Annotated in this window: 69 protein-coding genes, 5 pseudogenes and 1 riboswitch (2 of these 75 cut by a window edge); of the genes and pseudogenes, 16 read left to right on the forward strand and 58 right to left on the reverse strand. The window is 38.8% G+C overall.

The window, feature by feature from the left end; genetic code table 11:
* The 17 genes from ACWYN3_RS08175 to ACWYN3_RS08255 all read right to left on the reverse strand — a co-directional run.
* A protein-coding gene (locus ACWYN3_RS08175) for a serine hydrolase domain-containing protein (RefSeq protein ID WP_456222931.1) crosses the window boundary here: on the reverse strand, positions 1–338 show its 5' portion. It extends 70 nt beyond the left edge of the window; only the first 338 of its 408 coding nucleotides appear in the window; the start codon lies at positions 336–338; its stop codon lies beyond the left edge, outside the window.
* Positions 339–390: 52 nt separating this feature from the next.
* The gene (locus ACWYN3_RS08180; protein WP_456220701.1) at positions 391–1,212 is read right to left on the reverse strand and encodes a serine hydrolase domain-containing protein; all 822 of its coding nucleotides are present in this window, start codon (positions 1,210–1,212) and stop codon (positions 391–393) included.
* 11 nt (positions 1,213–1,223) lie between these two features.
* Positions 1,224–2,234 carry an alpha/beta hydrolase gene (locus ACWYN3_RS08185; RefSeq protein WP_456220702.1) on the reverse strand — a complete coding sequence of 337 codons (1,011 nt, stop codon included), beginning with the start codon at positions 2,232–2,234 and terminating at the stop codon, positions 1,224–1,226.
* 24 nt (positions 2,235–2,258) lie between these two features.
* Positions 2,259–3,122: an alpha/beta hydrolase fold domain-containing protein gene (locus ACWYN3_RS08190; protein ID WP_456220703.1), complete on the reverse strand. Its 864-nt coding sequence runs from the start codon at positions 3,120–3,122 to the stop codon at positions 2,259–2,261.
* A gap of 149 nt (positions 3,123–3,271) precedes the next feature.
* Entirely contained in the window at positions 3,272–4,174 is a 903-nt protein-coding gene (locus tag ACWYN3_RS08195; RefSeq protein ID WP_456220704.1) for a helix-turn-helix transcriptional regulator, read from the reverse strand.
* Positions 4,175–4,347: 173 nt separating this feature from the next.
* Positions 4,348–4,809, reverse strand: a complete 462-nt coding sequence (locus ACWYN3_RS08200; RefSeq protein WP_456220705.1) for a hypothetical protein — start codon at positions 4,807–4,809, stop codon at positions 4,348–4,350.
* 56 nt (positions 4,810–4,865) lie between these two features.
* Positions 4,866–5,042 (reverse strand): hypothetical protein, encoded by a 177-nt coding sequence (locus ACWYN3_RS08205; protein WP_456220706.1) that lies wholly within the window; start codon positions 5,040–5,042, stop codon positions 4,866–4,868.
* A complete protein-coding gene (locus ACWYN3_RS08210; RefSeq protein WP_456220707.1) occupies positions 5,027–5,989 on the reverse strand; it encodes a DUF1735 domain-containing protein in 963 nt (320 codons plus the stop codon). Before ACWYN3_RS08210 ends, ACWYN3_RS08205 begins: the two co-directional genes overlap by 16 nt.
* Before the next feature lie 21 nt (positions 5,990–6,010).
* Positions 6,011–6,532, reverse strand: a complete 522-nt coding sequence (locus tag ACWYN3_RS08215) for a SusD/RagB family nutrient-binding outer membrane lipoprotein (RefSeq protein WP_456220708.1) — start codon at positions 6,530–6,532, stop codon at positions 6,011–6,013.
* A 377-nt stretch (positions 6,533–6,909) separates the two neighbouring features.
* The gene (locus tag ACWYN3_RS08220; RefSeq protein WP_456220709.1) at positions 6,910–7,611 is read right to left on the reverse strand and encodes a SusD/RagB family nutrient-binding outer membrane lipoprotein; all 702 of its coding nucleotides are present in this window, start codon (positions 7,609–7,611) and stop codon (positions 6,910–6,912) included.
* Positions 7,612–7,620: 9 nt separating this feature from the next.
* The gene (locus ACWYN3_RS08225; RefSeq protein ID WP_456220710.1) at positions 7,621–7,881 is read right to left on the reverse strand and encodes a hypothetical protein; all 261 of its coding nucleotides are present in this window, start codon (positions 7,879–7,881) and stop codon (positions 7,621–7,623) included.
* Positions 7,839–8,918 (reverse strand): TonB-dependent receptor domain-containing protein, encoded by a 1,080-nt coding sequence (locus ACWYN3_RS08230; RefSeq protein ID WP_456220711.1) that lies wholly within the window; start codon positions 8,916–8,918, stop codon positions 7,839–7,841. Before ACWYN3_RS08230 ends, ACWYN3_RS08225 begins: the two co-directional genes overlap by 43 nt.
* 26 nt (positions 8,919–8,944) lie before the next feature.
* On the reverse strand, positions 8,945–10,687 hold the full coding sequence (locus ACWYN3_RS08235) for a carboxypeptidase-like regulatory domain-containing protein (protein WP_456220712.1): 1,743 nt from the start codon (positions 10,685–10,687) through the stop codon (positions 8,945–8,947).
* A gap of 489 nt (positions 10,688–11,176) precedes the next feature.
* A riboswitch (SAM riboswitch) is annotated at positions 11,177–11,276 on the reverse strand.
* Positions 11,277–11,425: 149 nt separating this feature from the next.
* On the reverse strand, positions 11,426–11,938 hold the full coding sequence (locus tag ACWYN3_RS08240; protein ID WP_456220713.1) for a peroxiredoxin family protein: 513 nt from the start codon (positions 11,936–11,938) through the stop codon (positions 11,426–11,428).
* Complete coding sequence (locus ACWYN3_RS08245) at positions 11,913–12,557, reverse strand: DUF4369 domain-containing protein (protein WP_456220714.1); 645 nt, start codon at positions 12,555–12,557, stop codon at positions 11,913–11,915. Before ACWYN3_RS08245 ends, ACWYN3_RS08240 begins: the two co-directional genes overlap by 26 nt.
* Positions 12,558–12,622: 65 nt before the next feature.
* Positions 12,623–13,138, reverse strand: coding sequence for a DUF4303 domain-containing protein (locus ACWYN3_RS08250; protein WP_456220715.1), 516 nt, complete (start codon positions 13,136–13,138; stop codon positions 12,623–12,625).
* Between the two features lie 140 nt (positions 13,139–13,278).
* Positions 13,279–14,082 (reverse strand): DNA alkylation repair protein, encoded by an 804-nt coding sequence (locus tag ACWYN3_RS08255; protein WP_456220716.1) that lies wholly within the window; start codon positions 14,080–14,082, stop codon positions 13,279–13,281.
* 147 nt (positions 14,083–14,229) lie between these two features.
* On the opposite strand from ACWYN3_RS08255, the gene ACWYN3_RS08260 reads away from it, so the two are divergent.
* Positions 14,230–14,442, forward strand: a complete 213-nt coding sequence (locus ACWYN3_RS08260; RefSeq protein ID WP_456220717.1) for a winged helix-turn-helix transcriptional regulator — start codon at positions 14,230–14,232, stop codon at positions 14,440–14,442.
* Positions 14,426–14,563 carry a winged helix-turn-helix transcriptional regulator gene (locus tag ACWYN3_RS08265; RefSeq protein WP_456220718.1) on the forward strand — a complete coding sequence of 46 codons (138 nt, stop codon included), beginning with the start codon at positions 14,426–14,428 and terminating at the stop codon, positions 14,561–14,563. Before ACWYN3_RS08260 ends, ACWYN3_RS08265 begins: the two co-directional genes overlap by 17 nt.
* Positions 14,564–14,589: 26 nt before the next feature.
* Here ACWYN3_RS08265 and ACWYN3_RS08270 read toward each other — a convergent pair whose 3' ends face one another.
* Both ACWYN3_RS08270 and ACWYN3_RS08275 read right to left on the reverse strand, forming a co-directional pair.
* Positions 14,590–14,913, reverse strand: a complete 324-nt coding sequence (locus tag ACWYN3_RS08270; RefSeq protein ID WP_456220719.1) for a GNAT family N-acetyltransferase — start codon at positions 14,911–14,913, stop codon at positions 14,590–14,592.
* A gap of 143 nt (positions 14,914–15,056) precedes the next feature.
* On the reverse strand, positions 15,057–15,308 hold the full coding sequence (locus ACWYN3_RS08275; protein WP_456220720.1) for a DoxX family membrane protein: 252 nt from the start codon (positions 15,306–15,308) through the stop codon (positions 15,057–15,059).
* A gap of 381 nt (positions 15,309–15,689) precedes the next feature.
* Here ACWYN3_RS08275 and ACWYN3_RS08280 point away from each other — a divergent pair.
* Both ACWYN3_RS08280 and ACWYN3_RS08285 read left to right on the forward strand, forming a co-directional pair.
* Positions 15,690–16,933, forward strand: a pseudogene (locus ACWYN3_RS08280) (aminotransferase-like domain-containing protein).
* Between the two features lie 98 nt (positions 16,934–17,031).
* Positions 17,032–17,166: a hypothetical protein gene (locus tag ACWYN3_RS08285; RefSeq protein WP_456220721.1), complete on the forward strand. Its 135-nt coding sequence runs from the start codon at positions 17,032–17,034 to the stop codon at positions 17,164–17,166.
* A 94-nt stretch (positions 17,167–17,260) separates the two neighbouring features.
* Here the strand turns inward: ACWYN3_RS08285 and ACWYN3_RS08290 are convergent, their stop codons facing one another.
* The 14 genes and pseudogenes from ACWYN3_RS08290 to ACWYN3_RS08355 all read right to left on the reverse strand — a co-directional run bounded on the left by ACWYN3_RS08290 (position 17,261) and on the right by ACWYN3_RS08355 (position 26,425).
* On the reverse strand, positions 17,261–17,416 hold the full coding sequence (locus ACWYN3_RS08290; protein ID WP_456220722.1) for a hypothetical protein: 156 nt from the start codon (positions 17,414–17,416) through the stop codon (positions 17,261–17,263).
* Positions 17,413–17,931 (reverse strand): hypothetical protein, encoded by a 519-nt coding sequence (locus tag ACWYN3_RS08295; protein ID WP_456220723.1) that lies wholly within the window; start codon positions 17,929–17,931, stop codon positions 17,413–17,415. The genes ACWYN3_RS08290 and ACWYN3_RS08295 overlap by 4 nt, the downstream gene beginning before the upstream one ends.
* Complete coding sequence (locus ACWYN3_RS08300; protein ID WP_456220724.1) at positions 17,928–18,263, reverse strand: MlaD family protein; 336 nt, start codon at positions 18,261–18,263, stop codon at positions 17,928–17,930. The genes ACWYN3_RS08295 and ACWYN3_RS08300 overlap by 4 nt, the downstream gene beginning before the upstream one ends.
* Positions 18,264–19,040, reverse strand: a pseudogene (locus ACWYN3_RS08305) (ABC transporter ATP-binding protein). It abuts the gene before it with no gap.
* A gap of 2 nt (positions 19,041–19,042) precedes the next feature.
* Positions 19,043–19,849: an MlaE family ABC transporter permease gene (locus tag ACWYN3_RS08310; protein WP_354298880.1), complete on the reverse strand. Its 807-nt coding sequence runs from the start codon at positions 19,847–19,849 to the stop codon at positions 19,043–19,045.
* A 208-nt stretch (positions 19,850–20,057) separates the two neighbouring features.
* On the reverse strand, positions 20,058–20,453 hold the full coding sequence (locus tag ACWYN3_RS08315; RefSeq protein ID WP_456220725.1) for a hypothetical protein: 396 nt from the start codon (positions 20,451–20,453) through the stop codon (positions 20,058–20,060).
* Positions 20,401–20,940, reverse strand: a complete 540-nt coding sequence (locus tag ACWYN3_RS08320) for a hypothetical protein (RefSeq protein WP_456220726.1) — start codon at positions 20,938–20,940, stop codon at positions 20,401–20,403. Before ACWYN3_RS08320 ends, ACWYN3_RS08315 begins: the two co-directional genes overlap by 53 nt.
* Before the next feature lie 102 nt (positions 20,941–21,042).
* The gene (locus tag ACWYN3_RS08325) at positions 21,043–22,323 is read right to left on the reverse strand and encodes an FAD-binding and (Fe-S)-binding domain-containing protein (protein WP_456220727.1); all 1,281 of its coding nucleotides are present in this window, start codon (positions 22,321–22,323) and stop codon (positions 21,043–21,045) included.
* A 122-nt stretch (positions 22,324–22,445) separates the two neighbouring features.
* Positions 22,446–23,027: an FAD-binding oxidoreductase gene (locus ACWYN3_RS08330; RefSeq protein WP_456220728.1), complete on the reverse strand. Its 582-nt coding sequence runs from the start codon at positions 23,025–23,027 to the stop codon at positions 22,446–22,448.
* A 44-nt stretch (positions 23,028–23,071) separates the two neighbouring features.
* Complete coding sequence (amaB, locus tag ACWYN3_RS08335; RefSeq protein WP_456220729.1) at positions 23,072–24,604, reverse strand: L-piperidine-6-carboxylate dehydrogenase; 1,533 nt, start codon at positions 24,602–24,604, stop codon at positions 23,072–23,074.
* Between the two features lie 13 nt (positions 24,605–24,617).
* The gene (locus ACWYN3_RS08340) at positions 24,618–24,902 is read right to left on the reverse strand and encodes a 2-oxoadipate dioxygenase/decarboxylase family protein (protein ID WP_456220730.1); all 285 of its coding nucleotides are present in this window, start codon (positions 24,900–24,902) and stop codon (positions 24,618–24,620) included.
* A 5-nt stretch (positions 24,903–24,907) separates the two neighbouring features.
* Positions 24,908–25,522 (reverse strand): 2-oxoadipate dioxygenase/decarboxylase family protein, encoded by a 615-nt coding sequence (locus ACWYN3_RS08345; protein ID WP_456220731.1) that lies wholly within the window; start codon positions 25,520–25,522, stop codon positions 24,908–24,910.
* Positions 25,523–25,527: 5 nt separating this feature from the next.
* The gene (locus ACWYN3_RS08350; RefSeq protein WP_456220732.1) at positions 25,528–25,950 is read right to left on the reverse strand and encodes a saccharopine dehydrogenase family protein; all 423 of its coding nucleotides are present in this window, start codon (positions 25,948–25,950) and stop codon (positions 25,528–25,530) included.
* Positions 25,943–26,425 carry a saccharopine dehydrogenase family protein gene (locus ACWYN3_RS08355; RefSeq protein WP_456220733.1) on the reverse strand — a complete coding sequence of 161 codons (483 nt, stop codon included), beginning with the start codon at positions 26,423–26,425 and terminating at the stop codon, positions 25,943–25,945. The genes ACWYN3_RS08350 and ACWYN3_RS08355 overlap by 8 nt, the downstream gene beginning before the upstream one ends.
* Before the next feature lie 239 nt (positions 26,426–26,664).
* On the opposite strand from ACWYN3_RS08355, the gene ACWYN3_RS08360 reads away from it, so the two are divergent.
* Both ACWYN3_RS08360 and ACWYN3_RS08365 read left to right on the forward strand, forming a co-directional pair.
* Positions 26,665–27,462, forward strand: coding sequence for a LysR family transcriptional regulator (locus tag ACWYN3_RS08360; RefSeq protein WP_456220734.1), 798 nt, complete (start codon positions 26,665–26,667; stop codon positions 27,460–27,462).
* Between the two features lie 126 nt (positions 27,463–27,588).
* On the forward strand, positions 27,589–28,260 hold the full coding sequence (locus ACWYN3_RS08365; protein ID WP_456220735.1) for a GDSL-type esterase/lipase family protein: 672 nt from the start codon (positions 27,589–27,591) through the stop codon (positions 28,258–28,260).
* 59 nt (positions 28,261–28,319) lie between these two features.
* Here the strand turns inward: ACWYN3_RS08365 and ACWYN3_RS08370 are convergent, their stop codons facing one another.
* The 4 genes from ACWYN3_RS08370 to ACWYN3_RS08385 form a co-directional block, all read right to left on the reverse strand.
* Positions 28,320–29,393 carry an SDR family oxidoreductase gene (locus ACWYN3_RS08370; RefSeq protein WP_456220736.1) on the reverse strand — a complete coding sequence of 358 codons (1,074 nt, stop codon included), beginning with the start codon at positions 29,391–29,393 and terminating at the stop codon, positions 28,320–28,322.
* Between the two features lie 38 nt (positions 29,394–29,431).
* Complete coding sequence (locus ACWYN3_RS08375; protein WP_456220737.1) at positions 29,432–30,373, reverse strand: polysaccharide deacetylase family protein; 942 nt, start codon at positions 30,371–30,373, stop codon at positions 29,432–29,434.
* Positions 30,374–30,388: 15 nt separating this feature from the next.
* Positions 30,389–30,775, reverse strand: coding sequence for a DoxX family protein (locus ACWYN3_RS08380; RefSeq protein WP_456220738.1), 387 nt, complete (start codon positions 30,773–30,775; stop codon positions 30,389–30,391).
* A 168-nt stretch (positions 30,776–30,943) separates the two neighbouring features.
* On the reverse strand, positions 30,944–31,105 hold the full coding sequence (locus ACWYN3_RS08385; protein WP_456220739.1) for a hypothetical protein: 162 nt from the start codon (positions 31,103–31,105) through the stop codon (positions 30,944–30,946).
* 27 nt (positions 31,106–31,132) lie between these two features.
* Between ACWYN3_RS08385 and ACWYN3_RS08390 the strand changes: the two genes are divergently transcribed.
* From ACWYN3_RS08390 to ACWYN3_RS08415, 6 genes and pseudogenes are all read left to right on the forward strand, one after another.
* A complete protein-coding gene (locus ACWYN3_RS08390; protein WP_456220740.1) occupies positions 31,133–31,462 on the forward strand; it encodes a hypothetical protein in 330 nt (109 codons plus the stop codon).
* 515 nt (positions 31,463–31,977) lie between these two features.
* Entirely contained in the window at positions 31,978–32,457 is a 480-nt protein-coding gene (locus tag ACWYN3_RS08395) for a TetR/AcrR family transcriptional regulator (RefSeq protein ID WP_456220741.1), read from the forward strand.
* 53 nt (positions 32,458–32,510) lie between these two features.
* A complete protein-coding gene (locus ACWYN3_RS08400) occupies positions 32,511–33,674 on the forward strand; it encodes an efflux RND transporter periplasmic adaptor subunit (RefSeq protein WP_456220742.1) in 1,164 nt (387 codons plus the stop codon).
* A gap of 6 nt (positions 33,675–33,680) precedes the next feature.
* Positions 33,681–34,975 (forward strand): annotated as a pseudogene (locus ACWYN3_RS08405) (efflux RND transporter permease subunit).
* Between the two features lie 4 nt (positions 34,976–34,979).
* Entirely contained in the window at positions 34,980–36,890 is a 1,911-nt protein-coding gene (locus ACWYN3_RS08410) for an efflux RND transporter permease subunit (protein WP_456220743.1), read from the forward strand.
* A 103-nt stretch (positions 36,891–36,993) separates the two neighbouring features.
* Positions 36,994–38,331: pseudogene (locus ACWYN3_RS08415) on the forward strand (efflux transporter outer membrane subunit); the annotation flags it as partial.
* A gap of 3 nt (positions 38,332–38,334) precedes the next feature.
* On the opposite strand, the gene ACWYN3_RS08420 reads toward ACWYN3_RS08415, so the two are convergent.
* Entirely contained in the window at positions 38,335–39,075 is a 741-nt protein-coding gene (locus ACWYN3_RS08420) for an NUDIX hydrolase (RefSeq protein ID WP_456220744.1), read from the reverse strand.
* Positions 39,076–39,386: 311 nt separating this feature from the next.
* Between ACWYN3_RS08420 and ACWYN3_RS08425 the strand changes: the two are divergent.
* The 3 genes and pseudogenes from ACWYN3_RS08425 to ACWYN3_RS08435 all read left to right on the forward strand — a co-directional run bounded on the left by ACWYN3_RS08425 (position 39,387) and on the right by ACWYN3_RS08435 (position 40,830).
* Positions 39,387–40,071: pseudogene (locus tag ACWYN3_RS08425) on the forward strand (pseudouridine synthase).
* Between the two features lie 13 nt (positions 40,072–40,084).
* Positions 40,085–40,498 carry a hypothetical protein gene (locus tag ACWYN3_RS08430; protein ID WP_456220745.1) on the forward strand — a complete coding sequence of 138 codons (414 nt, stop codon included), beginning with the start codon at positions 40,085–40,087 and terminating at the stop codon, positions 40,496–40,498.
* A gap of 44 nt (positions 40,499–40,542) precedes the next feature.
* Positions 40,543–40,830 (forward strand): hypothetical protein, encoded by a 288-nt coding sequence (locus tag ACWYN3_RS08435; RefSeq protein ID WP_456220746.1) that lies wholly within the window; start codon positions 40,543–40,545, stop codon positions 40,828–40,830.
* Between the two features lie 6 nt (positions 40,831–40,836).
* Here ACWYN3_RS08435 and ACWYN3_RS08440 read toward each other — a convergent pair whose 3' ends face one another.
* From ACWYN3_RS08440 to ACWYN3_RS08505, 14 genes are all read right to left on the reverse strand, one after another.
* Complete coding sequence (locus ACWYN3_RS08440; RefSeq protein WP_456220747.1) at positions 40,837–42,099, reverse strand: thiol-disulfide oxidoreductase DCC family protein; 1,263 nt, start codon at positions 42,097–42,099, stop codon at positions 40,837–40,839.
* 9 nt (positions 42,100–42,108) lie between these two features.
* Positions 42,109–42,408, reverse strand: coding sequence for a hypothetical protein (locus ACWYN3_RS08445; protein ID WP_456220748.1), 300 nt, complete (start codon positions 42,406–42,408; stop codon positions 42,109–42,111).
* Positions 42,399–42,662 carry a hypothetical protein gene (locus ACWYN3_RS08450; protein ID WP_456220749.1) on the reverse strand — a complete coding sequence of 88 codons (264 nt, stop codon included), beginning with the start codon at positions 42,660–42,662 and terminating at the stop codon, positions 42,399–42,401. The genes ACWYN3_RS08445 and ACWYN3_RS08450 overlap by 10 nt, the downstream gene beginning before the upstream one ends.
* A 57-nt stretch (positions 42,663–42,719) precedes the next feature.
* A complete protein-coding gene (locus ACWYN3_RS08455) occupies positions 42,720–43,043 on the reverse strand; it encodes a hypothetical protein (RefSeq protein ID WP_456220750.1) in 324 nt (107 codons plus the stop codon).
* Positions 43,044–43,186: 143 nt separating this feature from the next.
* Entirely contained in the window at positions 43,187–43,834 is a 648-nt protein-coding gene (locus ACWYN3_RS08460; protein WP_456220751.1) for a response regulator, read from the reverse strand.
* A gap of 8 nt (positions 43,835–43,842) precedes the next feature.
* Positions 43,843–44,472 carry a sensor histidine kinase gene (locus ACWYN3_RS08465; RefSeq protein WP_456220752.1) on the reverse strand — a complete coding sequence of 210 codons (630 nt, stop codon included), beginning with the start codon at positions 44,470–44,472 and terminating at the stop codon, positions 43,843–43,845.
* Positions 44,473–45,093: 621 nt separating this feature from the next.
* Positions 45,094–45,495 (reverse strand): NADPH-dependent FMN reductase, encoded by a 402-nt coding sequence (locus ACWYN3_RS08470; protein ID WP_456220753.1) that lies wholly within the window; start codon positions 45,493–45,495, stop codon positions 45,094–45,096.
* On the reverse strand, positions 45,492–45,635 hold the full coding sequence (locus ACWYN3_RS08475) for a hypothetical protein (protein ID WP_456220754.1): 144 nt from the start codon (positions 45,633–45,635) through the stop codon (positions 45,492–45,494). Before ACWYN3_RS08475 ends, ACWYN3_RS08470 begins: the two co-directional genes overlap by 4 nt.
* A 261-nt stretch (positions 45,636–45,896) precedes the next feature.
* On the reverse strand, positions 45,897–46,439 hold the full coding sequence (locus ACWYN3_RS08480) for a hypothetical protein (RefSeq protein ID WP_456220755.1): 543 nt from the start codon (positions 46,437–46,439) through the stop codon (positions 45,897–45,899).
* The gene (locus ACWYN3_RS08485; RefSeq protein WP_456220756.1) at positions 46,399–47,064 is read right to left on the reverse strand and encodes a hypothetical protein; all 666 of its coding nucleotides are present in this window, start codon (positions 47,062–47,064) and stop codon (positions 46,399–46,401) included. Before ACWYN3_RS08485 ends, ACWYN3_RS08480 begins: the two co-directional genes overlap by 41 nt.
* A complete protein-coding gene (locus ACWYN3_RS08490; protein WP_456220757.1) occupies positions 47,051–47,461 on the reverse strand; it encodes a hypothetical protein in 411 nt (136 codons plus the stop codon). Before ACWYN3_RS08490 ends, ACWYN3_RS08485 begins: the two co-directional genes overlap by 14 nt.
* 37 nt (positions 47,462–47,498) lie before the next feature.
* Positions 47,499–47,915, reverse strand: a complete 417-nt coding sequence (locus tag ACWYN3_RS08495) for a hypothetical protein (RefSeq protein ID WP_456220758.1) — start codon at positions 47,913–47,915, stop codon at positions 47,499–47,501.
* Between the two features lie 80 nt (positions 47,916–47,995).
* Entirely contained in the window at positions 47,996–49,120 is a 1,125-nt protein-coding gene (locus ACWYN3_RS08500; protein WP_456220759.1) for a hypothetical protein, read from the reverse strand.
* Positions 49,121–49,150: 30 nt separating this feature from the next.
* A complete protein-coding gene (locus ACWYN3_RS08505) occupies positions 49,151–49,705 on the reverse strand; it encodes a hypothetical protein (protein WP_456222932.1) in 555 nt (184 codons plus the stop codon).
* A 287-nt stretch (positions 49,706–49,992) separates the two neighbouring features.
* Here ACWYN3_RS08505 and ACWYN3_RS08510 point away from each other — a divergent pair, with 287 nt between their 5' ends.
* The gene (locus tag ACWYN3_RS08510) at positions 49,993–50,814 is read left to right on the forward strand and encodes a retropepsin-like aspartic protease (protein WP_456220760.1); all 822 of its coding nucleotides are present in this window, start codon (positions 49,993–49,995) and stop codon (positions 50,812–50,814) included.
* 14 nt (positions 50,815–50,828) lie between these two features.
* On the opposite strand, the gene ACWYN3_RS08515 is transcribed toward ACWYN3_RS08510, so the two are convergent.
* The 6 genes from ACWYN3_RS08515 to ACWYN3_RS08540 all read right to left on the reverse strand — a co-directional run.
* Positions 50,829–51,485, reverse strand: coding sequence for a helix-hairpin-helix domain-containing protein (locus ACWYN3_RS08515; RefSeq protein ID WP_456220761.1), 657 nt, complete (start codon positions 51,483–51,485; stop codon positions 50,829–50,831).
* A gap of 5 nt (positions 51,486–51,490) precedes the next feature.
* Positions 51,491–53,017, reverse strand: coding sequence for a hypothetical protein (locus tag ACWYN3_RS08520; protein ID WP_456220762.1), 1,527 nt, complete (start codon positions 53,015–53,017; stop codon positions 51,491–51,493).
* The gene (locus ACWYN3_RS08525) at positions 52,987–53,133 is read right to left on the reverse strand and encodes a hypothetical protein (RefSeq protein WP_456220763.1); all 147 of its coding nucleotides are present in this window, start codon (positions 53,131–53,133) and stop codon (positions 52,987–52,989) included. The genes ACWYN3_RS08520 and ACWYN3_RS08525 overlap by 31 nt, the downstream gene beginning before the upstream one ends.
* 55 nt (positions 53,134–53,188) lie before the next feature.
* Positions 53,189–53,782 carry a PHP domain-containing protein gene (locus ACWYN3_RS08530; protein WP_456220764.1) on the reverse strand — a complete coding sequence of 198 codons (594 nt, stop codon included), beginning with the start codon at positions 53,780–53,782 and terminating at the stop codon, positions 53,189–53,191.
* Positions 53,783–53,785: 3 nt separating this feature from the next.
* Positions 53,786–54,940: a DNA polymerase IV gene (dinB, locus tag ACWYN3_RS08535; protein WP_456220765.1), complete on the reverse strand. Its 1,155-nt coding sequence runs from the start codon at positions 54,938–54,940 to the stop codon at positions 53,786–53,788.
* Positions 54,941–55,095: 155 nt separating this feature from the next.
* Positions 55,096–55,601: the final stretch of a DNA/RNA non-specific endonuclease gene (locus tag ACWYN3_RS08540; RefSeq protein ID WP_456220766.1), read on the reverse strand. It continues 874 nt past the right edge of the window; the window shows 506 of its 1,380 coding nt (coding positions 875–1,380); its start codon lies beyond the right edge, outside the window — the gene reads right to left on this strand; the stop codon is at positions 55,096–55,098.

Below are 55,601 nucleotides of genomic sequence, written 5' to 3' on the forward strand. Positions count from 1 at the left end.
TGGATAAACAAAAGGGATACTATTTTCTCTTTTGGATCTGCCCAGTAAATGGTACCGAAAGCGCCACCCCAGGCAAAGCTACCTTCAGACTGTCCGAGTTTCGCATTGCCTTTATTGGTCGTGATTAAAAAGCCAAGACCAAACTTATCATCACCCAGGGAAATATCTCCTATCTGATTTTTAGTCATGATTTCGACTGTATGTCTGGATAAAATCCGGTGATCGTTATAGATTCCGTTATTAATCAGCATTTGTAAGAAAATCGCGTAATCCTGTATAGTAGAAACCAGTCCTGCGCCACCTGCAAAATAGCCGTTGTGGTTAATGGGATAATCTATAGTTAAACCGGGAAAAGTGTCTGCAGCCCATGGCTCTACCTGATGTGTTTGCTTATTCTCCTGTGTAAACCTTAACTAACCGGTTTTGTTTGTTTGCGGGTAAATCGAAATAAGTATCATTCATCCCCAATGGTTCAAAAATTCGTTTGTGAAAGAATTCGTCCAAACTGATTCCTGAGGCTATTTCAACCAATCTGCCTAATACATCAACGCTTAGACTGTAGGTGAATTTTTCTCCCGGATTCTGGACTAAGGGAAGTGTTCCCAGTTTATTGATCGCGTCGGCCAGTAATTGTTTTTTCGGTAAAAAACCTGCCTCAACACCTGCTTTGGCGTAGATCGCTTTCATATTTGGTGATCCTATCTGAGCGTAATCAATACCTGAGGTATGTGTCAGCAAATCGCGGATGGTAATTTCTCTTTTGGCTGGAACTGTGGTATAAGTCGAATCTTTTTCGTTGAATTTATCCAGTACTTTAGGTTTTGCAAATGAAGGAATGTATTTTGAAATCGGGTCGTCCAGCAAAAACTTTCCTTCTTCAAATAAGATCATCACAGCGACACTTGTTATAGCTTTGGTTTGGGAAGCGATACGGAATATCGCATCTGTTTTTAAAAGTGTGTTATTTTTAATATCATCTTTTCCAAAAGCTTTATTGTAGACAATTTTGCCATCATGGGCGATAAAACCGACTGCCCCGGTTACCCAGTTACTGTCTATATATTGTTTTAAAGTATGGTCTATGCGGTTTAATCTTTCTGCTGAGAATCCACTGGATGCAGGTGTACCAGCCTGGAGCATTCTGGCTTGTCCAAATGCAGCTGATTGCATAGCAAGAAACAAAAAGGTCAACTTAAAAAAGGAGTTTTTCATAGTAATTGCGCTTATTTAAGATATTGTTTCAGTACACTATAGAATTCATTGTAAAATCTGCCGGGTAACATGCCATGCGGATAGCCTGGATAGTTATGCAGTTCTACAGCTATTCCTGCTTCTATTAACCGCTGTCCATAAGCTAAACCGCCATCACGTAATGGATCTGCACCACAGGTAACCAGATAAGTAGGAGGAGGCAGGCCTTTTAAATCTTTAGCCAGACCGGGTAATGAATATTCTGGAATAAGCCCATTTTTAACATTGTCAGCACCGAGATACATCTTCATGAGGGGCGTAATATCAGCACCTTTGACACCCGGAATGTTATAATATTCTATGACAGAAACTCTAGTGGTATCTAAATCTCCCGGTGGGAATAATAAAACCTGCAGGTCGATTTTTGGCCCTTTTTTTTCTCTTGCGGTTAAAACAACGCTCCCTGCGATACCTGCACCAGCACTGCCTCCACCAACTGCTATATGTGCAGGATCGCCACCGATTTCACCGGCGTGTTTCACCCCCCAGAGCAGGGCCGCATAACCGTCATTTGCACCTGCAGGATAAATGTTTTCTGGTGCTAAACGATATTCAACTGAGATTACTACTACGCCACCTCTGATGGCTGTATTGGCGCACATCTGATGGTCTGAGTTTAAATCACCATATATAAATCCACCACCGTGAAACATGATAATTATTGGTGCTTTGGCTAATTGTTTGGATTTATAGATACGAACGGGAATTTCTGGATCTCCGGGATTTAAACCCGGAATGCTTTTATAGGTTACTTCTACGCTATCGGCATTGGTCAATTTGGGTATAGGTCTTGCTTTTTCCTTTTTTCTGACGTCTTGAATATTCTCCATATTTAAGACCGTGACAGGCCAGAAAGCGGCTAACTTGAATTGCGGGATTAAGCGTTCACTTACTTCTTTGGGTAATAAAGGCCTTACTTTTTCTTGCGCGCAAACTGCTAAAGTAAAGACGGTAAGGAAGGTTGCGGTTATAATTTTTTTCATATAATAGTGTGTTTGAATGATGTTTTATCTTCCGTACTTATAAATCCAGTTAATGGCTTCGTGGTAAACAAGGGCCCTGGTTGCAGCATCTTTTTTCAAATTCAGATCGTGGCCTGCACCAGGAACGGGTAATAGTTTATGGGTAATGTTTTTAGCTTCCAGTTTATCGCTGAGTTGCTGTGATTGTGAAAAATTGACTACCGGATCTGCCGTTCCGTGGACTATCAGGATAGGGATGTCTTTAACCTGATCAATTGGGCTTGAAAGGGTATAAGCGGGATCTATAGGATGTCCTTTTACATATTTCTTTCCTGTCATCATTTCTATGAAGCCGATTAAGCCAACTTTACTGGAATAATTGAGGACTGTTGTGTCTGCTAAATTGGTGGGGCCGCAAAAGTCCACTATGGCCTTGATTTTTTTATTGGTGGTATAACTGTATAACATAGCTACATGTGCCCCTGAACTGCCGCCAGTCATCGTAAAATTGGTTTTGCGGGTATTCCATTGTGCTGCATGGGCGATACAATAATTTAAAGCGTTATCTACATCTTCAAGCATTTGCGGATAATGCACGTCCTGGTTATTTGCATAGCGGTAATTGATACTGACAAATGCGATATGGTTACTGAATAAAGAGTCTGCATATTGCTGAGAATCTTCTTTCTTTACCTCTTTAACCCATGCTCCGCCATGAATTAATACCACGAAAGGTGTTTTTTCATTTCTGCCTGCCGGTAAATAGATGTCCATGATGTTCCTGGGATATTTGCCATAAACTACATCTTTGAGTTTTTCTGCTGTTACAGGGGTTACTGCTTTTCTTGCAGTGGAGCAGCCGGCAAGAGTTACGAGCAGAATAAATAGGGCATACGCTGATTTTCTCATATGGGATGGGATATCATTTAAATCAGGCTGAGCTGATTATATATATTTGGTTAGTTGTGCGCTTAATTTTTAAGCGCAGAATAAATTTACCTGCATTTAATGAACAGGTGGTATCGAATCGGGAATGATTTGACACCAAACGGGAATAATTATAATTTCTTGATCAGGATAGTCCTGGCAACTGATGGGGATGTGCCAAAAAAGCGCTCATAAAGTTGAGAAAAATGAAAGCGGTTAGTATAACCAAGCCGGTTACAAATTTCCTGAATAGGCAGGTCTGTATTCCGGATCAGCTCCTGAGCCTGTTCCATGCGGAACTTTATTTTATACTGATGCAGCGGCAATCCATATACCTTTCTAAAATCGCGTTTTAAATCAAATTCGTTTAAACCTACTTTACGACTGATATTTTTGATGAGTAAGGAGTTTGTATTATCTGCTTCTATTAAAGCTCTGGCTTCATCAAGCGCAATTAACCGGGAATCGGCAATGCCTTCAAAATGTCTGTCCAGATCATTGGTTTTTAAAGAATCTATCCAGAAATAGATGAATTCCAGCATCTTACTCTCCAGTAAAATTGTATTGGAAACATGCCCGGTCGGGATGCTGAATATTTGCTTTTGCAGATTGACAATATGCTGATTAGTACAATACCTTTCAAACTGATCTGTGAGTTTATGCTTATCTATGGTGAGGTAAGTTTCAGGGATAAAGAATCTGATGCCATCTGTTTCAGTGATTTCCCATTCGAATTTCTTGACCCCTTCTATGAAGGAGGAATGAATCTGGCCTTCTTTGTTTAACCTGAAATCAATCAAACCTTTTTGTCCAACCGGATCTCTGGATAAGAACGTAGTATCTTCTGAAAACTTCCACTTACCTCTAAAAAAATGAATGTCTTTGCGAATAAACAATTGTAAAATACCTTCACCAATGTTATCAGGTAATTTAAGCTGATGTGAATTCCAGGCTTCTTTAATAATGAAACCGTAATTTTTGACCAGAGTCCCTGCAAAGGGAACAGGGTTAATATATGGCAGGTTTAGTTCCATGTTTATTTCCTGTGGTTTTAGGTTGTATATGCAATCTACATTTTTTTGTGAATTACTTTCACAGGTGTCTTACTACTATAGGTTTATCTATTTTTAAGCAAGATTGTCTAAAATAAATAAATGATTAAATAAAATATTAAATGATAACTAATAATCAGAACTATTTAGAGAAATTAAGGGTACTGTTCTTTTTTATAACTTAAGAGTCGTGTTCCCCCTTTAATTTCTTTAAGGTAGCTCAATGCATTCACATAGATCCGGTCAAACTGAGGATTGCCTTTAAATTTGCGATGTGCCTTTTCAATAAATCTTTCCAAACCTTCATAGTCTTCACCAAAATCAACCTTGTCATTGACAATGACAAAAGCAACAGGACTAGTAACCGTATCCGCATAATTGATATAGTTTTGATTATAATCCTGATGCAGAGACTGCAGTACCGTACTATCCTTTTTAGCAGTGAATAAATTAATCTTTCTTAAAATAGCAGATTGGTTTTTCTGGAAATGGATCAGGCTATTGGTAGCAGGGGAGCCTTTTATTTGGTAGTTCCTGGAAAAACAATCAGCCTGAATTACCTTATTTCCATTATCGTTAATAAAGAGTATGCTGAAATTATTGAAGGATGAGCTCAATGCATAAATTTGCTGCTGCCCTGAAAAGATGTGGAAGGTAATTTCCTTTCCATTTTTCAGAACCCTGCAAGAATCTTTTTTTTCTTGTATTCACCATCTATAGTTACCGTGTTCAGATAGATCATTTCTCCGATTCCAATTTTTGGATAAACTGATATTTTCTGACCTCCGTTTGAACATGCGGAGGCCAGAAAATAAACAGTGAGAAACAGATAGGTTATTGTTTTACCCATTTTTCATAAACCTGACGGCTCCAGCTTGACTGACCTGTACCACCTGAACCTACATAGCCATAGGCAAGGAAAAAGGTATTGGTTGCCGAAACATAGGTGTTATTATAAGTTGACGCTTTCCATTGTTCTTGTCCGGGCTGATCTGCACTTGCAGGATTATTGCCCCAGCTTGAACTTGCTTCGGGATGATCTGCGGTAAAAAATCCTGAATTTAAACCTCCTGGAGTAGCTCCGGTTGCTTTATAGCCTGTAAGATTTTTACCATCTACAGTAAATTCAATGGAATAATTTGAGCTGCCAAGGTCTCCAAGAGGAGCAGAGACACTCTGTTTACCGGTGGTCGCTAACTTTTTAACCACGTTAATTGCTCTTCCTGCTGTAGGATGAAAGAACCATCCGGTAACTTTATAATCACCTTCATAGGCGTTTTTTGCGATTACCCGATATATTCCTGTACTGTAATTACCGCTAACTGTGCCGGATGATGAGGTTTTGATCGTAACTCCCAACGCATAGGATTTAGTAAAATCAAATAAGCTGGTTTTCAGCTTGAGGAGAAAAATACCGGTTTTTGTCCCTTTTGGTATACTTACATTATTGGAGGTAACAGTATATAGATTTGCAGGAAGTGGTGTATAGGCCGTACTTGATGCGTCATTATACTGAGTAACAGCGGTATTGTTAATCTCTACGTTTACAATTACATCACCAGGGGTTCCGTTTACTCCAGTATAGTTGATGGTTATTGGGAAATCTACTTCATCCTGCGCAGCAAAAGAGCGGCTTGTAATCGCATAAATGGTAGAAGTTGTTCTTGCTGGCAATTGTAGTTCAACTATTCCACTTGATCCGCCATCGGTAAATATGCCTTCTTCTTTGGTGCAGGAGGAGGTTATTATTGATGCGGCCAGGGCCATGATCCCGTATTTGCTTAAATATCTTTTCATATTATTATATATTTTGATCCACTAATTAAGATCCCAGAAGATCGGACTAGAGAATGCATTGTTAATTACTGGTGTATTTGGGTTTAGGTTATATTCTGTTTGCGGATAAATGTCGCGTACAGGCAGTTTATCTGGTCTTGGAGACGAAGACGAAATAGAAACAAAAGTGGTTGTAGCTGATCCGTTTGCCTGTATTTTCGGGTAAGCTGTCCTTCTGAAATCTGACCAGGCTTCAAAGCTGTTTATCGTATTGGATGCAATATATTTTTGCGTAATGATTGCTTCCAGACGCTGTGCTTTACTTGTAGCTAAATCATAATTAGCCAGATAGTTGCCTGCGTTTGCCGTCTGGTATGCTTTAGCATCCCCGGTTGGGTTTTGACCGCTTTCAATAGCGTTACTTGCATTGGTTTCCAGATACTGATAAGAAGCAAGAAGAATACCTTTGTCAAAGTTTGATTTGGCATCGCCAGATAGGGTATGGCCGTTCAGCGCTGCTTCTGCCAGAAGGAAGTAAATATCTGACGCAAGGAAGACTGGCACACCAAAAGCACGTCCTTTTAATACGCCGATTGTATTTGTTGCAGTTAGTCCTGTACCAGTGCCTGTATACCATGCTGAATACGTCGGTATAGCATTAGGATTGTTCTTTTCATCACCAAGCTGTCCTGTTGGTGTGGAAGGAAAGTTTCTGTAGATCAGAGAACCTCTTTTTGCATCGGTCAGTAACGGCCCATTATAAAAGGTATAGATATACTTTGATGGAACATAATATGTAGAAATACTACTTGCCGAACCAGTTACGCTGCTGTGGTAAAGGCCCCAGAAAGGATTTTGATTAGAAGCTGCATTGTAACCGGGATTGACAATCGCATTTTCCAGCAGAAAACCTTCTGTTGAAAAAGTAGTATAAGCAGTGGTTAAAAACTGCTGAGAGATGAACCTTCTGCACGAACCAGGATTCTCAGTTTGATGTTATTGGCAAACTGAATCCATTTGGTTAAATTTCCACCAAATAACACGTCCGAAGCACCATTGAGTGCAGTAACAGTTGTACCTGCATTGCCAGCATTAGCTTTTATTTTAGCAATAGCCTCATCCAGTTCTTTAACCAGGTTTTGGTAAACGGAGGCAGCAGCGTCAAATTTAGGAGCTACATTACCTGCGCCCTGCAGTGCTTCCGTATACGGAACATCACCATAAGCATCTACTAGTTTTTGATAGTTATATACTTTTCCGATATGCGCAACAGCATTTAATAAAGCTAGCTGAGGATCATCCTGTGAACTGGTGATGATATATTGATAATCCTTCAGGTTGCCAAATACATTGCTCCACAAGGTGTTGTTTGAAGTAGAAGTGAAATTATAAGAATAAGTATCACTAAATCCGCTTAAACCTCTGCCAGGCAGCAGATTATATCCGACAAGCAGAGAACCATAACTATTATAAGTGATCGTATTTGCAGCTGTTACGGTAAGCGCATTGGGTAAGATAAGTATGGGTTTCATGGTGCTGCCTGTCGCACTGTTTGGATTGTCGTTGATATTGAGATCTTTCTTGCAGGCAGTTACAAAGCTTAATAAGCCCAGTATGGTGAATATATTAAAATACTTTTTCATAGTGTGATGTTAAAGGGTTACGGATAATGTTGCGCCAAAATATCTTGTAGGCGGGGTTTGAGATAGTGTGGACACACCGACTGCATTGTTGTCATTTGCGCTATAGTCAGGATCGGTATATTCATTGGATTTCGGAACCCATAACAACAGATTTCTGCCTTGTACGCTTACAGTAACTGCTTTTACTGCTTTGATATTAGCGAGCAAACTCTTTGGTAAATTATAGGCTAATGAAAGTTCTCTCCATTTCCAGTAGTTTCCAGAGTACACGTAATTGCTTGAAATACTTCTGTTTGGTGCGCCCTGGTCCAAAAGCCTGTTCCTCCGTCAGAAATCGTTACACTGTTATTTGCAACGTACTTCCCGGTTGCACGATCAAGGTAGGAGGAGTTTGGAAATACGAAACGCTCTCTGTTATAATAAGCACTTCGTGCTGATGAACCAGCAAAGTCAAAGTTATTACCTTGTGATATGGAAGCCACTTTGTAACCACCTCTATATTCAAACAAAGTTGATAAGGTAAAGTCTTTCCAGGAAACCTGCATATCCAGACCAAGGCGATATTTTGGAGAAGTGTTGCCCAGGTTCTGTGATTGTGGTGCTTTAGATGGATATCCTGTATTGGCATCTACAATAACGCGCCCCTGATCATCACGCAAATAATCTGTAACTATAATTGAATTGACCTGCTGGCCTTCAACAGCATAGATTACGCTGCTTCCGTTGATACTGATTGTTTTTAAGGTAGGATGCAGGGACTTCAATAGGTTTTTATTGCTTGTGAAATTACCGCCAACTACCAATTTCCAGTCATTGGTTTTGACAGGGGTAATGTGCAGAGAGGTTTCAATACCTTTATTGGTTACTTCTCCGGTATTGATCAGATAGCTGGAAAACCCTGTAGAAACTGGGATTCCGGCATAAATAGCCTGACCTTTTGTGCTTGTGTAATAATAGCTCAGACTGGCTTCAATACGGTTATCCAGCAATCTGAAATCAGTTCCCAGCTCATACCCGTTAGTCGTTTCTGGTTTCAGATCTTTCGAAGCTAAAGTACCATCCTGAGTAAAGTATGTGCCGTTGCTGAAACCAGTTACTGAATTAAATACGGGTTCCAGACTATAAGGGTCAATATTGATCAGACCTGTTTTGGAAACGGCTCCTCTGATTTTAAGATAGTTGATGAGTTTGGTTTCTTTTAGAGAAGGAAAAGCATCAGACACTACAAATGATACATCTGCTGCCGGGTAAAAAAACGATCTGTTTTGTGCGCTTAACAGTGATGTCCAGTCATTTCTGCCACTCAAATGAAGATATAAATAGTCTTTATAACCTAATGTAGCATCAGCCCAAAGGCCGTATAGTTTACTTTTTTAGAATTACTTTCTGCTGCAGTAGCTACTCCTGTACGGTTACCAACGTTATATAAGTCAGGAATAATTAATCCGTTAGCACCAACACCTACGTTTTTAGCAGTCTTATTGACAGAGGAAGCCCCCAGAATTAAATTAAGAGAGAAGTCTTTGAGATCCTTTTTGATGTTGATCAGGAAGTCATTGCTAAATCTGGATGTTTGATTTGCATCGTCAGAAACACTGCCTGCGAAATTACTTTTGCCTAAAGATTGTGAATAATCAGAGTAGATACCTGCTGCTACACTTGTTTTTTGAGTATAGTAGCGGTTAGATAAACCGGATCTGTAAGTGAAGTTTAACCATGGGAGCGGAGTCCATTTTACTTCTAACTTTCCTGTCAGATAAGAGTTTTTGGATTTTCGGCGGTTGTTGGCAGCATCCCAGTAAGGACTTCCAAAAAATGGACTATAGAAACCATCAAGGCTTGAATATTTGCCGTTTTTCCAATCTTTATATTCTAAGATGGGAATGTTTGCAGGAACATTGATCAGATCTGCATAGACTGCATCGGTTGCGCTTGTAATATCATAGTTGTTTTCTATATAGTTAGCAGAGTAGTCTATATTCAGTGATGGAAGAATCTTTCGGGTTCCGTTAAACCGGACAGAAGTTCTGGTGTATTTATCACCAGGTGTGGTTCCTTTGCCATTCAGGTATTGCCCTGCAACATAGGTTGTTGATTTATCATCTCCTGAGGAAACAGAGAAGTCAGACTGGTTACTTATTCCTGTTTCCCAGAAATCATTCCGGTCTGATCTTGGCGAATAGACAGCTTGCTGTTGTTCTCCATTAGCTAATGGAAATCCAAGCGGCCTTAAACTGCCATCAAATGCAGGCCCGAATTGCTGATTCTCAGTAGGGCTGAAAACCTGTCCATCGGATGTAGATCCGGCACCGAACCTGGTTTGGAGTTTAGGAAAGAAACTTACTTTTTCTAAAGTCGTGGTATTTGAAAAACGAACAGTCGGTTTCCCGTTTTTACCTTTTTTTGTAGTGACCAGTAAAACTCCGTTAGATGCCTCTGAACCGTATAATGTAGCGCCGGCTGCCCCATTTAGTACAGAGATTTCTTCTATATCTTCGGGGTTCAGGTTGTCTAATATTGTGCTGGGAACAACTACGTTATCAACGACAACCAAAGCTGTGTTATCTCCTGTAAGTGAGCGGTTACCTCTTAATACAAGCCTGTAGTTAGGGTTAACTCCGCTGGAAATAGCATTTGCCTGTAATCCGGCAATTTTACCTACCAGGCCTCCTGAGATTGTTGGAGACTTACCTTTGGAAAGTTCTTCGGAGGTTAATCTAGTTGCGGTATAACCTTGTTCTTTTGGTTTACGAAGGATACCACCCGCTGAAACCACTACTTCATTTAAGTTGTTATCGTCAGGGGTAAGGGCTATTGCTACTGTCGTTTTTCCATTGAGTTTATGTTCATACTTTTTGAAGCCGATGAAACTGACAATCAGAATATCTTCTGATCCTGAGCTTTTAATGGTGAATGAGAATTTCCCATTTGCACCTGTTACGGCACCCAGATTGGTATTTTTCAATTTTACACTTACCCCAGGCAGGGGTAAACCATCTTCGGTAGAGGTTATTGTTCCGGAAATTGTTTTTTTTTTCTTGCTGTGCCTGAGCCATATTTGATATAGCAAGCACAAACAAGAATATAAAGAGTTTGAGTAAAGTCTTTCTCATTGTTGATTTTCGTGAAATTTTGGGTATAGGTTGTTTAGGTCAGTTTAGAAATCTAAATAACTCGTTAATAAAATCGTGAAGGATATTGATTATCTGCTATCTCCTAACAGCTAGGATTTGATATACGATTGAGGATATCTGTGGGCACGGGGTAGGTAATTGTTATTTTCATTATATTTGTTTGAGTGGTTTAAAACATTAATTAATTCGCATTTGTGTTGGATAACCGTTATATCTCAATAAGGAGCGGGCTCTAACCGCTCCTTATTATTTTAAGGTTTGTCATTTGAAATTTTAAGAATTGTAATTTATTGCATAGTATGCTCCTTTCCTAAAAAGAATAAATCTGTTAATTTTATATCTCGTTAATTATCGTTCTTTTCTCTAAGAAAGCCGTCTGGCTTTATAGCTGAATCGGGATGGAATGAATGCTTCGTCAATTGAATAATTCATACTTATCTTTATTACTTACGTAATAAGGAATTAGCACCTTGTAAGGAACAGGTTGCTAAGACATCGATGGGCCTTTCCCTCCGTCTTTCTTGATAAGAATTGTAATTGTAAGAACTGATTATAAGACAAAAGTAGTCATAAATAATAAAAACTACTAATTTAGTATACTTTTATTTTCTCTCTGTCGTTCGTCTATATTTCCGAGGTTGTTTCCTCGCATTAAACTGCGATCAGAGAGCGAGAGAGGCCTATTTGGATTTTACATCAAAGATTTCTGCCAGCTTATTCTGAAGATCTTCTTCTCTTAAACCTTTGGCAATAATTTTTCCGGAAGGGTCAATCAGGAAGTTAGCTGGTATAGATCTGATCCCGTATAATTTTGCTGCTGCATTATCCCAGAATTTTAAATCTGAAACATGTGTCCAGGTAAGTTTGTCGTCTGCGATTGCTTTTAACCATGCATCTTTTTTGCCGGGCTGATCCAAAGAAACTCCTAATACTGTAAATCCTTTGTCTTTGTACTTGTTGTAGGCAACAACTACATTAGGATTCTCTTTTCTGCAAGGGCCACACCATGATGCCCAGAAATCAACTAAAACATATTTTCCTTTAAAGTCTGATAGTTTTACCGGCTTATCATTTACATCGTTCTGTGTAAAATCTATAGCTTGTAAACCTACTTTTGTTTTTTTTGCGGCATCAAAGAAACCGGCAATATTTTTTCCTGTACTGGTTTCACGAACCTTGGGGAGATAGTCCATTGTATAGCTGTTCTGCTTCTGATTGCACTTTTTCATCTGTAGCCAGTTGAGACAGAACTACCAAACTGATGTAAGAATCTGTGTTTTTACGTGCAAAATCAAGGTAAATAGGAGTCAGGCCTTCTGAAATAGAATCATGACGTTTATAAAAACTATCCAGGAAAGCTTTATCATTTTTCTGCTCGGGGGTGAACTTATAATATTCTGCGCTTAGTAGTGCAAGCTGATCCTGAACAGGCTTTGAGATCGTTTTAAGCTTATCATTATCATTGTTTATCAAAGAACCGGTAACTGTAGCTTTTTTTAGTGAGTCGGTGGAGGTTATGGTAATATTAGCTGGCTCCAGATAAAAGGAGAGTGCATCATTTTTGGTTCCTTTAACACCTGATTTTTTAAATAAAGTACTTCTAACCGGGTCTTTGATTTTCCCGTTGAAAGCAAACACTCCTTTTTGTGCTGTAGCAGAATCCAGAATGCTTTTTCCGTCTGCATTATAGCTCAGGAAGACTTTAACTCCCGGGAGCAGACCTTTTACTTCTCCTTTTAAGCTAAATGGTTGCTGCGCCATGACAGCAAATGGGAGCAGGGTTCCGACTAGTAGTATAGATTTTCTCTTCATAATATAGGTTTAAGACTGATTGAGTTACAAAGATAAATAAACACTACTAAATTAGTATACTTTATTTAAAGTAAATTGCTCAATCTTAATTCTGCCTCTTCGAGATCTTCGTCATGGTCTACACAGAACACTTTAAAACCATCTGTTTTAGGTATTTTATTGAATTCTTCTGTTTTTATAAATTCTATTAATGTCTTAGAAAAAAGAAGCAAAAGGGTTTCTGCAATTTCATTATCTGGTTCATTTTCTTCATCTTCCTCACCAAATAACTCCTCTTCAGAGAGAACGTATTTTGTTGAAAAACATTGGTATTCCCAATCACCAATACTATATCTTAAATCATAAACCTCATCCTCAGATTGATATGAATCTTTATACTTCCCGTTTTGATAATCAGCTAAAGTTGCAGAAAATGCTTCTTCAGTGTTAAAGCATAAATTTACTTCTGCATATTCTGCATTGCAGTCAAAAGCGAAAGCGTAAAACACCTTGTCTGGATGTTCTGCTAAAAATTTAAGTACTTCATTCTTTGTAAATTCAAGCAGTTCGTTTTCTATAGCTTTATAATCTATTTTTTGCATGGTGATATTTTTTAATATAATATTCAGTAAACATCGTTTTTGTTTCCGTCAAGGAGTGACAAGTTGTTATTGCAAGATATTATATTTTTTATTTAGTAAGTCCACAGAAGATTAACTAAGTAATAACTTATCATGAAATTTCATTTATTAACTGTTCTTAATGCTCTTTTTATGATGTAAGCTGTTTCTTTTGTGCTGCTTTTTTTTTCCCAATTGGCGCAAATATTTATAACAAAAGCGGGCCGGGTTTTACTTGCGTCATTTAACCAGTTTCCAACGCTGTCCTGTACATACTTTGACGGATCTGATTTTAGCTTTTCTAAAATAATCAGGGCAGTTTCGGGATTATCTTTTAAATGTTCAATATGATTACACCAGACTCCTCTGGGACGTGTGGCTTCACTGGCAAACCGTCTTATGTTTTCATCAGGATTGTTCACCCATTCTGAAAGAATCTGAAGACTTTCGGCCAGATTTCCAGAAATAGCCTGTCTTAACGCTAACCAGCATATTTCCCTTACGCCAAAATGCTTGTCGGCAGCAAAATGCTGAATGGCATCAAGCATTTGTACAATAGATAAATCCGGATTCTTACCAATCATATAAGTTGCCCAGCAACGTACCAGATCGGCAGTGTGAATGGTCATCAGGGATAATATCTCTTTATCTTTATAAATGACTGCCTGTTTTAAAAGGCCTGTGCCAATGGCCTCATTAATGGTATTGACAGTCTGCTTTTTTAAGCGACTGATATCTTGAATAATAGGTTCGTGGTATGATTGTCTTTCCGTTTGATTAAGGAAGTTTTTTAGCAATAGTTTTTGATCAACTGCAAGCCATTCAACTAAATTTGCGCTCTCTATCAATCCTGAATTTAGCTGTTCTAAAATAACTGCTGGAATATCTTTTGTTGATCTCGCTCCTTTACGTTTAACTCTTTCCATAATATGTTGTCATTATTTTCATCAGCCACAATCATCTGTTTGATTTTTCAGCGCTGTTTATTTTATCTATTTTGCAAAGGTTTATAAAGATATCCGGAGTCACAATACCGCATATTTTTATCCCATAGTGGCAAAAATGTCATTTATATGAAAGTCAAAGAGATAGCAGTAGAAAATAAAATTTGCCCATTAGAAGTTGCGGTAAATTCAATTAGTGGAAAATGGAAGATTCCAATCGTCTGGCAGATAAATGAAGGAAAAAAGCGTCCAAGTGAATTCTTACGGGGGATTGCAAAAGTTGACAGAAGGGTATTAAACCAGCAGCTTAAGGAGATGGAAAAAGATGGGGATCCTAAGTAAAGAAGTCTTTAATGAGCTTCCCCCCAGAGTCGAGTATTCTTTGACTGAAATTGGGGAGAAACTTGTAGTTATTTTGTGGTCTTTAAATGACTGGGGTAAGGTATTAATTGAAAAAGGTTAGGTCAGGAAGAGCCAGCTGTGGCTAGATCAGGAAGAAACCAGACGGGAAAAGTGCATACTGGAAATGTTATATTTACTATTTAAATATAACCGGTGTGCATCATTTCTGGTCGGGCCGCTATCCAGTTCAACTTTATTCATTCCTGTAGCTTCTGCTTCTTTATGGATATAATTGAGTAAAGCACCTGCGTAACCTTTACCGCGATATTGGGGAAGTGTAAACAGGTCATCGATGTAGATAGTTTTCCCTGCTAAAAGCTTATGTATATAGCGATATCCGGCAAAGCCTGCAATCTCTCCATTATCTATGATATAGATTAAATGAAAGCCATCTTCTATCATTTCTGACAATCGTTGCTGATAAGTATATATCAATAACTAAATTAGTGCGAAAGGTGCTCAATATGTTCCAGAATCTGGACAGATCATCCGTTGGTTTTAATATTAATATTTCCATTGTATATTTTGATTTTTATAGAGATGCAATTGATTTGTTATAAGGTTTCTAAGGAAAGATGATTATCCAAACTCCATTTATAGACAGGAATACAGGCCAGTAAAAGACTTGCAGCGCTATCCGCAAAAACTGAGTAATTAAATGGTGCTTTTATTCCTATAAAAACAGCCATGCAGAATCCAAAAGTCAGGGTAAGCAGAAAGCTGCCTTGTGCTGCCAATCTTGTTTTATATCCCGTGATTAACAGAATAGCAAAAATTCCTTCTGCAAGGGTTGCAATCAGCCCCATAATTCCAGCGGCAGGCTTGCCTAAAAATGGGAGCAGGGTATTGGTATAACCGATGAAGTTTTCCCAGTTGCCCCAGGCTATATTATTTGTACCAGCCGGGCCTAAAATTCCCAGACGATCTAAAACGGGGAAAGATATAACCTATGCCCAGAGCCAACCGTAAAAACAGTTGAGGTATCGAAAATTCGTTTTTCATATTGATTGATTTGATAGTCCAAAATTATCATATGATTTTACTGGTTTCATGTACCAGATTAGTATAATGAAATAGTCCAGAATAGGAACCAGTTTATTAAGCTATTACAATTTAACAGCATAAGTAAATAGCGTATCTTTAGTTCTTAAGCCCCGTACCAGTGGTTTTTATAATGTGTAAAATAGATGCTCCCTTTTAAAACCCTCATTGTAATTGACGAAAGTAGTCCTGTAGCTGTATATAGACAAATATCTGATTGTCTTATTGTTTTGATTAATGATGGGGTATTACAACCTGGAACATTTTTACCCAGTACCAGGGAAATGGCTTCTTTACTTGACAAACACCGCAATACAATTGTGGCTGCTTATGAGGAACTAATCACACAGGATTGGATCGAAACCTTACCCAGAATTGGAATCAGGGTAGCACTTAATTTGCCATTGATCAAACCAAGATCCTTTCAGGAAGGTGGTAAAAACCATACTTACTCCAGTCCTGCGAAATTCAGTTTTAAACAAAATATACCCGGCCCGGCAGTCAATAGTTTCCTGTTAAAACCTTCATCAATAGTGGTGAATGATGGTTTCCCTGATGCTGATCTTGCTCCATTTGATAGTATGTTTAAAGAATACAGAAAGCTGCTTCAGGGGCCCAAAATAAAAAGGTTAATGTCACTTAAAGATTTTGGTGGTACGCCTGCATTAAAGAATTCAACTGTTAATTTTCTGAATGATTCAAGAGGCCTGAATATATCAACTGATAATCTGCTGATTACCAGAGGAGCGCAAATGGCTATCTATCTTGCAGCATCTATGATCCTTAAACCCGGTGACAATGTATTGGTCAGCGATCCAGGTTATTATATCGCTGATGAGGTCTTTAGGCAAATGGGTGCCAACCTTATCCGTATTCCGGTTGATCAGAAGGAATGGATATTGAAGCAGTGGAGAACGCTTTAAAAAGCTTCAAAATCAGTTTGCTTTATGTTATTCCTCATCATCACCATCCTACAACCGTAACAATGAGCCAGTCCCGAAGGACTAAATTGCTTGAATTGATTAAATCATATCAGTTGCCGGTTATAGAAGATGACTACGATTATGATTTTCATTATAGCAATAGCCCGGTTCTTCCTCTGGCAAGCTCAGATCATGATAGTAATGTGCTCTATATTGGTTCTTTCACCAAACTTTTGGCACCGTCCTGTAGAGTTGGTTATTTAATAGGCGCTGCTAACTTTATTATTCAGGCCACCAATTTAAAGAGGCTGATTGATTTAAGAGGGGATACCCTGATGGAAGAAGCACTATCAGCTATTATAAATAGTGGAGAACTAGGCAGACATATCAAAAAATCTAAAAAAATATACAGTGAGCGTTGTGATCAGACTGCAAAGATCATTGCTGATCAGCTTTCTCATGCGTAGATTTTACCAAACCGCAGGGTGGATTAGCACTCTGGCTGAAATTTAGGGCGGACTATCCTTTAGGAGATATCATCTCAAAAGCGCGTTCTTCTGGCTTATTGATTGCCGGAGCAGCTTATTATGAAGGAACTGATCAAAAACACAATGGAATACGCTTTGGTTTCGCTTCTTTAAAAGAAACTGAAATGAACCGTGCGGTAGAAATCCTTCGTAAAATTACCAATGGTGCTTAACAGGGAAACTGAGTTATAAATCCATCCGGAAAAGCAATAAAAAAACCGGCCGTATAATTTCTATACGGCCGGTCTGATTATATGATGTTTAATCTTATTTCTGCTCTTGTTCTGCCTTTTCTTTAGCAGCAGCTTCTGTTTTAGCTTTCTTTTTGAAGAAGCCCCTTAACAAGAAGTTATGTTGTAAAGCTTCCATGTTTTCATCTAATTTCTTAGTACTTGATTCCAGGTTGCTTACTGTATTTTTCAATTTTTCGCAGCAGTTTGCTCATCATTCAATAAAACACCTACTGCATTTTTATCTGAATTCAATTTATTGCTGGTCAATTTCAAGTTGTTTGTCATTTCAGAAGCTGATGCTGCTGTACTTTGCAGACTTTTTACTGCTGTTTTTAAGCTTGCAAACACGACAGTGTCTGTTAACAATTCATTGGTCAATGTTCCTTTCGTATTCAGCTTAGCGGTATATTGGGCAACCGCCGATGTTACTCTTGCTGTACTTGCAGAAGCATTTTCCAGGTTAATCGTCATTTGACGTAAACGGCCTGCCATTGCTGTATCAGCTAATAAAGTTCCTAATGTTCCTTTTCCAGCAAGCATATCGGTTGTTACTTTCTTGAAATCATCAGTAATAGCCAGGATGTTCTTGTTGTTTGCCTGCAAAGTTTTCATAATGTCCTCCGGGCCCAAAGCTGTAGCTACATTAATCCGGTCTCCGTCCTCTACCTGAGGGGCATCACCCTGACCAGGCAGGATTTCAATCATCTGTTTCCTATAAAACCCTCAGAACCTTGTTTAGCAACAGAATTCTTGTGGATATATTTTTGTGCAGCTTCTTCGATATGCATAGTAACCTCTACCTGTGCATTCCCGTAGAAGTTGATTTTACTTACTGTTCCGATTTTTACCCCGGAAAAGAAGATGTTATTACCAGCCTGTATACCATTTACGTTATTGAAAACTGCTTTTAAGGTGATACTGCTTACAAATCGTTTTTGCTTTCCACCTAAAGTTAGTACTCCGGCAATGAAAATAACAAGTCCGATAAAGATGAAAATCCCTACAACTATTGATCTTTTGTTTTCTGTAGCGCTCATTTATTGTGTAAAATTATAATTGTAAAAAGATTGAACACGTTCGTCTTTACTCGCAAAGACTTCGTCAAATGTTCCCTGTATTGCAAACTGACCATCCAAAAGCATAGCAATTCTGTCGCCAGTTTCTTTAGCACAGGTTAAATCGTGTGTAATAATAATAGATGTTGTTGTTTTTATATTTTTCCTGAACTTCGTTGATCAGGTTATTAATTTCAATACAGGTGATAGGGTCAAGGCCGGCTGTTGGCTCATCGTAGAGCATAATTTCTGGCCTTAAAATCAATGTACGTGCGATACCAATTCTTTTACGCTGTCCTCCGGAAAGTTCTGAAGGCATTTGCTCTATCGTTTGCGATAAACCAACAGCATCCAGTACATTCTCCACCTCATAATTGATCTGTTTGCGTCTCAAACTCCTGGAATTTCTTACCAATGGGAATTCAAGATTCTGACGCACAGTCATACTATCATATAAAGCACTATTCTGAAAAGAGAAACCCACTTTAAGTCGTAATGCCATCAATTCTTTAGTACTTAAGTGCTCTACACTTTGTCCAAGCACATTTACATCTCCTTGATCAGGAAGGAGCAAACCTGAAATAACTTTAATCAATACTGACTTCCCAGTACCTGAACGGCCTAATACAACCAGGTTTTCTCCCTGATAGACTTCAGATCTACGCCTCTCAATACTTCGAGCTCACCAAAAGCCTTTTTCAAGCCTTTAATGGAAATAACTGCATTATTTCTATCGATTGCCTTCTGTTGTTTTACCATAATTAACGGAAAGCATTTACAATTTGAACAATAATGATCTCTTCTACAAAGATCAGGAACATCGCTGCAACAACAGCCGAATTGGCTGCTCTTCCAACACCCTCAGTACCTTTTGAGGAATTATATCCGTGATAACATCCAACTACACCAATCGTAAAACCAAAAACGGTTGACTTAAAGGTAGTAGAAAATATATCCAAAAAGCTGATCGTATCAAATACTTGAGAGAAGAACATAGAGAAACTGGTTTGCTCATTACTGTGAACGCTTAGAAAAGCACCCATCAGCGCAACACAAGCAGTGTACATAACCAGTATAGGGATCATAAAGGTGGTGGCTAGTATTCTGCTAACTACCAGGTATTTAAATGGATTTGTTGCCGATACTTCCATGGCATCAATCTGTTCAGTAACTTTCATCGATCCAAGCTCGGCGCCCATGTTAGAACCAACTTTTCCGGCAGCAATTAATGCGGTAACCAATGGGGCTAATGCACGGATAATAGCGATAGAAATCAGGGAAGGTAACCATGAGGTTGCTCCAAAGTTTGCCAGTGAAGGTCTGGATTGATTGGTAAATACAACACCGGTGATAAAGCCGGTTAATGAGATCAGGGGCAGGGATTTATAGCCTACCTCATAACATTGATGTATAATTTCCTTAAACTCGTAGGGAGGTACAAATACTTCTCTAAAAAAGCGAAGTACGAACTGATAAGCGTGATATATACCGAAGAACATGCTGTCAAGTTTTTTAGAAATGACGTATTTGCGAGGCGTGATGTTCGGATTTTCTGTGTTAGGATCCATTCTTTAGGTTTGTGCAGCCAAATATAATTTAAATCAGGGTTTTATTTTTTCTATTTATATGTAAGCAATAAAACAGTCAAATTGTTGTTTTTTTATGCTGACTATAGCTGCATTTTGGTCAAATGTAATACATCAGCAATTATTCACGAGTTGGATTACATTAAAATGACAAAATAATGATGCGTGAATAGGGGTTTAAACCTAAATCTTAAACCAAAGCATCATAAAGTACTTCTATTGGATGTAAAGCTTTCTTACTTGTGCCATCCTTTATCTGGTGACGGCAGCTGGTCCCGGTTGCAGATATGATTACATTTTCTGCCTGTTTTCTAACTTCAGGGAACAGAACCAGTTCTCCGATTTGCATAGATAACTCGTAATGTTTCTTTTCATAGCCGAATGATCCAGCCATACCACAACAGCCCGAAGGGATTACTTCTACTTTGTAGTTTTCAGGAAAAGCGAGGATTTGTTTTGAAGAATCCGTAGCAGCCCATGCTTTTTGCTGGCAATGGCCATGAAGTTTAATCAATCTGCTTTCTTTACTGAAACTAGCTTTGGAAATGTTTCCACTGGCAATTTCCCGGCAATGCAATGAATTCATCTATTAATAAGCTGTTTTTAGCTAATTCCTGAGCCATGGCTAATTGCGGTAAATCTACCAGATCAATGTATTCATCTCTGAAAGTCAATATTGCAGAGGGTTCTATACCAATTAAAGGGGTATCTGCTGTAATAATTTTACTAAGCTGGAATACATTATGCTGTGCGATTTTTTTTGCCTTGCGGAGCAGACCTTTAGAAATCCAGGTTCTTCCGCTTTCCAGGTGTTTGGGGATAATTACCTGATAGCCTAATTTTTCCAGTAAAAGAACGGCTTTAATGCCAATTTCAGTATCTAAATAGTTGGTGAATTCATCACAGAAAAAATAAACAGTCTTTTGCTTTTCAATAGGGGGAGTTACTGGTTCAGCGTCATGTCTATTGAGTACGATGTCATGTTTATGCTCAATAAACCATTTTTTTAATGTTATTTTATACAATAATGGCAGGGAACGTTCCTGAGCAAAACCACAGATTTTTTTAACCAAAGCGTTCGTTCATGGTCTTATTGCCGATACTCCAGTTGTATAAACCCGGAGATAAGGAAGCAAGGCGGTTTATCTGGTTAAAGCCTGCTACAATCCTTACATTTAATGGAACCCCATTGGCATCATAGTACCCCTAAAAAAAAACTCAGCTTTCAGTTTAGCCATATCTACATTGGAAGGGCATTCAGACTTACAACCTTTACAACTCAGACAAAGATCCATCACGTCTTTAAGCTCCTGATGATCAAAACGGTTAATTTTAGTAGAATGAGTCAGCATTTCACGCAGCATATTGGCTCTGGCTCTTGTGGTATCTTTCTCATTCCGTGTAGCCATGAAAGACGGACACATGGTTCCGCCAGCTAAATGTGACTTGCGACAGTCTCCCGAACCATTGCATTGTTCAGCATGCTGCAAAATATTTTGATTCTGATAACGGAATACGGTCTTGATTTCTGGTGTTTGCTGATTAGGTTCATACCTGAGCATGGTATCCATAGCAGGGGTATCTGTGATCTTTCCCGGGTTAAAAATGTTCTGCGGGTCCCAGGCGGACTTAATATCCTTTAACATTTTATAGTTACGCGGGCCTATCATTTGCTCGATAAATTCGCCACGTAATCTGCCGTCTCCATGTTCACCGCTTAATGAACCGTTATATCGCTTAACAAGCGTAGCTATTTCTTCAGCGATTACTCTGAATAGGCGGTTACCTTCAGTTGTTTTTAGGTTTAAAATGGGTCTGAGATGTATTTCACCAGAACCGGCATGTGCGTAATGAACAGAAAATAGACCGTGCTTTTTAAGGATTTCATTAAAATCACGGATATAAGCAGGTAAATCTTTAACATCAACAGCTGTATCTTCAATTACTGCTACTGCTTTTTCGTCTCCGGGAAGGTTACTTAACAAACCTAAACCAGCTTTTCTTAATGACCAGATTCTGGACATATCGGGACCAAATACTAAAGGAAAGTGATAACCCAATCCCTTTGATCTCATTTCTTCTTCAACACTGGCTGCTTTTTCTGTAATTTCTTGTTTGTTTTTACCTGAATATTCTACGACAAGAATAGCATCAGGATCACCAGAAACAAAGAACCTGTTTTTTGATTGTTCAATATTTTCTTTGGTACATTCAAGTATCAAATGATCTATCAGTTCACTTACTCTTGGCTCATATTTTAAGGCAATTAAATTGGCCATCAATGCATCATCAATACTATTGAAATGGATACACAGTAATGCCGTCTCGTCTTTTAAAACGGGTTCCAGGTTAAGCTTTACTTCTGTAATAAATGCCAGTGTACCTTCAGAACCAGCAATCAGCTTGCAGAAATTGAAGTCTGCAGTGTCTGCGGTGAAAGGAGTGGTATCCAGCAAAATATCTACAGCGTATCCTGTATTTCTTCTGTCTATACTTTTAGCCGGAAACTGCTCACGGATACTGAGCTGATTTTCATAATTGCTGAGTAAAGATCTGATATTCCTGTACAGCTCATTTTCTAAAGCATCTCTCCTTCACATTTTTCGATAAATTCTTCAAATCCAAGCGCTTTAAAATCGGCTGTGGAGCCGTCAGACAATAATGCTTTGATTTCCAGTGTGTGTTCACGGGTACTTCCGTAGATCAGGCTGTTTGAACCACACGAGTTATTGCCAACCATTCCACCGATCATCGCTCTGTTAGCTGTCGAAGTTTCGGGGCCAAAGTATAATCCAAAGGGTTTAAGATACAAATTCAGCTCATCACGGACCACGCCGGGCTGTACTTTAATCCATCGTTCTTCAATATTAAGCTCCAGGATCTTGTTAAAATATTTGGAAACATCAACAACAATACCTTTACCTACTACTTGTCCTGCGAGAGAGGTACCAGCAGTTCTGGGAATCAGAGAAACCTTTTCCCGGGATGCAAATGCAATCAGTTTTTCAAGATCTGAGACAGATTTGGGTATAGCGACTGCCAGAGGCATTTCTCTGTAAGCAGATGCATCCGTAGCATATAAAATACGGGTCTGATTGTCAGTAAAGAAATCCCCGTCCAGTGAGCCGGACAGGGATTTCATTTTGTCATTGATATTCATATATAATTGCTGGTAGAATGAGGTGTATTATGTATAAGATCTGACTAAAGATCAAATTTAATACCCTGTGCCAGTGGTAATTTGTTAGCGTAGTTTATAGTATTGGTTTGTCTGCGCATATATCCTTTCCAGGCATCAGATCCACTTTCTCTTCCACCACCTGTTTCTTTCTCTCCGCCAAAAGCTCCGCCAATTTCAGCACCAGAAGTACCTATATTCACATTTGCGATGCCACAATCAGATCCATTGGTTGAAAGGAACATTTCAGCTTCTCTAAGGTTTAAAGTCATAATCGCAGATGAAAGACCTTGCGGAACACCATTTTGAAGAGCGATTGCTTCTGCTAAGGTCTTATAGCTCATGATATATAGAATCGGTGCGAAAGTTTCTTCCTGTACAATTTTATAACTGTTTTTTACTTCAGCTACACATGGGGTTACATAACAGCCAGAAGTATATGGCCCGCCTGCAAGGACACCACCTTCTACAATAAAGTTTGCACCTTCGGCTTTACCTTTTTCAATAGCTTCTAAATAAGCTTCAACAGCCCCTTTGTCAATTAGCGGCCCGACATGATTGTTCTGATCTAAAGGATCACCAATGCGAAGCTGTGCGTAAGCTTTTACCAGTTTATTTTTAAACTCTTCATAAATCTCTTCATGAATGATTAAACGTCTGGTCGAGGTACATCTTTGTCCTGCGGTTCCTACTGCACCAAATACAGCTCCGATAAGCGATATATCCAGATCTGCATCTTTGGAAATGATGATGGCATTGTTACCTCCAAGCTCCAGAATTGTTCTTCCGAAACGTCCGGCTACTGCTGAGGAAACCAGGCGGCCAACTCTTGTAGAGCCAGTAAAGGAAACTAAAGGAATTCTTGGATCGTTATTAATCAGGTCACCAACAGGGTTTCCTGTGATTAAAGAGCTGATTCCTTCTGGCATATCATTCGCTTTTAAAACCGAAGCAATGATCTGCTGACAGGCAACAGCACATAATGGCGTTTTAGAAGAAGGTTTCCAAACGCAAACATTTCCACAAACGAGTGCTAATGCAGTATTCCAGCTCCATACGGCTACAGGAAAGTTGAAAGCAGAGATTACACCAACAATACCCATTGGGTGCCATTGCTCATACATTCTGTGATCTGGTCTTTCAGAATGCATGGTCAGACCATACAACTGTCTGGATAGTCCAACAGCAAAATCACAGATATCTATCATTTCCTGAACTTCGCCAAGTCCTTCCTGTAAACTTTTCCCCATTTCATAAGAAACCAGGACACCCAGGTTTTCTTTGTGCTCGCGAAGTGCTTCACCTAATTGTCTGACTATTTCGCCTCTTTTCGGAGCAGGTACGTTACGCCAGAATAAAAATGCCTCAGCACTTGTGCTGATTACTTTTTCATAATCTTCTGGAGTAGTAGTTGTACTTACTTTACCTATTTCTTTACCATCTACGGGCGATGAAGAAACGATAACCTTTGCGCCCGATTCCATCCATTGTTGGCCGGTAGAGGTTCCACTGTTATTTTCAGTAATTCCTAACTGTTTTAATACGTTTTTGATATCCATATCTTTAATTATTTCAGGACTTTATTTGTCCGGTATAAGTACTTTCAAAAATTTTATCGGCATTGCTTGTCTCAAAACCTTCTCTTCTGTGTATGGTCTGAATTTCTTCAGGTTTAAGGTGACTAAAGGCTGGCAAAACCGAGCGTTCTGCAAACTCTACATAACTGCCCGCGATTTGTGTTTTTGCACCATCAGCAAACTCAACCTCATGCGTTCCTGCCACAGTACTGCTTTGGCTTAAAAGTCCGTCTTCACTTGTTTTAATTTTTCCGCCAGCATCATTTAATTTGATACCCAAACCTTCTACAAATTGATTAAAATCTGGCAGAGACTGATAATCTTTGCTAAAGCGTGAACGCTGATCGTATAATGGTTCAGGTAATAACGGTTGTAAATTACCCAGGCAGCATATTCACTTTCCTCTAATAATGCAGTATAATCTTTCAGATCTGGTAACCTCCATAATGGATGATGTAAAAATGCAGCAATAGCTTCTCCATTATTCAAGTCTATAGCATCTACAGGATCTGAGCTTATATCAGCTGTATATTTTTTGATAATCTCCTGTGTACCGGGGCTAAGCTGATCTACTTTCAGTTCACTTAAAAAGATCCGCGGATATTCTGGAGCAGGAGGGGCGTACCAATAAGCATCCAGTTTCTTTTCTTCAAAATAATAATGATCTCTCTTTTGATAACCATGAAACAGAAAAATCTTCTCAAAAGACTTGATTCCAAGATTTGGAACTCCAAGCGTTCTGAAAGCAATATGATCATTTACAATGTCATCCTGAGAACTGACCACACCATTTTCAAGTAATGCGGCTGTGATTTGATTGACTTCTCGCACGGCTTCACGGTACCGGTCAAAAAGTTCGGTCAGGAAAATATCTAATGGACTGTTATTATTAAAATTCATAGCTGTTATTTAAAGAGGCTTCCGCATCTGGTGTTTAAAAGGGCTTCAAACGAGATTTCTTCTTGTTTAATAAAACCTTTCGATGGCAATGATCCATTAGCAACCATCTCAACAACTGCAACAATGCTTGCTGCTGTAGTCCATGAGATTGCTCTCCATGAATTACCATTCAGCTCAATCGGCCCATAAGACCTGCAGAACTCGTTACGTTTCAATTCATTGTTTTTCCATCCTTCGGCATCTGCGTAAATAATAACAACATCTTCATCTACAGGAGGTTTTGCATTTTTAAGAATATCTTCCAGTTGTTGTTTATCTTCCTTCATGTGTAATTCATTAATCAGGAAGTTCATCAGGTCACAATGACCTGGATAACGAATGGTTTTATAGTCTAATCTGTCCAGTTTACCTGCATAGGTTTCACACAATCGTCCCTAAACCGCCTGATGTATAGAAAGCTTCGTATACACCTCCATTGATCTGGATAGTTTCTTTGCCCTGTAATGATGGTACCATTTTGCGCTGACCATGATGAATAGCTTCAGCATCGTTAATATATTCGTTGACTACGCCGGCTGCAGACCAGTTAAAGGCATAACCCATTGCCCCGTTCGGATACTTTGGTAAAGCACCAACACGCATATCAATTGACCTTAGTTTTTCAAATTCATTGCCCAGATGAGCACCAATAATACCAATTAACCCTGGTGCCAGACCACATTGAGGAGCCATTACAGCGGTTGCCGTTTTACTCAATTCTCTGATCTCATTTGTTGTAGGAACGTCTTCAGTTAAATCAAAATAATGTTTTCCTAGCTTATGTGCGATTCTTGCCAGCGGACTATTTAAGAAATATGGCAGGGCTGAAACAACCGCATCAAACTGACCGATCATTTTTTCCATTAAAACCAAATCAGATACGTCTCCGTGGTAATAGTAAATGGAAGTTCATAGTCATAGTGAGGAGCTTGTTTGTCCATTCCGGTAACTTCGAACTGGTCGCTTAGTAATGTTGCTACCAGCGTACCTACCTTGCCAAGGCCCAGGCTTAAAATTTTATTGATCATTATAAAGTTTATTTTGGTTTACAATCTCAAATATCATTAGATTTACCATTAGTAATAATACTGATTACTTAAACTATGATAAGTATTGCTAATCAAATAGAGCTACGGCATTTAAATTATTTTAAGATACTGGCCGAAGAACTGCATTACCGGAAAGCATCTGAAAAGCTTTTTATATCCCAGTCGGCACTGAGTCAGCAGATTAAACAGCTGGAACAGTATCTTGGACATTCTTTGTTTGACCGGAATAATAAACGTGTTGTTTTAAATGAAGCGGGAAAACTGTTTTATAAGGATGCCGTTCAGGTGATTCAAAAAATGCAAATAGCTGTTAATAATGTACAGCTTCTTCAAAAAGGGAATACCGGACAGCTTGGAATCAGCTTTGTGGCTTCTGCGATGCAGTCTATTTTACCTGTTTTGCTGAAACAGTTTAACAGTGATTGTCCGAATATAGAATTCCACCTCGAAGAGCTGCCCAATAAAGAACAAATGCTGGGCCTGGAAAAGGGTGATATTGATGTTGGGTTTATGCGTTCTAACCAGGTTGGGCAGGATATGATGATCAAAAGTGTTTATAAAGAGACTTTTACGCTGGTTTTGCCGGCAGCTCACCCTATGTCTGTCCAGGATTTCAATCACATAGGTGAGTTAAAGGATGAATATTTTATCCTTTTCCCGAATGATCAGAGCCAGCTTTATTACCAGCAGATCATTAATTTATGTGCTGATCAGGGTTTTACGCCTAAGCTTTCGCATCGTTCTATCCATGCGCCAACCATATTCAAACTGGTGGAGAATGGGATGGGGCTTTCTATTATTCCGACTTCACTGGCTACAGCAGGAAATCCGGGGGTTAAATTCATTCATTGAACTGAAGAACATACCACAGCAAACTGAATTGTATGCAGTATGGAAGAAAGTGAATGATAATCCTGCATTGCCTTATTTATTGGAAATGCTTGTCTGATATTATCATTATAATAGATATTTTTGGGGATGATGAAACTTTTTAAAGCAGTTGCGTTTACCGCCACATTTCTTTTTTTGTCGAATTTAAATTCATTCGCACAGGATAAACCTGCATTTTGGGATGATATACAAGCCATCAAACAATATGACCGGGTTTATGCTCCTCCAAAAGACCCGATATTGTTTATTGGAAGTTCTTCGATCAGATTATGGGTTGATTTTACTAAAACGTTTAAAGATTATACGGTACTGAACAGAGGGATTGGTGGTGCAGTAACAGCAGATGTGGATCGCTATCTGGAGGATATCGTTTTTCCTTATCATCCTAAACAACTGATCATCTATGTAGGTGAAAACGATTTGATCAAAGCAGTTTCGGGAGATGCTGTGTTTGAAGACTTCAAAAAACTTTATGCTGATATCAGGGCGAAACTACCAGTAGTCCCTATCGTTTATCTATCAATTAAAGCTAGTCCTTCACGTGCTCAGTATTTATCTAAAGGGATAAGAGCTAATCAATTGGTACAGCAATTTTTAAAAGCGGAGAAGAATGCGTGGTTCGTTGATATATATCAGCCGATGCTTAATCAAAAAGGGGAAATGCAACCTGAATTATTTAAAGAAGATATGCTGCATATGAATGCTACCGGATATGAAATCTGGAATAAATTACTGAAACCTTATCTGTTACTAAATTGATCAGATAAAAAATAAAGCAAACAAGGCTGTTTTCTATGGGGGAAAACAGCCTTGTTTGCTCAGGGAATAACTTTGTTCAGACGAAATTCTCTAAACAAACGGAAAAACATTTCTTCGGTTTCTACATATTCATGAAATCCGGCACGACGTGCTTTTGAGCCATCTGCAAAGAAGTCATAGTCCCATGAAAACACGAAATCACCAAAAGCCCAGGATGATAAATAGTTGTAATCATGTTTTTCCAATTGATATTTTTCTTGTATTGAAGCCCAGAGAGCCTGTTTATCGGCCATTACTGTTTGCAATGAAAGCTGAAGAGGCTGAGCTGTTTCCATTTCAAAGAAACCTGCAATTTTTGGCCACAATTCATTCCATCTGAATAAGTCGCCGTTATTAATGTTAAAAGCCTGGTTTGAACCTTGTGGCTGTGTCGCTGCCCATACCGTTGCTTTTGCTAATAAACCCGAATCAGTCACTTCCATTAATTTATCATAGGCACCCGGTTTGCCCGGGAATCTTAATGGAATACCCAGTTCTTTGGAAATTGAGGCATATATGGCGATAACCAGTGCCAGGTTCATCGGGTTACCTAAAGCCGTACCACCAACTACAGATGGTCTGATTGCTGACCATGTCCATTGCTTACCTTGTTGACGTTCTTCTAAGAAAACCTGCTGATCTACATTGAATTCAGGTGGCATATGTCCGCCATCTGTTTCTTTAGCAGGGGTTTTAAACGGCCCAAGATGTGCTCCGTATACTTTATATCCCTGCATCAGGCTGATATGTTCCAGGTTAACCGCTATAGGTTCAACTGCATTGACCACATTAACCAGCATAGCGAGATTAGGCGCTACCATTTCTGCCCAGCCGGGACGATCCTGAAAAGCTGCATAAAAGATATGGGTCACCTGTTTAAGGGAACCCAGTTTTTCAAAAGTATCGACGGCATCTAAAAGGTCAACGGCTATATAACTCAACCGGGTTTTGCTGACTCCGCCACGACGCGATAAACCGATAATATCCCAGTCACCTGCCCCAGACAGGTACGCAATCAGGTTAGTTCCGATGACTCCGTTAGCCCCAACAATGAGTGCTGTTTTCTTTTTCTCTATTGATAATAAGTCTTTCATATCTTTTTTATCTGTAATCGCTATCAGTCATTGTAGTTTTATCCTGATAAGCTAGTTGTGCATATATCAACTTTCCTCATAAACCTGACACCAGGTTGTTTAGCCGCATAAGCTAAAAACTGATCCAGTACTTTAACCTGTGCAGGAGTGCCACTAATCCGGTCATGGGTGCTGATTGACATTTGTCTGCGGTATTTTGCACCTTCTTCATAGAGCTGATCAAATTCCAGTTTTAACTGTTCACCAAATTGCTGTGAAGAAAAATAACGTCCTTCCAGTAACTGGATGTCATTACAGCGCAGGGTATAAGGTACAACTGCAAAATTCTTCCCTTTAACCGGGATCAAAAATGGTTCATCCCTGCTCAGGTCATCAATATGGTAAGTGAAGCCGAGTTCCTGTAAAATGGCCAGGGTATTTTTGCTTCTTCTAAGCCAGTTGCAATTATAACCCAGAGCTGTTTCTCCGGTTACTTGTTTAATAATTGCAACTCCTTCCTGTATGAAATTTTTTTTCTCTTCTTCATAAGAAAGATTGTACTGTGGCGTCCAGTTCAAACCATGTGCAGCCGCTTCATGTCCGCGTTTTACAATTTCCCTGGCTAAATGAGGGCTATGTCTTACCGCTTCACCAATCATGTGACTGGTTACTTTTATATGGTGTTTATCCCATAAATCCAATAACCGGGGGATGCCCTGTTTATATCCGTATTGAAACCATGTTTTAGCTGGCAGATCTGTATATCCTTTTTCCATGTTTGGAGGGAAAGGACTGTCAATACCTATTTCCGGTTCTCCGCCAGCTTCAAATTGCATGGAAATAGAAATGACAAGCCTTGTGCCATCTGCCCATTGTGATTCTTTGCCTTGGTTTTCCGTAGCTGAGTTATATTGCGCTGCGGCAAATGTTGTGGATGGTAACAGAAATGAGCCTGCACCTAAAATTGCAGACTGGTGGATAAAGTCTTTTCTTGTACTCATACTATTTTTTGATAATTAGTTGATCAACTGATATTTTGTTGAAATCCAGATAGCGATATAATACCGCGAAATAAGCCCCGTACATACTTGTATAAATACATTTTCCCATTGTTCAATCATACAGGAGCCAAAAATCAGCATCAGCATAATTGCAGAACCGAGCAGAACGGCAAAACGGGTAAACAGCCCTGATACTAATAATAACCCCGTAATCAATTCCAGTACGGGAAGTAAATAGCTAAATGGTAAAACCATAAATTCTGGTAATACTGATTTGCTGAATGAACCTGTCATCCATTCGCTAAAAGCAGCTAATTTGGGTAAACGTACCAGTCCATGCCCCAGCATACTCATACCAATTGGTAAGCGTGCCAGCAGAAAAGTTATATTGATTTCTTTCATAACTCAAATCTGAGGCTAAAATAGTCCTGATTATAGGTATAACACTGATAAGTTTTTGTATATTTCCGCTATGAAACGTTATCGCCAATTTCTGCCTGTAATGATCTCGGATTTTGAAATCCGGGAGTGGCAGCATCCGGTGCATAACCATAACCATTATGAGCTGATCTATATCAAAAATGGGTCTCTGGAAGTCATCATCTCAATAAAGAAATTATCAATTATAAGCGGGGTGATATATTTCTCCTCGGGCCGGAAGATGAGCACTATTTTGAAATCAGGGAAAGTACCCGTTTTGTTTTCCTGAAGTTTACGGATTTCTACCTTCATGGGGATGAAAACTTAAAGGACCAATGGGTGCAGGAAATGGAATACCTGATTAAAAACCGGGAAACCCGTTTATCCGGATTTGAATTAAACAAAGCAGATCAGTATGTAGCAGACTGCATTTATGAAGTGATCATCGGGCTGAAGCCTGATCTCCAAACTAACGAAAGGCTGATCTGGCTCCAGATTATGGCTATTGCGACAATTCTAAGAAGAAATCTTCCTGAAATTACCTCTTCTCAACAAAGGAGTAAAGAGATGCAAAACGTATTTGCCTATATTCATGAACATATTTATAGTCCTGACAACCTCAAAGCAGGGGTCATGGCAAAGCATTTTCATACTACTCCTGATTATTAGGCCCATATTTTAAAAGGAATGCCGGACTAACACTTCGCGACTATATCGGTAATTATCGCCAGGCACTAATCCAGAAAAGAATGGCAAGCGGACATTACAGTTTGAAACAAATCGCCCTCGAATTCGGACTAACTGATGAAAGCCATGTCAGTAAATTACTAAAAACTAAACAAAACCCATAATTAGTTAAATCCTGTTAAACCTGCTGTTCGTCGGTTTGTTTCACCTGCTCGTCAATTTCTTTTTTTTAACAGTTCTTGTTTGGCTAATTTGGCCCTATAATCGAATAACGTAAAATATAAATCCTGGTTATGATTGCATTAGTGTGATGGGAACGGGGTTTTTTACTGATACATTTGTTTAACAAATTTGTCAAACAATAATATTAAAACAATAAGAATGCCAATAAAAGATAAAGGAACTGAACAACTGATTAAAGATACTGCCAAGAAAATCTTTTTTGCGGAAGGGAAGTTACATGCAACCACACAGGACATTGCCGACGCGCAGCCGGAGTGAACAGAACTCTGGTGCACTATTATTTCAGATCCAGGAAACTATTGTTTGAGCAGGTAACTGAGGAAGCGATGGATGAATTGCGTCATATGATGACTGATGCATTTACAGGAACGCAATCATTCAAAGAAAAATTAAAGAAACTGATCAATGTTTTCATGGATCAGACTATAGCCTATCCATACCGGGAAATGTTTCTGATTACTGAAACTAACCGTTATGATACAGAACATGCAGAGCAGGTACATGATACGCATACTAAACCATTTCTTGCTGAAATAAAGGCGGAAATGGACAAAGGAAATATCAAAGCAATAGATCCACGCCATTTTATGATGAACCTGTTTGCTTTAATGGCTTATCCGCTATTATCCTCCAGATTAAGCAAAGGTTTTATGAGAATAAGTGACAACGAATATCTTAAGTTAATGAAACAAAGGAAGCAGCTCATTTTCGAAATGATCTATCCTCAGGAATAAATCGTATTAATATCAATTCACAAATAGAAAACCAATCAGCAAGAATAAGTAATATGAAAACATCAATACAGATTGGGCTCCTGTTCCTAACAGGATTAACCCTCGCCTCATGTGGCAACGATAAAAACAAGGCCGCGCAGGCGGCAGCCGCAGCTGGGCAGGTAAAGGAATATAAAGTCCTGAAACTGGAACCCAGATCTGCAACTTTAAACACAGATTACCCTGCAAGTATACAAGGACAGCAGAATATCGAAATCAGGCCGAGAGTAGACGGTTATATCGACAAAATATTTGTAGATGAAGGTGCTGTTGTAAAAATCGGTCAGCCGTTGTTCAAAATCAACGCTCCTCAGTATGAGCAGGAAGTAAGAACAGCAAATGCCAGTATCGCTAACGCTATGGCGCAATTAAATGCAGCTAAACTGGCTATCAATAAAGTAAAACCTCTTGTAGAGAAAGATATTGTGAGTAAATATGAGCTGGAATCAGCACAATATACTTATGAATCTGCTCAGGCAGCAGTGGCAACAGCGAAAGCAAGTTTAGTCAATGCTAAAACGAATTTGGGATTTACTACAGTAACCAGTCCTGTAAATGGTGTGGTGGGATCTATCCCTTTCCGTTTAGGAAGTTTAGTGAGCAGCACTACTGCTGATCCATTAACAACCGTTTCGAGTATTGGAAATGTATACGCTTATTTTGCTTTGAATGAGAAACTGTTACTGAATTTCACCAAAGATGGTGATGGTTCTTTTGCACAGAAACTTGCGAAATTACCTAAAGTGTCTCTTTTGCTTTCTGATGGTTCTCCATATACCGAAGAAGGACGTATAGAAACTGTGAATGGATTAATCAATACTGCAACTGGTTCAGCTAATATCAGAGCACGTTTCCCTAATCCAAAAGGTATTATCCGCAGTGGTAGCAGTGCAACAGTAAGAATTCCTAATGCCTTGAAAGATGTGATTCTGATTCCTCAGAGTGCCACTTTTGAATTACAGGACAAACGTTTTGTAGTTGTAGTTGGTCAGGACGGAAAAACTAAAAACGCAGCAGTTACGGTCATGGAGAATACAGCAGGGAATTTCTTTGTGGTTGAAAGCGGACTAAAAGCAGGAGACCAGATTGTATTAGAAGGAGTAGCCACCTTAAAAGACGGCACACAGATTAAAGCGAATGCCGAGAGCCCGGAAGTGGTTTATGCAGACTTAAAATAAGAGCAGATGTTTAAAATATTCATACAAAGACCAGTTCTCTCTACAGTAATCTCTGTGATTATTGTTATTCTAGGGATACTTGGACTCACGTCGCTGCCAATAGCGCAGTATCCAGATATAGCACCACCCACGGTCAACGTTTCTGCCAGTTATACTGGTGCGAATGCTGATGTGGTTTTAAAAAGTATCGTGATCCCGCTCGAAGAGCAGATTAATGGGGTAGAGAACATGACTTACATGACCTCTACAGCAACCAATGATGGTGCAGCAAGTATTAAAATTTATTTTAAAGTAGGAACAGATCCTGATTTAGCCGCTGTAAATGTACAGAACAGGGTATCCAGGGCAACAAGTTTATTACCTGCTGAGGTAACTCAGGCAGGGGTAACGGTGACGAAAAGTCAAAGTAGTAACCTGTTGATTTTCGCTTTATATAGTGATGATAAAACTTATGATCAGACCTTTTTACAGAATTATGCAAAAATCAACTTAGTACCACAAATTCAGCGTGTTACCGGAGTAGGAGATGCAACGGTTTTCGGGTCTAAAGATTATTCGATGCGTATCTGGTTAAAACCTGATATGATGCAACAATATAGTTTGATCCCAAGTGATATTTCTGCTGCATTGGCAGAACAGAATATTGAAGCTGCGCCGGGTAAATTTGGTGAAAATGGTGATCAGGCTTTTCAATACGTAATTAAATATAAAGGTCGTTTAACGACTGCTACGGAATTTGAAAATATCATCATTAAATCGGCTGGTAACGGACAGTTATTACGTTTAAAGATGTTGTTGCTAAAGTTGAATTGGGTGCATTAAGTTACACTGCTACAATTGAAACCAACGGTAAAGAATCAGTAGGTGTGGCCATTAGTCAGACACCTGGTTCAAATGCAAGAGACGTAATCAACAATTCGAAAAAGATTATTGAAGAAGCTTCGAAGACCTTCCCTAAAGGAGTAAAATACACGACCCTGGTCGATGTTAATGAGAATCTTGATGCTTCAATTGATAAAGTAATCCATACGCTAATTGAAGCATTTATCCTGGTGTTTATCGTTGTATTCATTTTCCTGCAGGATTTAAGATCTACTTTGGTACCGGCAATTGCGGTTCCGGTAGCGATTATTGGTACTTTCTTTTTCCTGAACTTATTTGGTTTTACGATTAACTTACTGACGCTTTTCGCTATGGTACTGGCGATCGGGATTGTGGTCGATGATGCGATTGTGGTCGTCGAGGCGGTCCATGCTAAGTTGGATCATGGTTATAAATCGGCAAAAAAAAGCAACGATTGATGCGATGAGTGAAATATCAGGTGCGATTATCTCGATTACACTGGTCATGGCAGCGGTATTTATTCCGGTAACCTTTATTACAGGTTCTACAGGGGTATTCTATAAGCAATTTGGTATTACGTTGGCAGTAGCGATTATCTTATCAGCTATTAACGCTTTGACTTTGAGTCCTGCACTTTGTGCTTTGTTATTGAAGCCACATGCAGACGATCATAAACACCAGAGTTTCATACAACGGTTTTATACATCGTTCAACGTAGCATTTGATAATTTAACGAATAAATATAAAAAGTCTGTACAGTTCTTGTCTGTTAAAAAATGGATCGTTTTAGGAAGTATTGCAATCGCGGGTGCCGCTTTGTTTTACATGATGAAAACCACACCTTCGGCCTTTGTTCCGGCAGAAGATCAGGGAACTATATTTGCGAATATCAGTTTACCTCCTTCATCATCTATGGAGCGCTCAACTGAGGTTGCTAAACAAGTTGATAGTATTGCGCATACGATTCCAGGGGTTCAAAATACCCTGCGTATTGTAGGTCAGAATTTTACTGCAGGTGCTGGTAGTGCTTACAGTATGGTTATTCTGAAGTTAAAAACCTGGGATGAACGTAAACTAAGTGTCGATCAGGTAATCGGACAGCTTTTTGCCAAAACATCTGGAATCAGAGAAGCGAGTATCTTCTTTATCTCTCCTCCAACTATCCAGGGATTTGGACAGAGTGGTGGATTTGAGTTCCAGCTGCAAGATAAAGGCGGACATACGACTGATGAGTTCTTCAAGGTAAACAATACATTCCTTGCTGCACTTTCAAAACGTCCTGAAATTCAATATGCGACAACACCATTTAACCCTGGGTTCCCTCAATATCTGATGGATGTAAATCTGGAAAAATGTAAAGATGCAGGTGTTAGTGTGAATACTGTGCTGCAAACGATGCAAGGTTATTATGGTGGTTTATATGCGTCTAACTTTAACAAGTTTGGTAAGCAGCAGTATAGGGTAATGGTGCAGGCAGCTGCCGAATTCCGTAAAAATCCTGAAGGATTGAGCAAAATATTTGTGAGAAACAATGCTGGAAATATGGCACCAATCACAGAATTTGTAAAAATGACAAGGGTATATGGTCCTGAATCTATTTCAAGGTTCAATTTATTCAGCTCAATATCGATCACAGGAGCACCTAATCCAGGTTTTAGTTCTGGTGATGCGATTAAAGCAATCCAGGAAGTAGCGGCATCAACTCTGCCTGCAGGTTATGGATTTGATTTCTCGGGTCTGACCAGAGAAGAGCTGGCATCGGGTAGTGAAACTGTGTTTATCTTTGTTTTATGTCTTGTTTTTGTGTACTTCCTGTTAAGTGCACAGTATGAGAGTTATATCCTGCCATTCGCAGTATTGTTATCTATCCCATTCGGATTAGCGGGTGCTTATCTGTTCTCTATTATCTTTAAACTGAACAGTAATATTTACCTCCAGATTTCATTGATTATGCTTATTGGTCTGCTCGCCAAGAACGGGATTCTGATTGTAGAGTTTGCGCTCGACAGAAGAAGAAACGGGATGCCGATTGTACAGTCAGCAATTGAAGGTGCGGTTGCACGTTTAAGACCAATTCTGATGACCTCCTTTGCTTTCATCTTCGGTTTAGTACCATTGATGTTTTCTACAGGTGCGGGTGCGGTTGGTAATAAGTCAATTGGTACAGGTGCAGTAGGTGGTATGCTTATTGGAACACTGCTGGGTGTATTTGTCATCCCGGTATTGTTTATCATCTTCCAGACTTTACAAGAGAAAATCAGCGGACCAGCTAGAAAAAGCTACGATGATGACGATGAGGAGGAAGAAGAACATGAAACTAAAAGGATAGAGGGTGCAGAGGAGCACAAACTTCTTGAACCGCCAATCGCTTAGTTGATTTTAAATTTTAGAACAGAATATGATGACTCATAAATATAACAAACAGGTTTTTGCCTTGCTTGTCTCCGCTGCCTTCTTTTAGCGCGCGTGCTCGGTAACGAAAACCTACGAAACACCCAGGGTGAAAACTGATGGATTGTATCGCGGACAAAATGTAACAGATTCTGCAACCATAGCTTCTCAGCCATGGCAGACACTGTTTACAGATGAGAAGCTAAAAGTTCTGATCCAGAAAGGTCTTGATCAGAATGTAAACCTGAAAAATGCGATACAAAACATTTTGCAGGCTCAGGCTACTTTACAGCAAGCTAAACTGGCTTTTTTACCTACTTTGAGTGCAGATGCCAATGCAACAAGAAGTAAACAGTCTTCTGCAGGTTTGAATTTTCCTCCGGGGATTAATATCAATACGCTGACTAATACTTTTAAGTTATCTATGTCCACCTCGTGGGAAGCAGATATCTGGGGTAAACTAAGCAGCAGTAAACGTGCAGCTTTAGCTAAGTATCTGGAAACTGATGCGGCTAAAAAAGCGATTCAAACACAGTTGGTTGCCGATATCGCAAATAACTATTATGGTTTGCTTGCTTTAGATCAGCAATTGGCCATTACACAGGAAACGCTTAAAAGCAGGGTTGCGAGTGTTGAAACGATGAAAGCTTTGAAAGAAGGTGCAGTAGTTAATGGGGCGGCCGTGGTACAAAGTGAAGCGAGCCGTTATGCCACTGAAGTTTCTATCCCGGACTTGAAAAAGAGTATCCGGGAAACAGAAAATGCAATGCATATTTTATTGGCTGAAAATCCTGGTTCTATAGATAGAAGCACAATGGAATCACAATCGGTTCCTTCTGATTTAGCGACAGGTGTTCCTGCCCAGTTATTGCAGAACCGTCCTGATATTCAGCAGGCAGAGCTTGCTTTCAGAGGTGCTTTTGAGAATACAAATTTAGCCAGAACTTATTTCTATCCAAGTTTGACTTTAACGGCCTCTGCTGGATTTTCAAATCTGACTTTAAAAGATTTCTTTGATCATTCTGTCTTTTATAATTTGGTAGGAGGTTTAACGCAGCCTATTTCAATCAATCAGGGCTTAAATAAAGCACGTTTAAAAACTGCTCAGTCGTTACAAATCCAGGCAATGAACAATTTCCAGCAAAGTTTGCTGGTTGCAGGACAGGAAGTTTCTAATGCACTTTATGCTTATCAGACTGCTGTGGAAAAACAGGATTCAAGAGCTAAACAGGTTGCTGCATTGGTTAAAGCGGTAGATTATACACAAGATTTATTACGCTACAGTTCTGCTACAAACTATACTGATGTATTAACATCGGAACAAAGTTTACTTGCAGCACAATTAAGCGGTGTAAGTGACCATTTGCAGAAACTGCAGGCTGTGGTTAATCTTTACCGTGCATTGGGTGGTGGCTGGAAATAGCCATTACCAATCGGGGCCCTGTAGTGACTCGTGATATTTAAGAGGATCGAAGCTGTAAAGGTAGGGTGCTTTATGCGCCCCGCCTTTACGCAGGTCTTCATGTTTGATCAGGATGTCAAACCGCATAATACGGCGGTAAAAATTGCCTCTGTTCAGCGGCTTTCCTAATATGGTTTCATATAGCTTTTGTAATTCTGAAAGGGTAAATCTTTCCGGAAGTAAATTCAGACCAATTGGTTTATAACTTAGCTGTTGTCTTAATATAGTTAAAGCGTTAGTATAGATTAACTGATGGTCCATCGCCAGCTCTGGCAATTCATCAATATTTCTCCATTCACAGGTTTCACTGTATTCATCTGCGATTACTTTTACTTCGGTGTAATCTACAAGGGCATAGAATCCGGCAGAGATAAAACGTTGTTTGTACCACAGATCATCTTCGTAACCTTCAAAGAATCCCTCTGAACGGTTGAGCGCACCAAATACGCCAAATTCTTGTAAATAGATACGTTCTGCACCGGTTCGTTCTGCGAGCACACGTTGTGCTGCATCTTGCAGGTTTTCATTTTTAAAAATATAACCACCTGGTAATAACCATTTTTGAGCAGCGGTCATTTTAAGCAGTAAGACTTTCAGCTGGTTTTCATGATGAAAACCAAATACTACGCTGTCTACTGAGATATGGGGCAAACAATTTTCCCACATCCATTTACTTTTCCCGATGATCTGCTGGTCTAATTCCATTAAGGGACAATATAAGCATCTGTTTAAAATTATCGGACAAAAACAGGCTTAACTATGTTTATTAGTGTAGTTCTGGCTATGTTGTGGTATATATTAAACTAGCATTGAACTGGGGTTGAAGTAGGGTTGAACTAGCCTGGGCTACTTCAAGGCTAGTTCAACCCCAGTTCAATACTACTTCAAACGGTACCACAACATAGCCACAACCCCTACATGTCTGTCAAGTCCTATAAATTAATCTCACAACCACTATATTCTTCAAAAATCTCTCAGAGAATTTATAAAAACCTATCTTCGCGAAAAAAAAATTAATGCTTGAAATTGTATATCAGGATGATCATCTAATTGCGATCAATAAACCACACGGACTACTTGTACATCGTTCATCAATTGCAAATGATGCAAAAGAGTTTGCTTTACAACTCTTGAGAGACCAGGTAAACAGACGTGTAAGCCCGGTACATCGTTTAGACCGTAAAACGGGTGGCTTATTGTTATTTGCTTTTGAAAAAGATGTTGAAATTGCCATGCATCAGCAGTTCCAAAGCAGTGAAGTACAGAAGAAATATCTGGCTATTGTAAGAGGTTATGCTCCTGACAGTGAAGAGATAGACTATCCTTTAGCTAAAGAAAACGGAACGATGCAGGAAGCTTTTACAGCATTTGTTACATTGAAACGGGCAGAACTGGATATCGCTTTCGGTAAACATCCTACATCAAGATATTCATTGGTAGAAGCTACACCTACAACGGGCCGGATGCATCAGCTCCGCAAACATTTTGCGCATATCTTTTATCCGATTATTGGTGACCGTAAACATGGCTGTAACAAACAGAATAAGTTCTTTAAAGAAGAATGGGAGATGACCACGATGTTATTACATGCTTCAGAATTGATATATCAAACACCCTGTTACACAAGAGAATATTCATTTAAAAGCCCCGATACAGGAAGAGTTTAAAAGGGTAATGGATTTAATGAGCTGGGAATACTAATTATATACAGACCATGAAAAGATTAATCTTATTGCTATTACTGTTAGCAGGGACTGGTAGTTTATACGCCCAGCAAAAGCCATTTAAAGCCAAACTGGATACGTTAAACTGGGTTGATCAATCCAGAAACCGTCTTGTCCCGATAGCTGTTTATGACGCTGCAAAATCAACATATAATGGTAAAGTGGTTATTTTGAACCATGGCTATTGGGCTAACCGATGGGGATCTTTCAAGGCTTATAGTTACCTGGCAAATTACCTGGCTTCAAAAGGGTATACGGTAGTGAGTATTCAGCATGAACTGACAAGCGATGAATTAATACCTAAGACTGGCAACATATATGAAACCCGGAAACCAATATGGGAGCGGGGTGTTCAGAATATTGTATTTGTAATCAGCCAGCTAAGAAAACAAGACCAGAGCTGAACTATAAACATGTTAGTCTTGTAGGACACTCAAACGGCGGGGATATGGCCATACTTTTTGCAACTGAACATCCGGAATTAGTGGATAAGGTAATTTCACTGGACAACCGCAGAATGCCTTTTCCAAGAGTTAAAAGCCCCAAAATAATGAGCCTTCGTTCGTCGGATCAACCAGCTGATGAAGGTGTTTTACCAAGTATAGAGGAACAGCAAAAATCAGGAATAAAGGTCATCAATTTGAAAAACACAAAACATGGTGAAATGGACGATTCTGGAAATGAGGATCAAAAAACAGAGATTAATAACCTGATATTAGGATTTTTAACCAGCTGAAAATACTCAGGTCAGGAATTTATCCCTGACTTCCTGTGTCGGAACCATACAGCTATTCATTTGTCCAAACCAGTTATATCGCCTGTTGGCGATCAAAGTGTATCCGTAATTCCGGATAGATTGCGGGATAAATTCAATTACGAACAATATCCATGACCATTTACTTTTTAAATGTTTTGCGATATGAATAATCCCGTCTGAGCGGGTAAAGACGCTCTTATTGTGTATGACTACGATACTGTTTAGACTTTGCAGGTCAATCCGGTGAATTTTTGACAGATCTTTTGCTGCATCACTTTGCAGGGATGCGAAAACAAACATGTTATGCTCATCGTGAGTGATTACATAGTTGATATAGCTATTGCAGAAATTACAAATCCCGTCAAATAGTATAATATCTTTTTTTCTGTTTGGGGGTGGTCTCATGGAGTCTTTTTCGGGTGTTAAAATAAGTGAGCCTGTACTTGATGATTGATATAAAATAATGCAGGATAGGCTGCCATAAAAGCCCAGAAAAATGAATTTAAACCCATAATGATGGCTGTCAGTAAATGAAACATAAATCCCCAGATGATGAAAATCAGGGCATAGTTGAAAGGCAATATCAGGCATAAAGGAAATAAGGTTTCCATAATCATGACGTTCCAGCATAGATAGGAAAACGTTAATTCCCGGATATTTTTTCAGTAATACTGCTGCCCATCTGGCTCCATATGTTTTTGTAGAAAATACGTCTTTAATTGCTGTTGAAGCTCGCCATTCTGCAGAAACTAATTTCGCAATACCAGCAACCGAATAGGACAGGCAGGTTTGTAAACCAATAAACCAAAGCCCTATTGTGGCCAGACGCGAACCTGCAATCACTGGAAAGTGGCAAAGGAAAAGGGTAATGATGATCAGCATATTCATTTGATCTGAGCCATCGCTTCCATAAAAAGTGATCATTGAACTGGCTAACAAACTGCATCCCAATAAACCGACTAATATCCAGCCATAGGTAGTTTCAAGTGGAAAGAATAACAATCCAAAAATAATCAGACATCTTAATCCGAAAATGATAGCTAACCCTTTTTCATTGAATAGTTTAAATAACGGGCTGAAAAATGAGTCCTGATCTTTTTTCTCCCAGCGTAACTGCATGACGTTCCAGGAAAGCAATCCTGTTGAAGAGAAGATCTGGATCTTTTTAATATACTCCATAGTTGAGATGAATAAGCCAATGCTTAAAATCATCAGAATGAGCTGATTGGTTTCTATAATAGATATCATAAGTCAAATTTATATTTGGTGGAATACTGATAATAGAATAACAGAAGGGGCGGTCTCTTTCAGATACCCCGATGTCTCGGCAAGCATAAACTGTCTTTGAGCTGTACCAGCTTTACATTGACAATGGCTAACTGCGTGTAATACAATCAGGTAAGGCATGGAGAACATGAGCAAGTCATATCCTTTTTCGCTTTTATAATAGGGGATACTGGAGATCAGACTTTGAATTACATCCGCCAGTATTTTTTTATCTCTTTTATCGGGATTCCAGCACCATGACCATAAAGAACGTTCTTCTGTTATGTCCATTTCTTCCCATTCACCATTAATCTCTTCGTCGATTTTATCTCTGTATAATAAATGATAATCGCTTTTTCCGGGATTAGATTAGGAGCGAAAAATGTCCATAAAGGAATCAATCCGAAAATATCAATAGTATGTCTGATATACGCAGAGAATTTGGTATCTCTGAACTGACACAAAATAGTGAGCAGAAACCATAACGCAAGCACAGTTGCTATTATAGATTCATAAATAAGGCTGAAGTCTGTATGTAGGGTCATATGCTGAAGATTAAATTTTAAAGGCGGGTGCAATCATACCCGCCCTTAAAACAGTAATTAATTGAATTTTTTACGAAGCTCTATCAGATGCTGAACAGTGATACCAGCTTTAGCATGTGATTCAAGTTGTTTAGCTGCTTCATCATGTGTTTCTTTCCCTAAAATAGCAGTCGCTACTTCAACAATGTCAGTAACATAAGGAGTAGCTCTTACCACAACTTTTGTAGCTTGTACTGTAACTCTTGTTACTGCTGTTACTGCAGTAATAAATGCTTTAAGATCTCCTACCTCAGCTTCTACACTTTTGTGGTCTCCCTGCATCTCTGCAATAAGGGCATCAAGTGCTGCTAATTCAGTGCGAGTTAATTTTAACTTTGCCATAATTTAATTTTTTAAATAAATAGTTGTTTTAGGTGCATTTGTTGAAGCTTCATTGCACAGAATAAAGGACGGAATATCACAGGACTCTAGCCATAGTAGATATACGCATTAAAAAAAATAAGTAATTCTACTTATTCAAAGGGTTAAATCAGCCCGTTCTTTACTGCAAATAAAACCAGGCCAGCTGTATTCCGAACACCTATCTTATCAATAAGGCGTTGTTTGATACCTTCTACGGAGCGTGGACTTAAAAAGATCTCCGTCCCGATTTCAATGGCTGTTTTCTCATCGCAGATTAATTGTAATACTTCAAGTTCACGCTCCGAAAGTTCAATTTTCTGATTAAAAGCAGGCTTGAAATTCCCCTTGGTGATTAACTTCTTCAGAAGTGCTTTATTGACCAGGTCGTTAAAATAATAGCCGTTTAAGTGTACGGCATAAATTGCTTCTCTGATTTCACATGGGTTAGCATCTTTTAATAAATAGGCATTTGCCCCAATTTCCATTAAATGGACAATAAAACTGTCTTCATCATGCAGGGTGACAGCAATAATTTTGATGTGCTCAAATTTATTCTTGATTTGCCTGGTAGCTTCCATGCCATCCATTCCTGGCATTCTTAAATCCATCAGGATGACATCTACAGTATTCTTTTCTAGTCTTTCCAGCAGTTCTTCTCCATTTCCAGCCTCAACAACGACTTCCATATTCTGATCCTGATTCAGGCCTACTTTTAAACCATCCCGGAATATTGCGTAATCATCTGCTATCGCAATCTTTATTTTATTCATGGCTACATTTAATTTATGGGGACATAAATATCAATCTGGTAATCAGCAGACTGCTTTGAGAAGTGAAGTTCTCCTTTGAGAAATATGACCCTGTTTTGTATGTTTTTAAGACCTAAACCATTTCTCTCGAACCGGAGTTCTTCAAAACGCTTTTGGGTAAGCCCGTTACCATTATGTGAAATTTTCACTGTCAATTTCTGATTGGTATATTCAGAAATGATATGAATTTTGGTGGCCTTTGCATGTGTCATAATATTATTCAGCAGCTCCTGAATAATACGATAGATGCTGATATCATTTTTCATTGGATAATGGTACTCATGATCAAGTGTAGTAGTTACTTCAATCAAAGATTCATGGGCAATCTTACTGGCAAAGTGATTAATTGCCTCATTTAGTCCAAACTCCTGCAAAATTGCTGAGTGAAGACTGTGTGATATATTTCTAACTTTTTTAATGCCTTCATCAAGCAGCTCTTTGGCCTTATTATAAATACACTCATTATATTCACCACTGCCTGGTTTGATACTGTGAAAATGCAGTTTTGAAGAGGCGAGAATAGCGCCGACTTCATCGTGAAGCTCTTCTGCAATACGGTGCCGTTCAGTTTCTTCGATTTTGATTGCAGCTTCTATCAACTGATTTTGCTGTTGCTCTCATTTAAAGCCTGGAGGGTATTCTGATATTGTAATTTTTTGCGTTGTGTAAATATAAAAAACAGCAGAAAACTTATAAACAACAGTAACATAGCCGCAATGCCGACAACCATGAAAAGTCTGATATCAATGTTTACCAGATTCATAAAATCCTTTAGCTATATGTCGTTAATTCATTATACAACAGAAAAATAAAAAAATTAACAGCCACGTACAAACCAAGGCCTGTATCGATCCGGAAGTCAGTAGTTAATATGTTCACATTTATATTTTCGTGAACCTTAAATAAAAAAACAGCTCAATTAATAGAATAAGAGTAAAATTGCTTCTACCGACAATTAGCAGCTGCTTAAATGCCATTAATCGAAAAAGTTTTCATAAAAACAGAAATTCACCAGAAGGAAAACGATAATGACAAAAGGCGCTATTCTTTTAATTTTTACTAAAAACGGTTATTTAAGCCCAATAAAAAACAAACTGAATAAAAAGAATGTGATTATAGCATGCATGCAAATATATATATACCGAACAACCTGTTATTCATAAGCCGGTTATTTGGTATATAATAGCCCGCTGACCTTGAGCACAGCAAAAAAAAGTTTTTCATGAAATCGTTTCTTTAAATCTGGCAATCAGATTTTCAACTTCCATTAATGTTTTCTCTTCTGTTATTTTGCTCTCTGCATTGATTTTTGTTTTAGCAAATGGGATAAGCAATTGCAGGTTTTCAATATTTTTGGCTTCAATAACTTTTAATGTTTCCAGCAATGCGCTGTGTCCGTATTGTCCTTCTGTAGAAGCCGTAATTAAAACAGTTGGTTTGCCAGAAAATTCCGCACTCGAAACAGTCCAGTCAATTGCATTTTTTAAGGCACCAGGAATACCGTGTGCATATTCTGGTGTACAGATCAATATTCCATCGGCATTTTTGAGCAATTCTCTGAAAAGAAGAACGGATTCTGGTGTATTATCGAAACTTTCATCGGGATTAAATGCGGGTATCAAGCAAGCAATCCTTCAAAGAAGGTGATGTTAAAAATATCACCCGACAATTCTTTAATTGCTTTGATCAATAAGTGATTAGTCGAGTTTTGTCTTGTGCTTCCGGAAATGGCAACGATGCTCTTTTTTAATAACGATTCCATGAAGCAATAATACGTAATGAAACCATAAGGTACAGTTCATAGTTGTTATTTTGAACAGCGTTATACAAATCAAGTGTCAGTTGAGACTGGGGTATGCCTCTTTGACTAAAGATGAAATGGAAACGGGATTAAAATTAATTGCAAAGGAGCTATAGCTTTACCATTCATTAAGCTTAAGCTCCACCTCAAGTTTCCCGGTTTTTGAGTTTTGTTTAGTGCCTTTTAATTCAAGCTTGCTAAAATATTTAATATAATTATTGATCAAAGGGAACTGGTTCTGTTTCCTGATCTTGTCGAAGTCAGTTGCCACGAATACGAAATACGGACTAGTAGTCTGACCATGAGGGAGCAGTCTTTCTCGCTTGTGCTTAATTGTAAGAGTCCTGTATTATTATTACTGTATACTTCGTATAACGGGAACAAATCCTTATTCAACTGTTCATCGGGGCTAATAATAGATTGCTTTTGTAAATAGTTGAGCAATGCGGGCGCTTTTCCTTTCAGGGATAAGGTGATATCAGGTACTTTCACTTCTTGCTGCTGAATGCGTTCCACTTTTTCAAATTCATCATTATACTCATAAGTGATCACGGGTTGATATTGATTAACCGGATCGCCTAATTCCAGAGCAGCATATCCATTATAGTATTTTAATAAGGTATCCTTTTCCAGTAAAGAGTTTTTAAAATGAAGATCCTTTTTGAATAATGTTTTCAGATCTCCATTTAACCAGGCGTTTATACTAAGGCCTTTAGTTAAACTATCAGGGCGATAAGATTGATCCGGGACATTCAGATTCTCCAAAGGAAAGGATCCTTTTAAGGTAAGCATATGATCTGTCAGACTTACCTGGCCCGAATAGGGTCTTGAAATCATAAATGATAGGTGCATCTTCCTGCTTCATGCGCGTGATCCTTGGATCAGAAGCTGGCAGAAAACTTCTTTCTGCCAGCAATTGGTTTAAGATATCATTTACGTTTTCCTTTTCTAATGAATAGGAGATAGCGAGGTTTTGTGAGTTATAGGCTATTTTCAATCTTTGATCAGAATTGTTTCCCCAAACCGTTCCCTGCGTTGTCTCTTTAAAATGATCAACTTTAAATGCCCTTCTAAGGTATTGTCTTAATTCTGCGGTATCAGTTACCGGCAGCGAGCAGAAAAAAGTGGTCGCCGATTTATTTTTAACTGTATAAATGAAGATATTAGCTGGTACAGCGAATCCGCGGGAATCACTTTTTATAGAGCTTAAACCTCTTTTCTTTACAATTTCATCTATATTAATCTTGAAGATCAGAGAGGCATTCTGATGAATCCGATCTTCATAAGAACTATATTGTCTGTACTTTAGTAAGCTATAACAGCTAGCAGCAACAATAAGATCAAACATGTTGCTGCTATTAATACCTTCTTCATCATTATTTTTCTGCATTTTCAATAATAGAGAACAGATATTTCAAAGCATTCTGTTCTTTAGCAGGAGTATCCATACGAATCTCACCCGAAAATACATTTCCTTTTATCGGGCCGGACTTGATATAGATATCGCCAAGTGAATTTAAGATTTTATTTGTCTTTTCTACTTTCTCAGGACTGCCTATTTCATTTGCAGGTATTTTTCCAACCATCTTTTTAGAGCTGAAATAGGCTGCAAAGTTGTTTTTCAGGATTTCATTTTTATGTCTGGAAGAGATTTTAGCCTGGTATTTATTGTTAACGATCTGCTCTACCTCTTTACCATCTGAACCTATGAAAATAATGCCATTATGAATAGCAAAATAAACAGGCATAGGGCTTTTTGGGGTCATCAGTTCGTAATAGTTATGCATAGCTGTAACTACTTTTTTCTTTACCCCGTAAGCGCGATTACTTTGTTAAGTAACCTTGTGTCTTCTGTAGATACCATGAATAAGAAATCAGGCATGGTTTTTTTTTTTTTGTTCTGGTAACTGTATCTTTTTCGAAGTTATCTTCATTATACTTATAAGTTTTGTAAGTAACTTCTTTTTGAGTTAAGCCATTGAAAATAAATAAGCCGTCTCCTTTGATCACTTTACTGATAGCTTCTTCATCCAATATTAAAGAGAACAGGTCGGTAGCCATGTTTAATTCATCTTTATAGACCGAGCCATACATTTTGTTCATCAGTTTTGGATATTGTTCCAGATAAGCTTTACTGTCCATAGCATAAGCCATATAACCTATCAGTTTATCCTCATTTACGTAGTCCAGAAACTTCCTGTTTACTTTTCTCTTATTTATTTTTGTAAAAGCACTGGCCATTTCATCACTTAACGTAAGCGAAGAGCCGATACGGATTGCGTCTTTCTCCAGGTAAAGTCTGATATTTGCACTTCCATATCCTAAAAGGCATTTATTCCTTTAAAAATACTTGCAGGTATAAAATCAAGCATTGACTGCTCAACGTTTGGAATCCATGCAGTGATTTCTGCTTTTTCATCTATACTTTTTACAAAATCTTTATTACTTAATATCGAGTTCCGGTCAGTTTTGCTAAAAGTACCGGAGATCATTTTCTTTGTCCAGCTTACCACAGCGGTATTCTTTATTTGCTTAGCTCTCTTGTTAGCGTTGACTACCACAGTGTCGATTTCTTCCATATATCCGCCAGTGCCAGCAGTAGCATAGGCCGTGCTATCCTCAGTTGCATAGTTTTTTTCTTCTTTTGGTGGCTCTTCATCAATAATGATGGTTTTCTTTACAGTCTTTCTTTTTGGGTGTTTTTTCCCTGTTCTGTATTTTTGACGAACGGTTTTTGAATAACTTTTCTGACGTTTACGGATCGTATGTTTTTTCCTTTTTACTTGTCTGGGTTCTTCTATATAAGGCTGTTCTGTAACTGTAACTGTAACAGCAGCAGAATCAGTGGCTACTGAATAATCACCTGTCTGGTCATACGCCGGGGTGGCAGCTGTAGAATCAGTTAGTCCATAGTTGTTTTTTGGCGCAGGTAAACCAAGGCGTTTGCTAACCTCTGGTCTTGCAAAATAGCTTTCTTTACCATCGCTTTTTACAAAAAGGAGCATTTCATTATTCCATAGCACAACTTCTGTTAAATCGTGGTTATAAAAAGATCTTAGTTTATCATTTACAGTGAATTTCTTGTCTGCCTGTTTGAATACCTGATCGATCTGATCTGCGTTCTTTACCGGAGCAAGTACACAGTTATAACTTATACTATCATTACTCTGATTGTAATAATAAAAAGTAGAAGCCGGGTTAAAACCAAAATCTTCTATTGTTTTGGTATCTCCTTTGGCAGATTTAGCCAATTGCTCAGTAATCTTTTTACCCACAAAAGTGTCATTAAACTCTTTTACTGACATTAACCGGATAAGATTGGCTCCTTTTAAGGTGACTACAGCTTTCGCATCTGCTGGTATTTTATTGGCCAGATCCTGAGCGTTTGCTGCTAAAGCCGTTATAGAAAAAATAGCGGTTACGGTATATTTATAAAGATGATTCATTGGGAATATTATTTTTTGCTGAGATAGATATTATTTAGATAGAATGATTGTGTTTGAAATATTAGTTTTACCATTGATCAAGCCAAGGATACCAGTATTGAGCAAAACGGCTTTCCTGGTTTTCGATATTTTAGCCAATGGATTTGCTGAGGTGATTATTGGTTTTTCAAATCTGTAAATACTCGTGTAGGTTGCTTCTTTAAAGATATTTTTCACTTCTGGCTTCAACTTGTTATACTGTGTGACCGCTTCTTTGGTATGGGCATAATTACGCTGAAAAGTGCTGCCAGCTACATTATAAATATAAGAAGAGTTATTTATTGTGTTGATTTTTAACTTCTTAAGAACACTTTGATTGATATTATTGATATTGGAAATGTTCTCAAAGGCGAAACTTACGCTCACAATGTAATTTTGGAAATCTATTTTCTTTTTCACATTACTGATCCCTCTGGAGCTTTTTAAATGAGCAACAACTTCGTCCATTTCTTTCTGAATATTTTGTTTGGTAGGGACTTTATAACCGTTTATACTATCCAATAGCATAATAGAGGCTACCTTGGTTTTACTTGCACTCAAATTCACCGTAAGATCTACTGTACCTGAACCATTACTGGCGATATTAATTTCTTCAATGATTTGAAAACAGGAGGAAAAACAACATACCGTTAGGAGTAATAAAAGGTATCTGAGGGCTTTATTTCGCATTTAGATAGGTAGAATAATCGTCATTAAATATTTTTTAAAGGTAGAGTTTTTTTATCTTCTTTTCTTTAGCTTAGATTTTTCATTCATTATGTCTAAAAGAACTCAATTTTACCCAAAATTTTTAATTACTCTGGTCTTTATTTTGTCTGTTTGTGAAGTAGCTCTTGCTCAAAAACGAGTGTCCTATTACCATTACAGATCAGGGACATATTATGGTCAAAGCAAAGATCAACGGAGTTGAAGGAAACTTTATTTTTGATACCGGTGCAGGATTGACTTTGGTTACCAAGAAGTTCTCTGCTAAAATCAAAGGTTTAAGTAAACAGGATGGCGGATATACTGCTTTCAGGGCGACAGGTGAAAAACTAGATGCCGATCTTTTCAATGCATCCACATTAAGCTTGGGCACTTTTTCAGAAGCAAATCCGGTTTTAACGATTTTTGATGTTGATTTTGGTCCTATTGATGGACTGGTCTCTTTAATGAGTTTCAAAAATCAAGTTGTAACTGTAGATTATGAGCACAAAAAACTGATTTTTGAAAATCAGAAAAGTTTCACTGAACTTAAAAAGAAAGGTAAAACTGTAGCTTTGCAATTGTCAATTTCCCGCGATAAGTCTTTGGATATGTTTGCTTATTTTAATGTAAACAATAAACTTAACCTGCAATTTTCTATAGATTGTGGTTCTGGTCAGAACGTATTCCGCATTAATTCTAAATATATGCCGGCTTTAGGAATAGATAGTACTGATACTTCAAAAGTTACTGCCAGGTACCAGCCAAGTGAATTCAATCCTGCAGTTAAAACGAGGTTATATAGTACGAATATTGAATCTATCGCCATCAGAGATAATCCTGCAGCAAGTGTTACAAATCAGAAAGCTACGTTTGTGGAAGGCCTGATTTATGATGGAATAGTTTCACTAAACTGGATTGGTAAGAAAATCACAATTGATGTTAAAAATTCACAGCTAATCATTAACTAGCTTAATCCTGAATTTTATTCCAGCACAGGGTTAGCGACGATGGGCAATTTTGCAAATTTGATGACCTCTACACTTGGAAAGCCAAAATCTTCTACCACTTTACCTAAAATCAGGTAACAGCCGCTTCCCCGGAAAGGATAGGATGGGGTAGAACTGGAGAAGTGTGTTGTATCAAAGAAATTGCCATCTGCATCCAGGAAGGAAAGTCCCGAACCACATCTTTTTATTGTTTTTGGTATGTACTGTTTTTTTTCACAAACATAAAGGCCAACCATTTTAACAACCTGACCCACATAAGTAATCAGTTCGTTTGTCCTGATGTCTCCGCGGTAATCGGTTTGCAGCAGATCGAAAAAAGAAAGGCTTAATGGAAAACCTAATAATTCCAGTTCATGGTAAGCGTCTTCCAGTGTGGTATTCACTAATTCCGGAAGCTGATAGTGTTTAGTTTCTGTCTCAAACAGTTGTGCCTCTGCTACAGATTTCACCTTCGTACCTAACAAAGAATGAATATCCCAGAGCAATTCTTTTTTACTGCGCCCGGTAAAACGTAATGCCCCTGTGCGGATTAATATAATAGCCTGATCAAGGCTAACAGACGTCCGTTTTACAAAATCATCCAGATCCAGATAATTCCCATTCCTGATCCTTTCTAAAGGAATCTCTTCCATCAATTTTAAGGTGAGGCCCTGTATCCCGATAAAAAACCGAGGTAAGCATCGATTCCGCGGATAGAAACAACTGGGGTACTATTATTTACACAAGGCAGGTATACGTTTGCACCAGCTTTACGGAGCTCATGTACATATAACCAGCGGATATAAAAACCACCATAATTATTGAGGACAGCCACCATAAACTCTATTGGATAATAGGTTTTCAGGAATAAACTCTGATAACTTTCTACCGCAAAACTGGCAGAGTGTGCTTTAGAGAAGCTATATCCTGCAAAAGAAGATACCTGCCGCCATACTTCTCTGGTCACAGCTTCTTCACGTCCCAGTTCTTTTGCTCCTTCAAAGAATTTATCTACCAGTTTATCAAACTCCTTAAGGGAACGGTACTTTCCACTCATCCCTCTGCGTAAGATATCAGCATCACTGCCATTCATCCCGCCGTAATGGATACAGACTTTAATGACGTCTTCCTGGTAAACCATGACGCCATAGGTTTCTTTCATCTGCTCTTGCATAACCGGATGAAGATATTTTACGCTTTCGGGGTGATGATAGTTTTGGATATAGGTTTTCATCATACCAGATTGTGCTACACCGGGACGGATAATGGAGCTGGCTGCAACCAGGGTAAGGTAATTATCACATTTGAGTTTTGCTAAAAGCTGTCGCATGGCGGGGGATTCGATATAAAAACAGCCTATCGTGTTACCGGATTGCAACCTCACATTAAGCAAAGGGTCTTCCATAAACGTTTTAACCTGGTGGATGTCTATTGTGATCTGTTGATTTTCTTCTACCAGTTTTGCAGCTTCTTTGATATGGCCGATACCCCGCTGACTTAAAATATCGTATTTATCATAACCAATCAGTTCTGCTTCGTACATATCCCATTGTACGGTAGCCATACCTTTAGGTGGTAAATCCAGTGCGGTATAATAAGTAATCGGTTCTTCGGAAATTAAGACACCGCCAGCATGAATACTCCGCTGGTTAGGCATATTACTCATCAGCCCGGAAACGGCCATTATCTTTTGGAAGGTTGGATTGTTCCGGTTAGCTGCATCCTGCGTACGGTCAGTAAAACTGTCAATTTCTGCTTTAGGCAAACCCATCACTTTACCGATTTCCCGGATCACAGAACGGTCTTTAAATGTGGACATCGTTCCTAATAACGCAGTGTGTTCCGGGCCGTATTTTTTAAAAATGTATTGCTGTACATCTTCCCGTTCATCCCACGAATAGTCAATATCAAAATCTGGTGGGGAAGATCGCTGCGAATTGAGAAATCTATCAAAGTAAAGATCTAACTCAAGCGGGTCAACATCAGTGATTCTCATGCAGTAAGCTATTGTACTGTTCGCTCCGGACCCACGCCCAACATGATAATATCCTTTGCTCATGGAGTATTGAATGATGTCCCAGGTGATCAGAAAATAAGCACAGAAATCCATATCCTGAATGATTTCAAGTTCATATTTCACTTTCTCCAATGCCTCTATATGACCTTCGCCATAACGTTCTGACATTCCTTTTTCATGGCGAGTGCTTCCAGTAATTCTTTGTCCGCTGCTTTGCTTCCGGTAAAGGTTTTGCGGTTCAGTTTGACCTTTCCCTGTGCATAATCCATGACACAATTATCCATCAGTCTGATGGTGTTTTCCAGGATAAAAGGATATTTGCTAAACCGGGTTTCCAGCTCACCGGGAGAGAAGAAAAGTATCAGCAGGGGTGCATTTATCTGCTGCGCTTGTTTTAGTCAGCACAGTATTCAAATCAACGCTCCGCAGATATTCATGCAAACGGTACCCGATCTTCCCGGTAAATACTACTGGCTGTAAAACCACAAGTTTATGCTTAAAATCCGTTAAATCTTTTCCATATAAAGAGTGTAATTCATCGAAACGGATCCCCAGATATTCATTTTCCTCTAGCTTCTTCCCATGTATATAAGGATAAATTACATAACAATTTTTAAATACAGGAGGCTGATCCGGCAATTCTTTCTGTTTCAGGTTATGAAAAGTCAGGAAATCATTGAGTTCCTTCATCCCTTCTTTATTCCGGGCAATACCAATGTACAGGAGCCTTTTATTTCTGCGAAACTCTAATCCGCCAATAGGCTTAATCCCGTTGGTATTACATTCCCTCATAAATTCCATCACTCCTGTAGAATTATTCAAATCAGTCAGTACCATTTGAGTAATCCCTTTAGCTAAGGCTTCTGTGATCAGCTTAGGGATGGCTATCGTGCCATAACGAAGACTATAGTGGGAGTGGACATTCAGATACATGTTTTAAAGATTTAAATCCAATACTGAGGCCATTGTAATAGCTTTCTCTCCAAAGCGCTGACGGATTTTATCCATCGCCTGGCATAAATTATACTGTTCTTGTGAGTTCTCATAAAGATCAATCTGCTCAAAACCATTCACCAGGTTAGACAAACGTACACCTACAAGGCGGATCAGCATTCGTTTCTGATAAAGCTGTTTGAATAATTCTTTCGCTTTACGGATGAGTACCGCATCCATTGAAGTATAAGAAATGGTAGCTTGCTTAGTTACATCTTCAAAATTGGAATACCTGATGGTCACTGTAATACAGGCTGCAATTTTCTTTTTCTGACGCAGTTCAAAACCCAGATCCATCACCATCGAAGTAATCAGGTTACCAATGGTCTCTACATCAATCGTATCGGCTTTAAAAGTGCATTGTGTGCCTATACTTTTCTGTTCCTGATAGGGGATCACTAAAGACTGATCGATACCTTTTGCTTTTTGTAATAAGGCAAGTCCGTTTTTACCCAGCAAACCGGTCATCTGATCGGGATGGATCTGTCTTAAAGTGAAAATCTTTTTGATGCCCATATCACTGAGCTTCAAAAAAGTTTTCTCACCTAATCCAGGGATCTTTTTTATCGATAAAGGGTCAAGGAACCCCTTTACTTCATCTTGTTCGATATTAAGTTCTCCATTTGGCTTACACTCATTGGTTGCCATTTTGGAAACTGTTTTATTGACTGATAAACCAAAGGATATAGGCAGGCTGGTTTCCCGGATAACAATTTGACGCAGTTCATGGGCATATTGACGGGTGCCATGAAAACGGTCCATCCCGGTCATATCTATATAATGTTCATCAATACTGGCTTTCTCAATCAGCGGAACGCGGGATCTTAATATTTCGGTAATTTCATGCGAAGCTTCGGAATAGGCATCCATATTCCCTTTGATAAAAATAGCATGAGGACAAAGCATTTTCGCCATGCGTGAAGACATCGCTGCATGCACACCAAATTTGCGGGCTTCATAACTGCATGAAGCTACCACACCACGATCCGAAGTACCACCTATAATGACAGGTTTACCAATCAGTTTGGAATCCTTACGTACTTCAACAGATACGAAGAAGGAGTCCTGATCCATGTGGATGATGTGTTTTTCGGACATAAATTGTTTTAATAACGCACAAATGTATGCTAAAATTAGTCGTTATAACAAATATAATACTAAATATATTAGCAAACAATAGCCGTTTTAAACACAAAAAGGAAGATAACAGCCATTTAGCTGCATCCTCCTTTTTTAGATATAGATGATCTGGACTAAGAACCCGAATCGGTACGGGCTTCAATCACATTCTGTATGCTTTGGCTTACGTTAGACATAATGTTAACTCCTGCAGCTGATTCAATAGACCTTACCGTAGTTAGATATTGTTTCCAGTCTGCATTAACTGTGCTCTGATCATTAGGGGTATCCACAGCGATTACACGTGTTGAACTGGAAATACGTGAAAGATCATTATTGCCGTTAGGGATAACAACGATAACTTTCCAGACACGTGAAGGCACATTTACTTTTCCTCCGTCAATAGTAGTTACGTATCCGTTTGTACCAGTTCCACCTGATCCGTAAGAACCCATCACTACATATACTTCGTTACCAGCAGTTACCAGTGAACGGGTATAGTTTTCAAGGTTTGCCCAGGTCTGCTGATTATTTTTAGGTGCCTGAGGAATCATGTTAGTCATTAAAAATGTAGCAGAATTTGCAGTGCTGCTTGATGTTCTGTCACCTGAAGGGCAGTTATGACCACGGTCAAAACCAG

It is taken from the genome of Pedobacter sp. NJ-S-72 (assembly GCF_053890575.1).

Excerpts from the sequence above, each read along its gene's own strand:
- amaB (WP_456220729.1), bottom strand. The coding sequence starts at position 24,604 with ATGGATATCAAAAACGTATTAAAACAGTTAGGAATTACTGAAAATAAC.
- ACWYN3_RS08260 (WP_456220717.1), top strand. The coding sequence starts at position 14,230 with ATGAAAGTCAAAGAGATAGCAGTAGAAAATAAAATTTGCCCATTAGAA.
- ACWYN3_RS08475 (WP_456220754.1), bottom strand. The coding sequence starts at position 45,635 with ATGGAATCGTTATTAAAAAAGAGCATCGTTGCCATTTCCGGAAGCACA.
- ACWYN3_RS08210 (WP_456220707.1), bottom strand. The coding sequence starts at position 5,989 with ATGAAAAGATATTTAAGCAAATACGGGATCATGGCCCTGGCCGCATCA.
- ACWYN3_RS08410 (WP_456220743.1), top strand. The coding sequence starts at position 34,980 with ATGAGTGAAATATCAGGTGCGATTATCTCGATTACACTGGTCATGGCA.
- ACWYN3_RS08380 (WP_456220738.1), bottom strand. The coding sequence starts at position 30,775 with ATGAAAGAAATCAATATAACTTTTCTGCTGGCACGCTTACCAATTGGT.
- ACWYN3_RS08490 (WP_456220757.1), bottom strand. The coding sequence starts at position 47,461 with ATGCATAACTATTACGAACTGATGACCCCAAAAAGCCCTATGCCTGTT.
- ACWYN3_RS08190 (WP_456220703.1), bottom strand. The coding sequence starts at position 3,122 with ATGAGAAAATCAGCGTATGCCCTATTTATTCTGCTCGTAACTCTTGCC.
- ACWYN3_RS08295 (WP_456220723.1), bottom strand. The coding sequence starts at position 17,931 with ATGATTGAAATCCTGCCTGGTCAGGGTGATGCCCCTCAGGTAGAGGAC.
- ACWYN3_RS08180 (WP_456220701.1), bottom strand. The coding sequence starts at position 1,212 with ATGAAAAACTCCTTTTTTAAGTTGACCTTTTTGTTTCTTGCTATGCAA.
- ACWYN3_RS08500 (WP_456220759.1), bottom strand. The coding sequence starts at position 49,120 with ATGAATCATCTTTATAAATATACCGTAACCGCTATTTTTTCTATAACG.
- ACWYN3_RS08495 (WP_456220758.1), bottom strand. The coding sequence starts at position 47,915 with ATGGCCAGTGCTTTTACAAAAATAAATAAGAGAAAAGTAAACAGGAAG.
- ACWYN3_RS08365 (WP_456220735.1), top strand. The coding sequence starts at position 27,589 with ATGATGAAACTTTTTAAAGCAGTTGCGTTTACCGCCACATTTCTTTTT.
- ACWYN3_RS08275 (WP_456220720.1), bottom strand. The coding sequence starts at position 15,308 with ATGGGGCTGATTGCAACCCTTGCAGAAGGAATTTTTGCTATTCTGTTA.
- ACWYN3_RS08525 (WP_456220763.1), bottom strand. The coding sequence starts at position 53,133 with ATGGATAATTGTGTCATGGATTATGCACAGGGAAAGGTCAAACTGAAC.
- ACWYN3_RS08345 (WP_456220731.1), bottom strand. The coding sequence starts at position 25,522 with ATGAATTTTAATAATAACAGTCCATTAGATATTTTCCTGACCGAACTT.
- ACWYN3_RS08440 (WP_456220747.1), bottom strand. The coding sequence starts at position 42,099 with ATGATATCTATTATAGAAACCAATCAGCTCATTCTGATGATTTTAAGC.
- ACWYN3_RS08330 (WP_456220728.1), bottom strand. The coding sequence starts at position 23,027 with ATGAATATCAATGACAAAATGAAATCCCTGTCCGGCTCACTGGACGGG.
- ACWYN3_RS08255 (WP_456220716.1), bottom strand. The coding sequence starts at position 14,082 with ATGGAAAGAGTTAAACGTAAAGGAGCGAGATCAACAAAAGATATTCCA.
- ACWYN3_RS08195 (WP_456220704.1), bottom strand. The coding sequence starts at position 4,174 with ATGGAACTAAACCTGCCATATATTAACCCTGTTCCCTTTGCAGGGACT.
- ACWYN3_RS08360 (WP_456220734.1), top strand. The coding sequence starts at position 26,665 with ATGATAAGTATTGCTAATCAAATAGAGCTACGGCATTTAAATTATTTT.
- dinB (WP_456220765.1), bottom strand. The coding sequence starts at position 54,940 with ATGTCCGAAAAACACATCATCCACATGGATCAGGACTCCTTCTTCGTA.
- ACWYN3_RS08445 (WP_456220748.1), bottom strand. The coding sequence starts at position 42,408 with ATGGACATAACAGAAGAACGTTCTTTATGGTCATGGTGCTGGAATCCC.
- ACWYN3_RS08355 (WP_456220733.1), bottom strand. The coding sequence starts at position 26,425 with ATGGAAAAAATGATCGGTCAGTTTGATGCGGTTGTTTCAGCCCTGCCA.
- ACWYN3_RS08385 (WP_456220739.1), bottom strand. The coding sequence starts at position 31,105 with ATGAAGGTAGAAATCCGTAAACTTCAGGAAAACAAAACGGGTACTTTC.
- ACWYN3_RS08485 (WP_456220756.1), bottom strand. The coding sequence starts at position 47,064 with ATGCAGAAAAATAATGATGAAGAAGGTATTAATAGCAGCAACATGTTT.
- ACWYN3_RS08250 (WP_456220715.1), bottom strand. The coding sequence starts at position 13,138 with ATGCAAAAAATAGATTATAAAGCTATAGAAAACGAACTGCTTGAATTT.
- ACWYN3_RS08375 (WP_456220737.1), bottom strand. The coding sequence starts at position 30,373 with ATGAGTACAAGAAAAGACTTTATCCACCAGTCTGCAATTTTAGGTGCA.
- ACWYN3_RS08185 (WP_456220702.1), bottom strand. The coding sequence starts at position 2,234 with ATGAAAAAAATTATAACCGCAACCTTCCTTACCGTCTTTACTTTAGCA.
- ACWYN3_RS08310 (WP_354298880.1), bottom strand. The coding sequence starts at position 19,849 with ATGGATCCTAACACAGAAAATCCGAACATCACGCCTCGCAAATACGTC.
- ACWYN3_RS08300 (WP_456220724.1), bottom strand. The coding sequence starts at position 18,263 with ATGAGCGCTACAGAAAACAAAAGATCAATAGTTGTAGGGATTTTCATC.
- ACWYN3_RS08205 (WP_456220706.1), bottom strand. The coding sequence starts at position 5,042 with ATGGGTAAAACAATAACCTATCTGTTTCTCACTGTTTATTTTCTGGCC.
- ACWYN3_RS08435 (WP_456220746.1), top strand. The coding sequence starts at position 40,543 with ATGGCCATACTTTTTGCAACTGAACATCCGGAATTAGTGGATAAGGTA.
- ACWYN3_RS08515 (WP_456220761.1), bottom strand. The coding sequence starts at position 51,485 with ATGGAAGAGATTCCTTTAGAAAGGATCAGGAATGGGAATTATCTGGAT.
- ACWYN3_RS08370 (WP_456220736.1), bottom strand. The coding sequence starts at position 29,393 with ATGAAAGACTTATTATCAATAGAGAAAAAGAAAACAGCACTCATTGTT.
- ACWYN3_RS08220 (WP_456220709.1), bottom strand. The coding sequence starts at position 7,611 with ATGAAAAAGTATTTTAATATATTCACCATACTGGGCTTATTAAGCTTT.
- ACWYN3_RS08450 (WP_456220749.1), bottom strand. The coding sequence starts at position 42,662 with ATGACCCTACATACAGACTTCAGCCTTATTTATGAATCTATAATAGCA.
- ACWYN3_RS08430 (WP_456220745.1), top strand. The coding sequence starts at position 40,085 with ATGAAAAGATTAATCTTATTGCTATTACTGTTAGCAGGGACTGGTAGT.
- ACWYN3_RS08455 (WP_456220750.1), bottom strand. The coding sequence starts at position 43,043 with ATGGCAAAGTTAAAATTAACTCGCACTGAATTAGCAGCACTTGATGCC.
- ACWYN3_RS08315 (WP_456220725.1), bottom strand. The coding sequence starts at position 20,453 with ATGAATTCATTGCATTGCCGGGAAATTGCCAGTGGAAACATTTCCAAA.
- ACWYN3_RS08420 (WP_456220744.1), bottom strand. The coding sequence starts at position 39,075 with ATGGAATTAGACCAGCAGATCATCGGGAAAAGTAAATGGATGTGGGAA.
- ACWYN3_RS08520 (WP_456220762.1), bottom strand. The coding sequence starts at position 53,017 with ATGTCAGAACGTTATGGCGAAGGTCATATAGAGGCATTGGAGAAAGTG.
- ACWYN3_RS08400 (WP_456220742.1), top strand. The coding sequence starts at position 32,511 with ATGAAAACATCAATACAGATTGGGCTCCTGTTCCTAACAGGATTAACC.
- ACWYN3_RS08245 (WP_456220714.1), bottom strand. The coding sequence starts at position 12,557 with ATGAAGAGAAAATCTATACTACTAGTCGGAACCCTGCTCCCATTTGCT.
- ACWYN3_RS08240 (WP_456220713.1), bottom strand. The coding sequence starts at position 11,938 with ATGGACTATCTCCCCAAGGTTCGTGAAACCAGTACAGGAAAAAATATT.
- ACWYN3_RS08460 (WP_456220751.1), bottom strand. The coding sequence starts at position 43,834 with ATGAATAAAATAAAGATTGCGATAGCAGATGATTACGCAATATTCCGG.
- ACWYN3_RS08265 (WP_456220718.1), top strand. The coding sequence starts at position 14,426 with ATGGGGATCCTAAGTAAAGAAGTCTTTAATGAGCTTCCCCCCAGAGTC.
- ACWYN3_RS08530 (WP_456220764.1), bottom strand. The coding sequence starts at position 53,782 with ATGTATCTGAATGTCCACTCCCACTATAGTCTTCGTTATGGCACGATA.